The following is a 46,300-nucleotide window of genomic DNA, read 5'->3' on the forward strand; positions in this document are numbered from 1 at the left end:
ATAAAATATTATTTTTTTTTTTTTTTTTATTCTTTTTTGACTGTTTTTTTTGTTTTTTTTTTTCGGCCGGGGGCGCCCCCCCCCCCCCCCCCGAATCCAAAAAAACTCAGACATACCGCTCAATGAGCTATGAAATTGTGGAGAACATTTATTCAACAGGAAATTTCAGCTTTAGTTCTGGAACCACCCCGTCAAAAATTTCTCCGAAATTTTCGCCATCCCTCCAAAGGAGGGGAATTTTTACATCCCAAATAAAAATCAGAAAACATCTGTTCAGCGCAATCATCAATCATCAATCATCAATCATCAATCATCAATCATCAATCCCCCTTATTAACACAGATCAATGTACAGGATTTTTGTTTAAAATACCTTTGCTTCATAATACAACCATATTATGGCAACTAAAAAAATAGAAAAAATAGTATCTCCGAAACCTGCGCATTTTGTGGGCGACGGTTTTAGGGTTCATAATTTTATTCCGGGCGTTCAGGGAATGGATATGAAAAGGATGGATCCGTTCATCATGCTCGATTACAATTCAAAATTTCACTTTAACGGAACAGATCAGCCTCGCGGAGTGGGCGTTCATCCGCACCGAGGTTTTGAGACCGTGACCATAGCGTATAAAGGAAAAGTGCAGCATCATGACAGCGCAGGAGGTGGCGGAATTATCGGTGAAGGCGATGTACAGTGGATGACTGCCGCAAAAGGTGTTCTTCACAAAGAATATCACGAAAAAGAATGGGCAAAAGAAGGCGGAATTTTTCAGATGGTTCAGCTTTGGGTAAACCTTCCGTCGGTTTATAAAATGAGCTGTCCGAAATATCAGTCAATTAAAAATTCGGATATGACGAAAGTGGATCTTGGAGAAAACGGACATATTGAAGTGATTGCCGGAGAATATCAAAATCAGAAAGGTCCTGCTTTTACCTTCAGTCCGGTTCACATGATGAATGCAAAACTGAAAAATGGTGGAAAAGCAGCATTCAGCTTTCCCGAAAATTTCAATACTGCAGCATTGGTGATAGAAGGAAGTATTATCGTTAATGATGAAGAAAAAGTACCACTCAATCATCTCGTTCTGTTTCAAAATGAAGGGGAAGATTTTACGGTAGAAGCAACAGAAGACTCAGTCGTTTTAGTCATCAGCGGAATGCCTTTAAATGAGCCTATCTTTCCTCACGGACCTTTTGTAATGAATTCCAGAGAAGAAATTATGCAGGCTTTTGAAGATTTCAATTTAGGGAGATTTGGTTATCTTGCAGATTAATTTTAATTAAAAATCATCATCAAGCTGTTCTTTTTCTTAATTTTATATTTTAATGATTTCTCTGTCATTCAGAATGTAGCGGAAGCGAAGTGAAGAATCTATGAAGCTAAATAGATTTCTCCTGCGTCGAAATGACGGATTCAATTGAAATTTTTAAATCATTATCTGAAAGTTTTCTCAAAATTCAAAACAAAAATTTAATACAAATAAATCACACACATCATGTCAAACATCGGACTTATTATAGAAGAAAAATCTGCGGACATCGGAAACTTTCTTGTGGGAAGATTATTGCCTTTCCGTGAAAAAAGAGCAGTCGGACCTTTCGTTTTTATCGATCATATGGGACCATCCGACTTAAAAGATTATCAGAATCTTGATGTTCCGCCGCATCCGCACATCGGGCTTTCAACATTAACGTATCTTCTGGAAGGATCTATTTTTCACAGAGACAGCATCGGAAGTGCTCTGGAAATAAAACCGGGAGCTGTAAACTGGATGACTGCCGGAAAAGGTGTGGTACACTCTGAAAGAACTCCGGAATACCTGCGGCATTCTGACAAAAGACTTCACGGATTCCAGATCTGGGTAGGGCTTCCGAAACATCTGGAACAGTCTGAACCCACATTCCACCACATTGAAGCAGATGAAATTCCGGTTTGGGAAGAAGACGGAATTCAGTATAAATTAATTGCAGGAGAAGCTTTTGGAAAAAAATCGCCGGTTCCGGTTCACAGTAAGCTGTTTTTTATTGAAATTAAAACCAAAGAAGCAAAAAAGATCAGCATCGGAAAAGATCTTTACGGAGAAGCTGCCATGTATGTTCTGGACGGAACTGTTTCTACTGACGGAAATTCTTACGGATCTAAACAACTGATGATTGCCAAAAACACCCAACTCTGCGAATTTGACATGAGCGAAAACGGAACGGTTTATCTTTTCGGCGGCGAACCATTTGAAGAAGAGCGGTTTATATTCTGGAATTTTGTAAATTCCGAAAAAGAACTGATCGATCAGGCAAAAGTGAACTGGCACGACCAGAACCACGATGCTTTTCCTTTGGTTCCGGGAGATGAAAACGAATATGTACCGCTTCCGAAAGCTATTTTAAACAGAAAACCATAACAATTTAAAATCATACGTGATGAAAATATTAGCATTTGCAGGAAGCACTTCTTCCACTTCCATCAACAGGGAACTTGTAAAATTTGTTCTAAAAGATTTTAAGGACGAAGAAATCAACCTGATTGATCTGAATGATTTTGATATGCCTGTTTTTTCTGTAGATCGTGAAAAGAAAGGCTTTCCGGAAGAAGCACACCATTTTTTGAAAGCAATAGAAGAATGTGATGTGATTATCTGTTCACTTGCAGAGCACAACAGATCATACAGCGCAGCCTTTAAAAACGTTTTCGACTGGGCTTCAAGAATCAACGTAAAAGTTTTTCAGGACAAACCGATGTTTCTGATGTCCACTTCTCCGGGAGGTTACGGCGGCGGAAATGTGATGAACACGGCAAAAATATTTTTCCCGAATTTCGGAGCGGATATCAAAGAAACTTTCTCGCTTCCTAAATTTTATGAAAATTTTGATTTGGAAAGCGGTGTCATTAATCCTGAAATGCTGAAAGAGCTTAATAATAAAGTGGAAAATTTCAAAAATACGATCCGCAAATAATGACCAAAGGAAGATTAGAAGCCTTCAGTGACGGGGTTCTTGCGATCATCATCACGATTATGGTACTGGAACTGAAAGTTCCGGAAGGAAACGACTGGCAAAGCCTGAAACCGCTTATCCCGAAATTTCTGGCGTATATTTTCAGCTTTCTGTATGTAGGAATTTACTGGAACAATCATCACCATCTTTTTCAGGCAGTGAAAAAAGTAAACGGAAAAATTCTTTGGGCAAATCTTCATCTCCTGTTCTGGCTTTCTTTAATGCCTTTTGCAACAGAGTGGATCGGGGAAACTCATTTTGCCAAAAATCCGGTGGCTACTTACGGATTCGGATTAGTGCTTTGTGCGATTGCCTATACGATTCTGGAAAATGCCATCATAAAAGCTGAAGGTGAAAATTCCAGACTGAAACAGGCCATTGCTTCCCGTTTTAAGGAAAATGCATCCATTGTTTTGTATGTCTCAGGGATTATTGTATCATTTATTTACCCTTATATTGCTGTAGGGTTGTATTATACCGTGGCTTTCCTGTGGCTGATTCCGGACAGGCGAATAGAAAAAACTTTAAATGAAAACTAATATGGAAACACACGAATATGTAAACGGAGAAATTACCGTCATCTGGCAGCCTAAAAAATGTATCCACGCTGCAATCTGTGTAAAAACACTTCCAAAAGTGTATAACCCGAAAGAAAGACCATGGCTGAAACCTGAAAATGCAACCGCAGAAGAACTTAAAAATCAAATCGACCAGTGTCCTTCCGGCGCACTGAGTTATCAATTCAATACAAAAAAATAATGGCAATCACAGTAAAAGCAAGTTTAGGAACAGAAAAATACTACACCGAAGTTATTGCGGGAGAAAATACCCTTATTACAGATGAGCCGGTAGACAAAGGCGGCGGAAACAAAGGGTTCAATCCTTTCGAAATTCTTGCCACTTCGCTCGCAAGTTGCACAGCGGCAACGTTGAGAATGTACATCGACCGAAAAGAATGGAGCGTAGAAAAAATAAACGTTGAAGTGGAACTGGAAAATTTTCCTTTAACGAAAAGAGCTATTTTCAAAAGAGACATCAGCTTTGAAGGCACAAATCTTGATGATGAACAACTGAAAAGACTTCACGCCATTGCAGATGCGTGCCCGATTCATAAGATTCTTACAAACGATATAGAAATACTAACCAAATTTTCATAATATGATTGAAGTAAAACAAACCAACGACCCGAAACACGGAAATTTTGAAGCATTCATAGACGGAAACCACGCAGGATTAATGACATACACCTGGGCTGGAGAAGAAAGATTCATCATCGATCACACGGAAGTTGAAGAAGCATACAACGGAAAAGGCGTTGGGAAAGAAATGCTTCTTGCAGCAGTAGATTTTGCAAGAAAGAACGGAAAAACAATTATTCCGCTTTGTCCTTTTGCCAAAGCTACGTTCCAGAAGCATGAAGAACTTCAGGATGTTCTGGTAAATAAAACACAGGCTTAGTTTTAAGCTAAGGTTGAGATTAAGTTTGAGCTTCTGAGTTATCGGTCTTAACTTCAACCTTACATATAAAACCTTCCGGAAATATATCCTGAAGGTTTTTTCTTTTTGGACAGAACAGAAAAAAACTATATTTGCTAAAATTTAAATTAAAGCATGAATTCCGGAACTGTTCTTTTGCTGTTTGTTTTTGTCTATTTCATCGGACTTTTGGTTATTTCTTATTTTACAAGCCGAAATTCTGATAACCAGTCGTTTTTTATCGGGAATAAAAAAAGTAAATGGTGGCTCGTTGCCTTCGGAATGATCGGAACCAGCTTAAGCGGGGTAACATTTATTTCCGTTCCCGGAACAGTCGGGAAAATGACGGGAACTGAATACATCTACGGCGGATTCGAATATTATATGATGGTGATCGGCTTTTTCATCGGATATTTTATTGTTGCCGCAATTCTTCTTCCGCTGTATTATAAAATGAACCTCACCTCGATTTATACGTATTTAGGCAAAAGATTTAATGTCGAAGCGCATAAGATCGGGTCAATATTTTTTATTATTTCAAGGGCAATTGGTGCAACGGCAAGGTTATATTTAGTGGTCAACGTTCTTCAGATTTTCCTTCTGGAAGGTTTGGGCGTTCCTTTCTGGGTTACGGCTTTAGTTCTGCTGTTAATGGTGCTTTTATACACGTTTGAAGGCGGTGTAAAAACAATTGTGATTACCGATACTTTGCAGACGTCTTTCATGATTATCAGTCTCGTTGCCTGTATCGTTTATATTTTATCCCATTTAAATTTATCATTAGGCGAAGCATATACTATTTTAGAACAGAAAAATTATACCCACTTCATCAATTTTGATCCGAATTCTAAAACATTTTTCCTGAAAACGATTTTAGGGGGAATTTTCATTACGATTGCAATGACAGGATTAGATCAGGAAATGATGCAGAAAAATATCTCTGTGGATAATCTTAAAAATTCAAAGAAAAATATGCTCACTTTCGCAGGAACGCTGCTTTTTGTGAATCTGGCATTCCTTTTTTTAGGAGGTCTTCTTTATCTTTTTGCTTTGCAGAACGGCGCAGAATATGGAAAAATAGACGGAGAAACGGTTACTAATATTTTCGGTTTCAAAGATTCTGCGGGTAATATTAAAAATATTATGGGAGACGATCTGTTTCCGGCTTTATCGCTTCAGGGACATTTCCCGATGATCATTTCCGTTATCTTCATTATCGGATTGATTTCAGCGTTATTTCCATCTGCGGATGGCGCTTTAACTGCTGTTACAAGTTCATATTGCGTAGATCTTTTGAATCTTAATGAAGACAAAAACAAGACGGAGAAAGAGAAAAAACAGCTTCGTATGAAGGTTCATTTAACGTTTACGATCATTTTCTTTATTTTGATTATGGTTTTTAAAGCGTTGAATGACAAATCGATTGTTTACCTCATCATGGAGATTGCAGGCTATACTTACGGACCGCTTTTAGGACTTTTTGCCTTCGGAATTTTCACAAAGTTTCAGATTTCAAGGAAATATTCAATTTTGGCGGTAACGATTTTAGCTCCGGTAGCAACGTACATTATCAATTATCTGGTAACAACGTATACGGATTACAAAATCGGGGTAGAGTTAATTGTTCTGAATGGATTATTAACTTTCATTGGGCTTTGGTTGGTAAAACATAAATCTTATCTGAAGGTTGTTTAAAAAAATCAATGTCTTAAACCTGTTGAAACAAATTAAAAAATAATTTTCAGACAAATACAGTTCTTTTTGTGTTAATAAAAAGTACAGTATATATAATTATTAAACGCAAAGAAACCCTATTATTTTTTTGAGAAGTTGAGCAAAGATATTTCCGTCAGAGACGGATGATGAAGCGTTCGCTTAATGACAGATGAAATCTGCTTCACTTTGCTTATCTTAAAATGTTAACTCTGAAAATAAAGACTTTGCGTTTGAAACTTAAATTTAGAAATCTATTAAAAACTTTAAACAGACTTCCTTTTAAATAATAAAATCTGCATTTTTCAGCGCAGATTTTTCCATTTCCGTAACCCATCAAAAAATTGTAAATTCGCACACAAATAAATCTTATATAATGAGTAAAAGTATCGAAGAGTTAAAATCTCTTACTACACAAATCAGAAGAGACATTTTAAGAATGGTTCATGCTGTAAATTCCGGTCACCCGGGAGGAAGTTTAGGTTGTACTGAATATTTCACAGCCCTTTACGGAAAGGTAATGAACTATCATCTTCCTTTCACGATGGAAGGTAAAAATGAAGATCATTTCTATCTTTCTAACGGACATATTTCTCCGGTATTCTATTCTACTTTGGCAAGATTCGGATTTTTTCCGGTTCAGGAGCTTAGTACATTCAGAAAATTAGATTCAAGATTACAGGGACACCCGACGACTCACGAAGGTCTTCCGGGCGTAAGAGTAGCTTCAGGTTCTTTAGGACAGGGGCTTTCTGTAGCTTTGGGCGTAGCTCAGGGTAAAAAACTGGACGGAGACAGCTCTTTGGTTTACTCTCTTCACGGCGATGGCGAATTGCAGGAAGGTCAGGTTTGGGAAGCATTTATGTACGCAGCAGCCAAAAAAGTAGACAATATTATTTCTACCATCGATTATAACGGACAACAGATCGACGGAAGTACAGATAACGTACTTTCTTTAGGAAATCTTCATGCAAAACTGGAAGCTTTCGGATGGACAGTTCTGGAAGAGAAAAACGGTAACGATCTTGAAGCTGTAATTGCCATTCTCGAAAAAGCAAAAACTGAAACCGGAAAAGAAAAACCTGTTGCTATTATTCTTCATACAGAGATGGGTTACGGTGTAGATTATATGATGGGAACTCACGCTTGGCACGGAAAAGCGCCGAATGATGAGCAACTGGAAACAGCTTTCAAACAGTTATACTTAGAGGCTCCGGCTGATTATTAATTATTAGTAATGAGTAATTGGTAATAAGTAATCTTAATTAATAATTAGAAAAAAATGAAATTTACATATACAGAAAAAAAAGATACACGTTCAGGATTCGGAGCCGGATTGGCTGAACTTGCAGATAAAAATCCTAATGTTGTGGCGCTTTGTGCAGACCTTATCGGTTCTTTGAAGATGGAAAAATTCATTGAAAAGGCTCCTGAAAGATTTTTTCAGGTAGGTATTGCGGAAGCGAATATGATGGGTCTTGCAGCCGGTTTGAGCATTACAGGAAAAATTCCTTTTACGGGAACTTTCGCTAACTTTTCCACTTCAAGAGTTTACGATCAGATTCGTCAGTCTATTGCATATTCCAATAAAAATGTAAAAATCTGTGCTTCTCACGCAGGTCTTACTTTGGGTGAAGACGGTGCAACACACCAAGTTTTGGAAGATATCGGAATGATGAAAATGCTTCCTGGAATGACGGTGATCAATCCTTGTGATTACAACCAGACAAAAGCAGCTACTCTGGCGATTGCTGATTTTGAAGGTCCTGTTTATTTAAGATTCGGAAGACCGGTAGTTCCGGTTTTCATTCCGGAAGATATGCCTTTCGAGATCGGAAAAGGAATTATGCTTCAGGAAGGAACGGATGTAACCATTGTTGCGACGGGACATTTGGTTTGGGAATCGTTACTTGCCACAGATGAGCTTGAAAAAGAAGGTATTTCATGTGAAGTAATCAATATCCACACGATTAAACCTTTGGACGAAGAAATCATCTTAAAATCTGTTGAAAAGACAGGAAAAATCGTAACAGCGGAAGAACACAATTACATCGGTGGTCTGGGAGAATCTGTTGCAGGAATGTTGGCAAGAAAAAGACCGACAAGACAGGAATTTGTCGCGGTAAACGATACATTCGGAGAATCTGCAACCCCTGCTGAACTGATGAAGAAATATAAAATTGATTCTGCTGCCGTGAAAGAAGCAGTGAAGAGAATTTTAGATAAATAATTCTTTTAAAAATAAATAAAAAAGCATCCTTTTTGGATGCTTTTTCGTTTGTTGATATCTTCGCAAAGGAGCAAAGCTTTATCAGAATCTAGACATTTTAAGGCACAAGGATTTTCATCTTCGATAAAACTGATTGAGTAAAATCTCATTTTCTTACCTTAAAAGCAGAGTTAAAATTTAAAGAACTTTACTTCTTGCGAAATTCCAAGAAAATTATTTTAGCTTTCTGTCTTCTTCTTTTATCGCTAAATCATTAATACTTGCAAATCTTTTTCTCATCAAACCATTTTCATCAAATTCCCAGTTTTCGTTTCCGTAAGCACGGAACCAGTTTCCTTCTTTATTCTGATATTCATACTCGAAACGTACAGCAATTCGGTTATCTGCATGCGCCCAATATTCTTTTTTCAGTTTATAATTAAATTCTTTCTGCCATTTGCTGCTGAGGAATTTTACAATTTCTTCTCTGCCATTTACAAACTGGTCTCTGTTTCTCCATTCACTGTCTACAGTGTAGGCTTTGGAAACTCTTTCAGGATCCTGACTGTTCCATGCATCTTCTGCAAGCTGAATTTTTTCAAGGGCTGACTCTAAAGTGAACGGTGGAAGTGGGTGTTTCTGTTCCATTTTTAATGTATTAGATTGTTAACTATTTTTTTCGATTTTTCTATTAATTCATTTGATCTGAAAACCTGACTTTCTACAATTGAGCTTTCAAAAAGCAGATAGACATGATCAGAAAGATCCGGATCTTCCAGTAATGATGAAAAATGATCTCTCAAATCCTGTTTATGACTTTGTATAACAGACAGTATTTTTAGGTTATCCGTCGGAATTTCAGATAAAATATTAAGAAAACTGCATCCTCTGAAATTTTCTTTCCGATTCATTTCTATTAAAAAATCAAAAGAAGCGATCAGTTTTGATTTTACATCTTTTTCTCCGGATACAAATTTGTTAAGCTCCCCAAACCAATAATCATGTCTTACGTTCAGAAATTCTATACACAAATCTTCTTTCGATTTAAAATACTGATAAAAACTTGCCTTTGCTACTTTTGCTTCGGCAATGATCTGATTTATTCCCGTGGAATTATATCCTTGCTTAGCAAATAGTTCAAACGTAGTTTGTATGATTCTTTCTTTAGGTGATACCATTCTTTTGTTTTTGATAAGTCAAAGGTAATACAAAATTTTAAAAACAGACAGACTATTCTGTCTATAATTGTGATAAAAATTTATCTATCACAAAAAAGAAGTCTTTTACATCCATAAAAAAAGCGGACAAACCCCGCTCTCAATTTATTGTATTATTAAATTACCTAAAAAACTTCCATTTCGGAATTATTGCCAGCATTCCGAAACCTGTAAAAAGGAAAAGATTGGTAACGTCGGTGTAAAGGAAAGTAGATAAGTAATAGTTGTGCATGAAGAAATGCAGAACCAATAACGCGGGAAAAGCAAAGATGCCTATTTTTCTGTAAAAAAACATAAGCACAAGACTTACCACCATTAAAGCATCAATTGCGAAAACAGTGTAGGCGTACCAAGCCGGAATATTCAGGATTTCGTGCTGCAAATATTCATCAAGATCGATCCCGAATCCCATAACCGTAAACAAGAGCAATGCCGCAAAAGCAAGGATGAAACCCCACCCTTTCTTCGGATCTTCATCAAAATAGCTGTATTCTTCCATAACTACAAAAATAAAGAACTTATGAGAGATTTCATAAGTTCTTTTATATAATTCGTTTAAAATTTGATTATACAGAGATCGCGTTAATCAGTCTGTTTTTATCACTTAAGTATTCTTCCATAGAAATCATACTTTCTGTTCTCATTACATCCTGAATATCATCGATTTGGTAGATGATTCTCTTTGCATCGTCTGTATTCTTAGCTCTTACTTTACAGAAAATATTATACTTTCCTGAAATTACGCTAGCTTCAATTACGTTTGGAATAGTAGATAATTCTTTCAGAACTTCCTGAGTTCTGTTAGATTTGGTTAATAAGATTCCGATAAAAGCGGTGAAGTGATAGTCTAACTTTCCGTAATCTATATTAAGAGATGATCCCAAAATAATACCTGCATCCTCCATCTTTTTCACTCTTACGTGAATTGTACCCGCAGAAACATCCATCTGCTTAGCAATTTCTGTAAAAGGCATTCTTGTGTTCTCTACTAAGAAATCAAGAATTTTCTTGTCTATTTCGTCCAGTTGATAGTTCATATTAGTTAAATTACAATTTCTTTAAAAAATCTACATATTTTTTGCAAATTTAAAAAAAATAATTTAACAAAAAAAATTATATCAAACATTAACAATAATTAACACATATGACAAAAATCATTAAAATATTCTGATTATTTACTCCCTGATTTTACAGAATCTGTTTTTATTTCAGTTTGCTCAGCCGTTTGTTTTTTATCTTTTTTCTTCTTTTTAAATATAGAATTAAAACTCTTAGACCAGACAATACCTGCTCCGTATGCCTGATTCGCAGTTCCGTTTGATCCGGCTCCGTTTACCATTCCGATGTTCGAAGGTTTGGAATATCCCCTTAACAGAAGACTTCCGTCATTTTTCTTGGAAATATCGTACTCTATCGTCCCTTCTCCGGAAAGATAATTAACGTCTGTATTTTCAGTTTTCGTGAGTGGAATTCCCAATCCTGTTTTTACTTTTACTCTTGGTGAAAGCGCAAAACTAACTCCTGCATTTGCACGGTCTCCTACATTGGAATACTGATCTCCTTTTACATAATTCAGGTCGATCTGGAATTCGTTGCTCATGGTATTTAAAACAGATCCCAATTGTTTTAATAACAAATTGTATCCCTGTGTTTCTGCAAGATCTGCCGCATTTACATTCACTCCGCCGGTGTCGGAAACATTAAAAGAGCTTAAAAGTAAAACAGATCCAAACTGTAAAACTTTTTCACCTTCCTGGCTCATTTTTGAAGCCAACGTTTCTTTAATCTGGCTGGAAACATCCAACGCAGTCACGTCAAGATCAATTTTAGGATCAACCAGCGATTGGGTAATATTCGCCTGAAGCAGAATACTGATAGGCTGTAGACTCCCCATATTCAGATATTTACCCGCGTTGGAAACCATTCTTACATAGTTTGCAGTAATATCTAAAGCTGGCTTCATCGCATCTCCATCCCAACGGATGCTGCTTCCTTTCTCAATCTGGAACGTTTTGTTAAGAATCGCTTTGGAAACAAAAGTTCCGTTATCTACTTTATATGTTCCGTTCATGGCGATATTTCCCTGTCGGTTCATCTGGAAGCGAAGCTTTTCGGCAGCTCCTTTTACCATAATATTTCCGACATCGTCTCCAATAAGAACATTTACGGTTGTCCCTTTATCTACATCCAGAGCAAGATCAATATTCATGTTCGCTCCGGATTTTTTCTTTTCATCCAAAGTAACCAGACCGTCTTTTCCTTCCTTCAGAAATCTCAGCATCTTAAATTCTTCCACATTAGAAGTAGAGCCTGAGTTGAATGTAAATGTACTTCCGCTTAAAGCTTTCATGTTAGGTGTGGAAATACTTAAACCGGAAACAGGTCCGTCTACGTATAAATCTCCCTGCCCGTAAACTCTTCCCCAGAATAAATCCAGATCTTTCTGGGTAGTATTCAGCATTAATAAATTATCGGCTCTCATCACGAGGTTGACTCCCATTGATGAAAGGGTCTCAAACTGAATTGCACCGGAAATATTTCCTTTTGAATTGGTTCTTCCGTCATGAACCTCAACGCTGTTAAGAATCGCTAAACCTTTGGTTAAAGGAATTACAGTATCATCAAAAGAATAATCAACACCTGTAAACAAGAGTTTCAGACCGAATCCTTTAAGTGCAATATCTCCGCTGTAATCCAGATTGCTGAATTTTCCTGAAATTTTAAGGTCTCCGGTTGCTTTTCCTCTCAGATTTCCAAAAACTGAAGTCACGAACTGCTGGGCAAAGGCTACATCAAAATCGCGCATTTCAGCGGTAAGATCAATGATTGGCGACTCAGTATTATTATTTACCGTTCCGGTTACATGAAGACTGTTGTTTCCGATAATTCCTGCGGAATTTACTTTGATATCTACATCGTATACATTCAGGGAATAACTGTTGGTTGCAGAAATTGTGATATCTCCCATATCGTTTCCGTTCATCATGATATCATCAATCGTCATATCCACCAAAGGCTGCAGCGTGTTTTTGTCCATTTTAATTTTCACACTTCCGTTTGCAAGACCTTTAATGTTCATAGAATTTCCTCCTGCCTGCATTTCCAGCAGCTTTTCGATGGCAAAATTATCCACTTCCGCATCTACATAAAAATCCTTGGCAGATTTAAACTGGGCATCTTTTATAAACAATGCACTGTTGTCTGAAAAAATCCGGAGATTCTGAATATCAAAATCGCCTTCTTTTTTACGGTAAGTGATGGAATGATTAAGTTCCGGACTGGTATCAATAGCCCATGTTACATCATTAAACTTCACCTCAGTTGGTTCAAATCTGAAAACAAAATCACCTCCTGCATTGGTAGACTGATTGACGTTGATCGCGTATTCTTTCAGATTGTCATCAAGCTCATCTTCAGGACTTCCGTGTTTAAATTTTGTTGCGAGATGAAGAATGGTATTATCTTCATTTCTTCCGCTTAACGTAATATCTTTAAGGACATTTTTATTGTATAAAACCCTGTTGATTTTAGCATAAATCTGCTCATTAAGATTCGCGGTATTGATTCTTACCATAACGCTGTCTACCATTGCGCTGTCCCTGGTAATTTTATCTCTTTCGTTAATTTTATACTCGGGATTCGCAGCAGCCAAAGCTTTGTCTGCTTCTGTAATCTCCTGAGTTTTCGTCATGATATATTTCAGTGAAGCCGCATCAAGATTCAGGATCAGGTTATTGGAGTTTCCGTCGTACTGCCCTTCCACTTTTGCACCCTGCGGAATTTTAAGATCCGGTAAGAAATAGCTTACCAAACCTTGCTGAACATCAAAATTCATGGCAAAGCTCTGTCCTCGGTATATTTTTCTTGGTGCAGGTCCCACAAGAATTTTATTGAGTCCGTTTTCTACCATTCCCGCAAGATCGCCAAGATTGTATCGTCCTGAAATTTTTCCGTTCACTGCTCCCGGAGCATCCACAGCAATAACTCTGCCTCCGTTTTCCACAAAGGTTTTCACTTTTGCATTCGGGATGGAGTATTTCTGGGTTGCCGTTGCAAAATTAATTCCTCTGGCTTCTACATCCAGCGCTAAATCGTTAATGGAAGACATAGCCATTTTACCAGTCACCTTTCCGCTTACAATCTGGTTTCCGGGTTTATTGGTAAAATAATTCATGTTCAGGTAATTTACATCAGCATTCACATCCATTGAAATTCGTGGAGTGCTGAAATCAATTAATCCTTTTATGGTTGCTTTTGCCTGTTCATCATTCACGGTGATGAGTCCGTTGTATTTTTTATGATCCAATAATCCGTCGAGATACAGATTATTGATTTCCTTGTTCATGATCTCTATGCTGGAAATCTGTGATTTAGTTGTAAGTTTCATCGTATTCACATCAAAACTCTGCCCATTGATGTTGAACTTCCCAGAAATTAATCCTACGGATTTGTTTTTTGTAATCACGGAAGTATTAAGATCTTTTACTTCGGCTATTCCGGCATATTTCGGCATCGGAGAGCTGTATTCCGTTAAAGAAAAATTTGTGATTTTTGCCTGCCCGATTCCCGTCATCAGATTTCCGTTTGCAACGTAAACGCGATTCGGATTTACACTTGCGGTTCCGTTATATTTTAATTTTCCGAAATCATCCGCGAAGTTTTTCATTTTTTTAGCGATGAATGAAGGCATCATCGCTTTCAGATCCTTATAGGTAAAGTCTGCGGAAAGATCATTGGTTTCAATTAAAAAGTTTCCTTTCAGTAGTTTATTCACCTTCATTTTTTTGGTGGCAATATTTACATCAGGATTTCGGATGAGAAAATTATCCAGCTTAAAATCATTCAGCGGACCCGTCATTTTCCCTGAAATATTGAAAGGTTTAAAATTATCCCAGTTGGTCACAAAATAACTGATATCATATCCGCTTAACTGGCTTCCCTGTTTTAAGTTCATGTCCCATTTTACTTTATCTGCAAAATCTGCCCATGAACCGTCATTGTGAAGGTTAAATTTAATATCTCCCTGTAAAAGCGAGTGATCTGTATTTAAAGTAAGGTCTTTCAGGAAAAGATATTCCGGCGTCATGGAAAGTTCGGTAGAAAAAGTATCCACAAAATGAGATTTTCCCCATCTTGTTGTGGTGAAAGACATATTATTAATTATTCCAGAAATATTTCTTCCGTTTACTTTTACATTGGGAGCAATCAGGTTAAAGTTAGTTGCCGTTAACCACTTCCCTTTTTCGCCCGGAGAATTCAGGTTAACGATGGAAACTTTAGAATCCAGAATCTGCAGTCTCGAGTCCAGCTGAAACGGAGGTTTATTGGGGTTTCTCTTTTTGCCGCTGTCAAACAGCTTGGTAAAACGGATGAAGTTTGAAATACTGTCGCCTTTGTATGTAATCACTTTTACATCTGCATTTTTTAACGTAAGAGAATTGAAACTCAGCGAATTATTTTTAGTGATATTCGAGGCTAAAGAAAGCCAGTTGGAATTAGCAATAAATTCTTTGGACTGAATAAAATCGTATCCTTTATAATCTTTGATCTTTAATCCTTTGATTTTTACATTTCCGAAAAAATTAACCTCAACACTTTCGGTTGACATTTGTGCTTTAAAGTCGCGGTTAACAATTTGTAACGCCTGATCTGCTGCCCACTGTTTTGTGGAAGGAAGATTAATAATTATAAAAATGGCTGCCACCAAAGCTAAACCCAGCCAGAAGAGAATCAATAGAAGTTTTGCCCACCATGAATAACTTGTAACGTCTTTTACCGCCTGTTTTCCAAACTCTTCAGCCGTTTCAATGGGATGATTAATTGCATCTGAAGCGAGTTCGGATGCTTCTTTAACTGTTTCTTTTACAACACCTTCCGCATTTTCAACAGCTTTCTGTACCTGATTACCTAAGTTACCAGCTACTGATTTTTTGTTCTCATTCTCGTTATTATTCTCTAACTTTGCCATTATTATGAGCGACTCTATAATTTTAGGTATTGAATCGTCCTGCGACGATACATCAGCAGCTATCATCAAGGGAAATTCTATTCTTTCGAATATTGCAGCGAATCAGGCGATCCATAAAGAATATGGCGGTGTGGTTCCTGAGCTGGCTTCGCGTGCGCATCAGCAAAATATTATCCCCGTTGTTGAAAAATCCTTAACCAAAGCAAATATACAACAAAATGCAATTTCTGCGATAGGATTTACACGCGGACCGGGACTTTTAGGTTCTCTTCTTGTGGGAACGTCATTTGCTAAGTCTTTGGCAATGAGTTTGGATGTTCCGCTTATTGAGGTAAACCATCTCCAGGCGCACATTTTAGCCCATTTCATCGAGGATGCAAATCCTGTGCCGCCAAAGTTCCCTTTTTTATGTCTTACCGTGAGCGGCGGACATACGATGATTGTTCTGGTGAAAGATTATTTCGATATGGAAATTATCGGGAAAACTACTGATGATGCAGCAGGAGAAGCATTTGATAAAATCGGGAAGATATTCGACCTTGATTATCCGGCAGGTCCTATTATAGACAGACTGGCTAAAGAAGGAAATCCGGATGCTTTTACATTCAATAAACCTAAATTAGAAAATTACGATTATTCGTTCAGCGGAATTAAGACTTCTGTGCTGTATTTTATTCAGAAAGAGGTAAAAAAAGATCCCGATTTTATTAAAAATAACATGAATGATCTTTGCGCTTCGGTACAGAAAACGATTATTGAAATTCTGATGAAAAAACTGGAAAAGGCAGCCAAAGATTTAAATATTAATGAAGTGGCGATTGCAGGAGGAGTTTCGGCAAATTCGGCTTTGAGAACGGCGATGCAGGACAATCATGAAAAACTGGGCTGGAATATTTACATTCCGAAATTTGAATATACTACGGATAATGCTGCGATGATTGCGATGGTTGCTCAGTTAAAATTTGAGCGGGGAGAATTTACTGATCTGAGAACTTCAGCAACCGCAAAATACGATTTATGAAAATACTGTTAGAGGAAAAAATACTTGGCAAACATTCTAAGAAAAACTCCAAATATTACTGGATCTTAGAAACGGTGACGGGAAAAAATGAAGCATCGGAGTATTTCGCCGATTATTTTCCGGCAAGCTCAGAAACGGGATATGTTCAGAATATCAAGGAAGAAATTATTGAACAGATCAATGCAGAAAATGTTTTCAGTTTTGAATATAAACCGAAAGAAGGAGATTATTTATCCATCAAAAATAATTTAAGAAAAAACGAATATCTGAATTTGATTTTCATGAATAATAAATGGATTGAGGAAATTTACACCTGTTCCTACAGAGATTGTGAAGGCGATATTTATACAACGATAAAAACAGGAGTGGCATTTTTAAGCGAAAATGAAACTTATTTTTAATAGTCAGTTAGAAAATTCAGGCAGATTCTAAATATTTAAATATGAAACTTTTTTACGGCGAAATTGAAGGAAATGTGGTAACGATTAACGATGAAGAACAACAACACATTGTAAAAGTTCTTCGGATGAAAAACGGTGAAGCCATTCATGTAACAGACGGAAAAGGAAATCTTGCCTCCGGAAAACTGACGATTGAAGGTAAAAAAGCCCATATTGAAGTAGATGAGATTAAAAATAATCTTCCTAATTTCAGTCCGAAACTTCATATTGCAATTGCTCCGACGAAAAATATTGACCGCATTGAATTCTTCGTTGAAAAAGCAGTGGAGATGGGAATTTCCGAAATTACTTTTCTCCAAACGGAAAAAACAGAGCGTAAAAATATCAATCTCGATAAAATTAAAAAGCAGGCAATTGCTGCATCCAAACAGAGTTTAAGATTTCATTTTCCCATTATTAACGATGTAAAAAAAATTCAGGATTTTCTTAAAAATATTGATCCTGAACATACGTTTGTTGCGCACTGCCACGAGAATTTAGAAAGAACGGAACTCAATAAGATTCCCGGATTGCAAAATATCACTTTTCTGATTGGCCCTGAAGGCGATTTTTCGGAAAAAGAGATTTCTTTTTTAGCTGAAAATAATATCAAAGCAGTTTCTTTGGGAAATCAGAGACTGAGAACAGAGACCGCCGGAATTTTTGTTGCCGCGTGGAATTATAATCAGATGATTTAGAAACCATTATCTTCATCTTCCTGATAATGGATCATGGTTAGCTTTTTATGCTTCCACTCATATACTTTATAGTAATAGTTTACCGGACCGACATGATAAGTTGATGTAATTGCTTTATTTTTTTTATCAACTACAGGATTAATGATCGTATCCATTGGCTTGTAATAATCGTACTTTTTAGTTTTTTTATTGTACAGCCAGAAACTTGATGAAGACCAGTAATTTCCCACCTGATTTATAACTTCCAAATCCTTAAATCCATCAAAATTTACATCCTGACTTACATTAAAATAAGCTTCAGACTCATTTAAAACAGAAACCGTATCAAAAATAATTCTCTGATGAAGTTTCTTCTGATGAAAAATATCAATTGATTTAAAATTGATTCCATCATTAATATTCTGTCTTCCTTTTAATGTATAAGAATATCCGTTTCCGGTTAAGGTTTTTGAAAAGGAAACCGTTGTAGTATCTTCAGGTTCTTCTTCAATGAGATTTTGTGAAAAAGTATCAACATCAATTTTAGCTTGAGGTATATTATCAGTCTTTTTATTGCAGCCTATCACTATCAGAACTGCGAAAAGCACCGTTAATCTCATAATTCAAGATCATTATCCTTCAAATATTTATCAAAAATCTGCTGTCCGCTTCTGATGGAGTTTACTGCCCAACGGATTTTCATCCTTAAGAGTTTTTCTTCATTCAGTTTATAATCAATATCAGATTTTAATAATTTCTGCTTCAGTTCATACATACAAATAGAAGCGGCTACGGAAACATTGAAACTTCGGGTAAAACCATACATCGGAATTGCCAGCGTTTCGTCGGCAAAATCCAGAATTTCCTGAGAAACACCTTCCATTTCGGTTCCGAAAACCAAAGCAATGGGTTCTGTAATTTCGTATTCGGGCAGCATTTTAGCATTATTCTCCAGCGAAACCGCAACAATTTTATAGCCTCTGTCTTTTATGTTTTGGAAAGACTCCATGCTTCTCGGCATTTTTTCCACTTCTACCCACGTATCTGCGCCTTTTGTAACGCGAAGATTGGGTTCAAAACTGTATTCTTCCTGCAAGGCCACCACTTTATGAAAACCGCACGCTTCCACAGAACGTACAATTGCGGCTGCATTCCTGAACTGATAGACATCTTCTACGACCGGAAGAATAAAATCTGAACTTTCCGGCGCAAAATGCTCAATTTTACTTAATCTTTCCTCCGTTAAAAACTGCTTTAAATACTCAAAAGTTTGCTGTAAATCTTTCATTCATTTTCAAATCTTTGCAAATTAACGTAAATTTGAGGAATCCTGCGAATGGAGGATAAAAATCTAAGAAAAGTCCTGTATGAAAAGAAAAGTCCTGTTGATATACACCGGTGGAACGATCGGAATGGAGAAAGATTATGAAAGCGGAAGCCTCCGTGCGTTTGATTTCGGAAATATTTTCGAAAAAATGCCAGAAATGAAGCTGATGGAATGTGAAGTTTTTGTTCATCCTTTTGAAAAACCGCTGGATTCTTCCGACATGGGACCTGAAGAATGGAAAATTATCGCTCATTATATTCAGAAAAATTATCACCAGTTTGACGGATTTTTAATTCTGCATGGTACAGACACGATGTCTTACACCGCTTCCGCATTAAGTTTTATGCTGAAAGGATTGAAAAAACCGGTTATTTTAACGGGCTCCCAACTTCCGATCGGAGATTTACGAACCGATGCGAAAGAAAATCTTCTCACGAGTCTTTATTATGCAAGTTTGTATGAAAATGACGAAGCGGTTATTCAGGAAGTAGCCATTTATTTTGAATATAAACTGTTGAGAGGAAACCGCACTTTGAAATATTCTGCGGAGTATTTTGATGCCTATGCAAGTCCGAACTACCCTATTCTCGGGCAATCCGGAGTACATTTAAATATTATCAAAGATAATCTTTACCGCTGTGATCCGGATATTGAATTTCATGTAGACGATCATATTTCGGAAGATGTTATTTTCTGGAGAATTTTTCCGGGGATGAATCTGAATCATTTTAAAGAAATTCCAAAAATGAAGGTTCTTATTCTTCAGGTTTTTGGCTCGGGAACTATTTTCAGCAGTGAAAAAACGGTGGAAACATTGCAGCAGATCCGGGATAACGGAACTGAAATCGTGGTGGTAAGTCAGTGTATTTCAGGCGGAATATCATTTGGAAAGTATGAAAACAGCAATATTTTTTCAAGAATCGGAGCCATCAGCGGAACGGATATTACTGCCGAAAGTGCGATTACTAAAGCAATGCATTTAATAGACAACCCAAATTACACAGGAAACTTCGCTGAAAACTTCTCCAAAAGCCTTTGTGGAGAAATTTCCGGATAAAATTGCATTTTGAGTTTGCAGATTCCGGAAAATAGTCTATTTTTGCAGTCTCGAATAAAGAAAGGTGTCCGAGTGGTTGAAGGAGCTACCCTGGAAAGGTAGTATACGGGTAACTGTATCGAGGGTTCGAATCCCTTCCTTTCTGCAGATAAAAAGTCTTAGGTTTCACCTGAGACTTTTTTGTTTTAACACTCTTCGTATTATCAAAAGCCTGATCCTTTTTTTATTGTATTTACCAAAGATTAACCGTATTGCTTTCTTTTGCGACTTTAATGGTTACCTTTGAAATTGGCTTAAACATTAAGAAATAAACGTAATAATATGTATATTGCATTTTACGCAGTGCGTAAATTTGGATATTAAAAGAAATTTAAAACGCAGAATCAGGAAATAATGAGTGAATTTTCAGGGTATGAAAAAATGCCTAATAGTTTAAAAAAGCTGGGACTGAATGAACATGATTTTTCCCAAATGGAAAAATTAAAATGGGTTGTAACGGAAAAAGTACATGGTGCAAACTTTAGCTTTGTGTATGATAATGGTAGTCTAAAATTTGCAAAAAGAAAAGAATATCTCAATTGGACAGATGATTTTTTCGGCTTCCAGTTGGTTGTAAACAAATTAGAAGATAATATTTTGCGTCTTTTTGAACATTTAAGCCACGAAATAGAGGGTGAGAAATACATTATTTACGGAGAGCTTTTTGGCGGCAAATATCCTCATCCTGAAGTAAGTGCCATAAATGACTTACAGGCAATTCAGACCGGAGTATACTATACACCGGACATTGAGTTTTGCGCTTTTGATATTGCTATTGAGAACAATGGTTCAAATTCTAAATATTATCTGGATTATGAAAGTTCACTCGCTTATTTTAATCAATTTAAAATATTTCATGCAAGACCTTTATTGATTGGAAAATTCAATGAAGCAATGAATTTCAATATCAGAATCAACTCGACTATTCCAAAAGAATTTAACCTTCCGGATCTGCAAGATAATTTAATCGAAGGGGTGGTTATAAAACCTTATAATCAAACAGATAACACTTTATTATCAAGACCAATCGTTAAATTAAAAAATCCTGAATTTGATGAAGAGGATAAATTTCATGAAGCTCAAAAATGGTCATTCATTCCGGATGTTTCTTCTAAAACAGAAGATTTGTCTTTTATTCTAGAAGAATTGAGAAATTATATTACACAGAACAGGTTAAATAGTGCCATCTCTAAAATAGGAACATTAGATATGAATAATCCACTTCGGGTTTCTGAGATCAAAACGGAATTTCTGGAAGATGTAATAACAGATTTTAACGAAAATAATAATATCTGGAATGATTTATCTTCTAGCGAACAAGAGTGGATTATAGAAAGAGTCAGCTCTGAAATAAATAAAATGATAGCTTCTACCAACAACAGTTTTTAGAAATTAGGTTTTAACGCTTATTTAAAGTTTGCCTGAATTTTTGATTTTCAGTGGTTAAAATTTAAGACCTGAAATTATTAGTTCTGCACACGAAAAATATAAGAAAATTTTGATAATTGGTTGAGGCAATATCGTGAAGCTGAATAAAAAAACAACCATCAAACAATAAAAAATCCCAGTTTTTCAACCGGGATTTTCTGTTTGAAAAAGTACCAACTAATTTCAAACTACAATTTAGCTATATGAATGTTTTGGTGTTTTGGTTAATTGCACATCGTTAAAAACTGATGGCTCATCTGTACTTTAAATTTCGCTTCTGATTTCAGTTTTGAATAGATCATGCTTTCAAAAGCCTGCACTTCTTTTAATTTCTGATCAATACATTCTGCGATCTGAACAACGGAAAACAGAAAATCTCTGTATACCGCAATATTTACCGTTTGTCCGTGAACCGGAAGATAAGCTTTCAGAAAAGGAATTGTCGCCTGATGTTGGTTGTAATTCACACAATATCCCGCTCCTTCACGCGAAGTGATGATTTCAAAATCGTTGATAAAATCCAGTACATTTTTACCTTCCTTGATGTTATTTTTAGACAAGTATCTGTTGATTTTATCCAAAATATGCTGTGCATATTCCATCATCGTAACGGTTTTCCATTCGAACTGATGATTGATTTTTTTTGAATTTCTGGCAGGCTTTCCATTTTCACAGGTAGTGCAGAAAGAAATCCCGATTTTATCGTGATAAGGAAAAAAGCAGTCTTTAATCTGTAGGGAAGCATCCGCCTGAATTCTGTCGTTGGCAAAGTTGTAATACAAAAAAGGACTGTAGAGATCCGAAAGTGCTTTCAGATAGTCGGTTTCACTTGTATTCTGATATTCCTCAAACCATTTTTCAAGGTTGTCGTAATAGGTATTTTCAAATTCGTTAAAACTTAGATATAATGGCAGTTCCATAACTTCGTAATTTTGATAAGACAAAGCTATTGCAGTAATGCGACAAAACTCGACGTGTTATTTTTTAGTTTTGAAATTTTTTTGAATTGATGATTTTGGATTGATGTAATAAAGTGGATAGGATCTAAAATACCTCAACTGATTCGCGTTCAGGATAAGACTAATTTTTATTTCTGATTTTATCCCATTCTTTAATGGCAGGATCCAAATATTGTATATCAGGATTATTATAAAGAGAATCTTCCTTATATTTTTGAATAAAGTAATCCCAATCAGGGTTCCCTTTTAATGGCGGAAACATCATGTATCTAATACCTCCTTTATAATATTTTTCTTTTTCAAAATTCCTTCCTAAGGATGTTTTTTGAATTACTTTGTAAGAAGCAAAATAAATTAAAGGTAAAAATAATGGTAAAATTATATAGATCTTAGGAAAATGATCCAATCCTCTTCCAATAATTATCAATAAAAAAATATAAGGAACCAATTGAAAAACATATGAATCGGATACATTGTGTTTTATACAAAAAATTAAAAAGGGAATAATGCCTACAAGTATATAATCACCATAGGTTTTATTTTTTAAGCCCCAGAATAAAAATACAGAAAAAAACAGAAAATTGTATATAAAAAAGACGATATTTCTTATAATACTTTTAAAAATAATTGATGGATCAAAATTAAAAAGAGAACTTTCATAGGAATTATCTGTAAAAATAGCTATAAAAGTCTGATGCCCCATAAATACCGGAATTAATAAAACTGAAAATAAAAGAATCGGTATTAACCCTCCATAAATAATATGTTTTTTTAAGATAGAGAAATTTCTAAAAATGAAATAAAAATAAAGAAATAAAAAAAGAATCGTCTGAATATGTATCAAAAAAAGGATACCTAATAAAACAGACAAATAATAAAAATATTTAATTTCTTTTCTCTGATTAAATTTAAATAAATTGATGAGAAATAAAATTACAAACAGTAAATAAAATGTATAAACTTCTGTTATGATTGCCTGCCTCCAAAATGTAAATGAAAGTCCTAAAATCATTATACATATGAAAGAAGATTTGGAAGAAACTTCTAATATTATTAATAATTTTCTCAGATATAATAAAGACAATATCGCTGATAGGATACTTACTGAAACAAACAGAAAATGTATTTTTATAAAAGGAAATATTTTATGAAGCAGTGATAATAGATTGGAAAACAGCAGGTGATTAGTTGCATTCGAAGAAAAATCGAACCCCTTATATCCTTGTAATGTAAAAGCCAGACTATCACCAAGTGCAGGATCTTTAGCTATTGAAAATATGTATATAATTCCTATAAATAGTAAGAAAATAATATCGTAAAGATTGTGTTTTATTTTTATTGAGTTCATAATTATTCAAAATTTATTAATACGAGTTTATCTTAATGCATGACAAGATTCTTAGTATTGTTAATTAATAATCAAAAGTACAAAACCTAGTACAGTATTTATAATAGATATATAAGTAAATGAATCCTAAATTATCCTATTTCTAATCTTTACATCCAAACAAATAAATTTTATAATCTATTGATTATCAATGTTTTTATTATTTTCCTGTCAATTCCTCTCTTCTTTTCTTAATAAAATCCGTCGGACGAATTCCGTTGATTTCGTAGAAAAGATCAGAAAAGTTCTGTCTGGAAGCTATTCCGCATTCTTTTGCGAGGGTTTCGATGCTGTACTTCAGATATTTTTTATCTTCAAAAAGCAGATTGGTAATGTAATTGATTCTGAGTTCGCTTAAATATTTATTGAAATTTGCCTTTTTATATTCGTTAATCACTTGTGAGAGGTAGTTTGAATTAGTACCTAGTTGGGCGGCTAATTTGCCAATGGTTAAGCCTTTTTGTGTAAAACCTTTTTTATCTTCAAATGTTTTAAGTTTTTTCAGAAGCTCTTCAACTTTATTCTCTGTAATCGTCAGCTTTTTTTCTTCAATCTGTGGAACAACTTCTTTTATTTCATCCGCCTCTTCTTTCTTATGGCTTGCCATAAATTTCTTTTCCACCATAATATATTTTTTCTGAATTTCATTAGATTTTTTATGCCTTCTGGTAAGCAGAATAACCAGACCGATTCCCCAGATAATCAAAACGATAATAATAACAGTTCCGAGATAATTTATTTTCTGAAGTTTATTTTTTTCTTCCAGTAAGGTATTGGTGTCATAATCTTTATGAATTTTCGGAGACAGATAAATGAAATCTTTGGACATGATGCTGTCTGCACGAAGTAACTGACTTGTATAATATAACTGAAGTTCCTGATTTTTCTCTTTTTTGGAATAATCGATCAGGAGTTCGTAATTTTCTCTCAGCTCCGGAAGAATAAACTGATGTTTCTGAAAAATAGAATCAATTTTTTTAAAATAAACAATAGATTGTCTGGTCTTTTTAAGCCCTGAAAAACTTTTCCCGATATAGAAATAGCTTACCGAAAGTCTTGCAAAATCGCGGCTTTCTTTAATAACGGGCAGCGATTGATTAAAATCTTTTAAAGCTTCCTGAAATTGATTTTTTTTATATTCTGAAATTCCTTTGGCTAAAATAAAATAACCTTTCTCTAAAGCATATTCCGGATTATCCCCTACTTCAGAAAGACCAGTCTGTATTGCTTCATCTGCTTCTCCGTCTTTCCCGAGATTCCGATAACAGATAATAAGCTGATGAAGGCTGTTGAAATATCCTTTACTATTATTGTAAATTTCGTTGGGATGAAGTTTTGTTATTTCTTTCGCTTTCTCTCTGTAATAAACCAGACATTTTGTAAAAAGCTGTGAAGCGTCTTCATAGTAGCCGAGATAACTTTTTACAACCCCGATATGATAAAGATTCTGATACTTCAGATATTCATTTTTAGTATTTTTTGAATATTTGTATGCTTCCAGATATTCGTTAAGAGCGAGTTGAAATTTTTTATAATGATAATAATAAATAACGCCTTTATCAATATGGGAGACAATTTTAAGATCATCATCATTCGTTTTATTGGCGGCCCAGATCATGCTGTCCGCATATTTCAGTTTATTCTCGTTTAAGGAAGAAAAATAAACGGCATCTTTATAGCCCTGAACCAGCTTTTGGTAATTCTTCTCCTTTTTTGCCATATCAATATACGGCTTAATAAACGGAAATGCTTTCGTATCATTTTCGGGAAAGTCTTCATATTTCAGCCTAAGCTTATAATAATCGCTGTAACTTTCCTGAGATAATACTAAACTAAAAAACCCGAAAAAAAGAATAAAAAATAATTTTTTTTTCACCCTGTTAAATAATCCTGTGTGTTAAGTCCTCAAAAGTACACAAAATAGATCATTTTTTATCAAAGATTAATGAATTAAAACAGGGTATAGTATTATTTCTACTTTACAAATTTACAAATTGAAAATCAGGTAATTAATAAATAAAAAGACAGCAATGGCATTGTCTTAATTTATGAATAATGACCACATTTGTTTTTTTATTTCACCATAAGGTTATAATTTCGAACCAGAAAATCAAAGAAAAATAAAATTAGTTAAGCCGTTTATAAATTTATTGAATAGAAAGGAAGCACTAAAAAAGCACAAAGATAAATTTTGAAAAGCTAATAAACATGATTCTATTCATAAATCTTACCACCTTCCTTAACAGGAGAAATTACTTTTTTGGAAGGCTGGTTTTTTTAAAATTTAATTTTTTTTTTAAAACTAATAACCATTTTTTTTAAAAAAGATAATAACCGTGAAGAAATAAATTAGTCCTGTGTCTTACAGGTAAATTGGGAAGGAGGTTCTGAAATATGAACCTTTTTATTAGAGTTTTCAGTTTTAATCGAAAAGAGACTGTTCCTTACGGGCAGCCTCTTTTCTTTTTAAAACATTAAGGATTTACAAATCACTTCCAGCCTCCGCCTAAGCTCTTGTAAATATCAACAACTGTACTCAGCTGTTTTTGTTTAGCTTCCACCAGTTCCATTTTGGCATCCAGAGCGTCTCTTTGGTTCAGAAGAACTTCCAGATAATCTGCTCTTGAATTTTTAAATAGCTGATTGGCTATATCTATTGATTTTTCCAAAGCCTGTGTTTCTTCAGACTTCAGTTTGTAATACTGATCGATGTTTTTCACTTTAGACATTAAATTGGCAACATCCAGATAAGCATTCAGGATGGTTTTATCATACTCATACAAAGCCTGAATCTGTCTTGCATCTGCCGTCTGAAAGTTGGCTTTAATAGCACTTTTATTAATAAGAGGTCCTGCCAGTTCACCCACTAAGCTTGCAGCCATAGATTCCGGCAATTTAACAAGATAAGAAGGTTTAAAAGCTTCCAGTCCTAATGTTGCAGAGATTTCCAGAGACGGATAAAACTCTTTTCTTGCCGCTTCAACATCCAGTTTTGAAGATTTTAATTCCAGTTCAGCCTGTTTGATATCGGGACGATTCGCCAGTAACTGGGACGGAATCCCCGTATAAACCGTCTGAGGAATCATCGACATGAAGTCTCCTTTTGATCTTACAATTGGCTGCGGAAAACGTCCGCAAAGCGCATTGATTTCGTTTTCTTTCTCTGTGATTTCCTGACGGATGGTGAATTCCGAAGCTTTAGACTTTGCCAGTTCCGCTTCGAACTTTTTTACGGCAAGTTCAGTTGCTGCTGCTGCTTCTTTCTGGATTTTTGATATCTCCAGAGCTCTCTGCTGCAATTTTGTATACTGCTGAATAATATCCAGCTGGTTATCCAGAGCTAATAATTCATAATAATTATTGGCAACTTCCTCTATTAAGTTGGAAAGAACGAAGTTTCTACCTTCTACAGTAGAAAGATAATGGGCAACAGCAGATTCTTTCTCCGTTCTCAGTTTTTTCCAGATATCCACTTCCCAGTTTGCCATTAAACCGCCCTCAAAATTTCCAAGCGGATCCGGCATATCTTTTCCGGGTTCTATCTGTGTGGTTGCATCACCAGCACCTTCACTGGTGTAGCGTCCTGCTTTTTTCACACCTGCTCCTACTCCTGCAGAAACCGTAGGGGTTAATCGTCCTTTTTTAGCTAAAACACCACTTTTTGCAATCTCAATCTCCTGCAAAGTAATCATCAGCTCCTGATTATTTTTTAAGGCAGTTTCTATTAAAACTACTAAGTTGGGATCTGTAAAAAACTGTCTCCAAGGTGTTGTTCCGCTGTTATTATTGGCATCACCCTGATCCTGCTGATTAAAATTCTGAGGAATATTTTCTTTTACCTCATCTTTTACCACGGTCGCCATTGGCGCCTTACAGCCTGCTAAAACAAGCGATAAGGCGATGGCTGCTATATATCTTTTATTATAAATCTTCATGTTTGTCGTCGTGTTGGTACGGTTCTGTTTGTTCTGTCAAAGGATTTTCCTCTTCATATCTTGCCAGTCTGGATTTATCGGCAATTGTTCCAAAAATGTAGTACAATCCCGGTATAATCATCAATCCGAAAATAGTTCCGATCAGCATTCCACCCGCTGCCGCAGTACCAATGGTTCGGTTACCGATTGCTCCGGGTCCTGTTGCCACCACTAATGGAATCAGACCTGCGATGAATGCAAATGAGGTCATCAAAATCGGACGGAAACGAATTGCAGCTCCTTCAATCGCAGCCTGCGCTACAGGAATTCCTTCTTCTGCTTTTTTCTGAACGGCAAATTCCACAATCAGTACGGCATTTTTACCCAAAAGACCAATCAGCATGACCATGGCAACCTGAGCGTAAATATTGTTTTCCAGTCCTAATAATTTCAGACATAAGAAAGCTCCGAAAATACCTGTCGGTAAAGATAAAATTACCGGCAACGGAAGAATAAAACTTTCATACTGTGCGGAAAGAATAAGATATACGAATCCTAAACACACAAGGAAGATGAAAATTGCTTCGTTTCCACGGCTTACCTCATCTTTAGAGATCCCCGCCCAATCGATTCCAAAACCTCTCGGAAGTGTTTTATCCGCAACTTCCTGAATGGCTGCAATTGCCTGTCCGGAACTGTAGCCCGGAGCAGGAGTACCACTCACCTCGGCAGAATTGTACATATTGTGTCTGGTAATCTCAGAAAGACCATATACTTTTTCCAGATGCATAAAATCTGAATACGGAACCATCTGATCTTTATCATTCTTCACATACAGTTTCAAAAGATCGCTTGGTAAGGCTCGATATTGAGGTCCTGCCTGAACAATTACTTTATAAGGTCTGTCGAAACGGATGAAACTGGTTTCATAGTTGGAACCGATTAATGTGGATAAATTATCCATTGCATTTTCAATCGTCACTCCTTTTTGCTCGGCAAGATCATTATCCACTCTCAACATATACTGAGGGAAACTCGCGGAATAGAACGTAAACGCAGAACCCAGTTCAGGACGCTTTTTCAGTTCCCTTACGAAATCGTTGCTTACCTTCTCCATTTTTTGATAATCTCCGCTTCCTGCTTTATCGAGCAGACGAAGTTCGAAACCACCTGCTGCACCGTATCCCGGAATGGAAGGCGGCTGGAAGAATTCTATATTCGCACCCGGAATATTTTTCGCTTTTTCTTCAAGCTTTTCTATAATTTCGGCAGCAGATTCTTTACGGTCTTCCCAGCTTTTAAGGTTAATAAGACAAGTACCGGAGTTGGAACCTGTACCTTCGGTAAGGATTTCGTAACCTGCCAATGAAGAAACGGACTGTACTCCGTCGATATCTTCAGATTCTTTCAATAATTCTCTGGCAATCTGGTTGGTTCTTTCCAGCGTAGAGCCGGGAGGAGTCTGAATAATCGCATAAATCATCCCCTGATCTTCCGCAGGAATAAATCCTGAAGGCAATGAATTGCTTAAAAAGAATGTACATGCACAGAAGGCTAATAGTAAAGGTAAAGTAATTGTTTTTTTCTTCACTGTTTTGTTTAGCATTCCTTCATATTTGTTCGCTCCTTTTGTAAATAATCCGTTGAATTTGTCAAGGAAAATAGTAATCGGAGTTCTTCTTTTAGCTTTTCCGTGGTTATTTTTTAAAATTAAAGCACATAAAGCCGGAGTTAATGTTAAAGCTACAACCCCTGAAAGGATGATTGCAGAAGCCATAGTGATGGAAAACTGACGGTAGAAAACCCCAACCGGGCCAGACATGAATGCAATCGGAATAAATACGGATGCCATTACCAGAGTAATTGCGATAATCGCTCCGCTGATCTCATGCATGGCTTCTTCAGTTGCTTTTAGCGGAGATAAATGCTTCTCCTCCATCTTCGCGTGAACCGCTTCAATTACTACAATCGCATCATCCACTACAACCCCGATCGCCATTACAAGCGCAAATAGCGAGATCATATTTAAGGTAATTCCGAAGGCGGACATTACGGCAAAAGTACCCACCAAAGATACGGGAACCGCCAAAGCAGGAATTAAGGTGGAACGCCAGTCTCCCAAGAATAAGAATACAACGATTGCCACCAAAATAAAGGCTTCAAAAAGCGTATGAACTACTTTTTCAATAGAAGCATCAAGGAATTTTGATACGTCATAACTGATGTCGTAATGCATTCCTTTCGGGAAAGTGGTTTTCTGCAGTTCTTCCATCAAAGATTTTACGTTCTTGATAACGTCACTTGCATTGGAACCATATGATTGTTTTACTGTAATCGCTGCTGAAGGTTTACCATTCAATGTAGAATAAATATCATACATGGAAGAACCGAATTCGATATCTGCAACATCTTTCAGTCTGATAAACTCTCCATCCGGTTTTGCTTTAAGGATGATGTTTCCATAATCCTTTTCATTATTAAAACGTCCGGGATATTTTAAGATATATTCAAATGACTGGGATCTTTTCCCTGAACTTTCCCCTGTTTTTCCCGGCGAAGCTTCTAAACTCTGCTTATTCAGAGATTCCATCACTTCATCTGCAGAAATACTGTATGCTGTTAATCTGTCAGGTTTAAGCCAGATACGCATTGCATATTCTCTGGTTCCGAGGATATCTGCAAAACCAACTCCGCTTACCCTTTTCAATTCAGACATTACATTGATATCTGCATAGTTGAAAAGGAATTTCTGGTCTGCTTTAGGATCGTCACTGTACAGGTTAATGTACATCAACATGTTTGGTTCTTCACGGGTAATTTTCACCCCTTCACGCACTACCAACGGCGGAAGTTTGTTTACTACCGAAGAAACACGGTTCTGCACGTTTACTGCCGCTACGTTCGGATCGGTTCCCAGATCGAAAACCACCTGAATAGAAGCTTCTCCGTCGTTTCCGGCATCGGAAGTCATATATTTCATCCCCGGAACCCCGTTCAGACCTCTTTCCAGAGGAATAACAACAGATTTGATGAGCAATTCGTTATTCGCTCCCGGATAATCCGCTGTAATATTTACTTTGGGCGGAGAAATGGACGGGAACTGGGTAACCGGTAATTTCAAAAGGGATAAAACTCCCATAAATACGATAATCAAAGAGATTACGATAGACAGAACAGGTCTGCGAATAAATTTCTTAAACATAATTACTTACTTCATTAGAGCGTATTACTCTGCTTTTAATTTTAATGACTGAAGAACTTTTTTCGGATCCTGAACTTTTGTCTGAACTTTTTGATCGTCTTTTACTTTCTGAACTCCTTCCAATAAGATTTTATCTCCTGTTGAAAGTCCTGAAGCTACTACATACACATCAGGCAGTTCATAAGCGATTTTAATATTTTTGGACTTTGCCACTCCGTTCTTATCCACTACGAACACATATTTCTGATCCTGAATTTCGTAAGTGGCTTTCTGAGGAATGATTAAAGCATTTTTCAATGGTAAAGTCATTCTTACCTTTCCGGTTTCTCCGTTTCTCAGAAGTTTATCCGGATTCGGGAATTTTGCTCTGAAGGCGATGTTTCCTGTTTCACTGTCAAATTCTCCTTCAATGGTCTGAACCTGTCCTTTCTGTGGAAAAACATCTCCGTTTGCCATTACCAGATCCACCATATTACTCCCTCTTGAAGCTACATTTCTCTGATAGTTAAGATATTCCGGCTCCGAAACGTTGAAATAGGTATAAATATCATTGTTATCGGAAAGAGAGGTTAATAAATCTCCTTCATCTACCAGACTTCCCAGTTTCAACGGAATTCTGTCGATAATTCCCGAAAAAGGAGCTTTAATGTCTGTGAATGACAAGTGTATCTGTGCTAATTTAGCTTCTGCATTGGCTGCATCCAGCTTTGCTTTAGCCATCGCTTTTTCGTTTTTGGAAACGATATTGTTACTGGCTAATGTACTTGCATTTTTCAGCTCAATCGTAGCCTGAGCAACTTCTGCCTGAGCTTTCAGTAATTCTGCCTGATATAATTTCGGCATAATTCTGAATAAGGTCTGTCCCTGATGAACAAACTGTCCTTCATCCACAAAGATTTTTTCAAGGAAACCTTTTTCCTGTGCACGAACTTCAATGTTCTTTACGGATCTGATCTGCGCCACGTATTCTTTGTCGATCACGGTATCCATCACAATGGGTGAGGTTACCGGATAAACTGCGGCTTCTTCTTTTTCTTCTTTTTTCTTGTTACAACCTGTGAACAATAAAATACTGCTTAGCGCAATGCTTGCGACAACTCTTTTAATCATAATTCTAGAGTTTATGTAAATCGTTAATGTTTTAAATATGAAAATGGCAATTGGAGAAATTAACGGTATAATTTATTGCCGGAAATTATAACGTCGGATTTCCCGACGGATAGCAAACCGACAGGAAATAAGTGTGAAAAAGGGATTTTAAATTCTGATAGAACGAATCAGAATGAATTTTTTAACAGAAGAGTATTCTGATAGACAGCCATGAACAGCTGATTTTAATTTTTTAAAACTTTTTAAACCAAAAATATAGACCAGTGTGAAGATGCTGGCGAAAACAACCATTGTCTGAAAGGTATCGGACAGTTGAAAATCATCTTCTGTAAGCTCCAGTGAATACGCATTGCCTATATCATCCGGATTCTGCTGAATAGAAAGCTTTTCGTAGGTCTGATTTAAACGGTTTGCTTTTTTGGGTAAATTCTGAGAGGTATGACTTGTATAATCGTTTCGCAGAGTTTTGACATTGATCTTGCTTTCTACTACAAACAGCAGAAAAAGAGTTGTCAAAAAATAAACGATATAGTTTCTCATAATTTCAAGGCACAAATGTAGACTTTAGTTCTGTTATGTTTCAAGACATTGGAGTGAGAAATTGTTTATATTAACAATATTTAACACTCCTTTAAATTCACTGAAACAGCTTAAATTAAAAGAAATGAGCCTGTTTTTAGGTTGATAAATTAAATGATTTTCAAATACTTAAAACAGAGAATATATTTTTTCCCCGAACATAAAAGACAAAGAGCAGCCATGTAAAAGCAGTGAAAAGGTAAATACAAAGTTAATTTTTCACAAAATCCCCATTCTTTTAATTGAAAATAAAAATTTTAACAAATTTTATTAAATTATATGCAATAATAAAATATTATTTATTATTTTTACTATAAACAAAACATGAAACTTTTTACCATTATTATTAACAACTCAGATTAATATAATAAACATGAAAACAAAATTCCCACTATAAATTTCTCTGTTTTATTTTTGATTTTTCCTGACCAAGTTGGAATTGAATCAACAAAGATTTTACTTGGAAGTATAAAAAATGCTATAAATAGATTATATAAAAACTCCATAAGATTCTAAAAACACATCACTGAGAAGAGACGTTCCCGGAATGTCTCTTTTTTGTTTCTGCCACTATTCTTCTTGCAGTTTTTCACAGAATTTTACCATATTTTATTTAACATAAAATATTTTTATAATGATAAAAAGACACTTAATTTAAGTGAATTTATAAAAATTTAACATATTATTAGCATAAAAAATTGTAATTTTAGACGTTACTATCATCCAATTTTTGGTAACTCACTTAAAAATCACTTATATTATGAAAAAATTATTGCGGACTATTACTTTTACAGCCATACCGCTCTTTCTTGTAACAGCATGTAAAAATCAGATCAAAGAAGAAGTTGCAGAGCAGCCTGAAAATGCTACAGCCATGAAGCAGGAGCCAGACAAGATAACCAAAGAGGTTTATACTAATGAATCCGGAGAGCAGCTTGAGGTAACCTTTAATGAAACTCAGCATACTGTAACGGTTCATTTAAACGGAAAATCTTATAATCTTAAAAAAAGTGATGAACTGCCAGAATTTACAGCAGGTGATGCAGATTATCAGTATTCAAACGTTCGTGGTGAAGTAACTTTTCTGAACAAAGATTATAACATGGTACTTTTCCATTGCAAGAAAAATAAATCATCTTCTTCCAATACTAAAATGGCTTCTTACTAATCACAAAATCTTAAAATTATGAAAAAAATAATCGCTTGCATTTGTTCGGTAATCATGTTTGCTATTCTTGCTTCCTGTATGAATAAACCATCTTCAGCTGTTTCACCCGAAAAAAGCTCAGATATTACCGGAAAGACATGGCAGTTAACAGAGATCTACGGTAAACCTATTCAGCTTAAAAATTCCAAAGCAGTACCTCATTTTATGCTGAATACTTCCAATATGAGGTATGAAGGACATGGAGGATGCAACGGAGTGGGCGGAACTTTTGAAATAAAGCCTGAAATCATGCGTATCAAATTCAATCAGGGAATGTCTACCATGATTGCATGTGATGATCTGGAAACTGAACGTGCTTTTGTACAAGCTCTTCTGGCAGCAGATAATTATTCTGTAAACGGAAATACTTTAACGCTCAACAAAGCCAGAATGGCTCCATTAGCAAAATTTATTCTAAAATAAATTGTAAATAATCCCAATATGAGAACACTTCTGTATGACAGGAGTGTTTTTCTTTGAGATTACTTTTTTTTATAAATAAGACAACAGATAAGCAATGTAATATTTACAGCCACAGAAAAGGCATTGGTGAGAATGATGGGAAGTTCATCCTTCAAAACTCCATACCACGTCCAAAGCGAAACTCCTACAATAAGCACTCCAAGCATTCCCCATGAGAGATCATCTGCATTTTTTTCTTTTATTACCTTAATTAACTGAGGAATCATCGAACCTGAAGTAAGAAGACCGGCAATTATTCCTAAAAGATTTTCATTCATAGATGACATTTATTTAGATAAAGCAAAAATTATGGCAACTTTACAGCCTTCTTTATTTTTTTCCATATATAGAATTCTGTTGAATGAATTCAATAAGAATAGTCGTTACTTCTATTGAATAATAATCAGAATAATTTAGAAGTTGAATTTATATGTATTTCTTGTAATATTAGTTTTCAAATCTTTCCAGAGAAATCTCTTTATCCAGAGGAATATCTTTTTCAATAAAATCAAATAGACTTTTGGAAAAGTAACAGCCATTTAAAATACCTCTTGCTCCTAAACCATTGAAGACGTACAAATTATGATAATCCGGGTGTCTTCCGATAATTGGTCTTCTGTCTTTTACAGTCGGCCTGAATCCGAAATTTACCTCTTTAATTTCAAAAGGATGAGGATAAAATTCTGTCAGACCTTTTTTAAGCTGCTCAACTGCAGAATCATCAATTTCATGGTGCAGCTGTTCTCTGTCGTACGTTCCACCATAAAAATACAGCTGCTCATTTAAAGGAAAAAGAAAATGTTTTTTCTTGATAGTAATATTTTCGGGAATTTTTTCTGAAAGCTCTACTTTAATATGGTGGCCTTTATTGGGATTTACCGGAATTTCAGAAAAAAAGGGATTATGCTTTACTCCCATTCCCTCGCAAAATAAAATATTCTTAAAAGTAAAATCTCTATAAGTCGATTTTTCTACATCTAAATCAAAATAAATAAATTTTTCAGCAATTAATTTTTCATTTTTTTCTAAAAAACTAAATAAACCTTTAAAAAAACCGTTAACATTGAGTCTCGCAGACTGATTCACCTTTCCTGAAAGAAAATCGTTTTTTACCACCTTTAAATGATCGAAATTTTTATCTAAAAAATATAAAAGGTCATCATTTCCCGACTTCTTTAGCCAAAGTGACTGTTCATTTTCGTCATGAAAGATCCTGTGAATCGGAGCATCGATCAGATAATTTTCTCCGGTGTAATTTTCAATTTCTTTTAAAGTACTTTTAAGAAAATCGATTTGTTCCTGTGCTTTCCAAAAAGTCGTAAATTTTTTAAGCACAACAGGATTTATAATTCCTGCAGAAACTTGTGAGGCACTCTTCTGTCCTTCCGAAAACAAGACGAAAGTCTTATTGTTTCTGATTAGCTGATGTGCAAAAAAAAGCCCTGCATATCCGTCTCCTACGATAATATAATCTACATTCTTCATAATAAAAAAACCTGAGTAAAAATACTCAGGTTTTCTATAATTATCAAGTGAAATCTTAGTAATTCCACATATCATTTTCCATTTGAAGGATCTGCGCCTTAATTCTGTCGCTTTCTTCAATCTGATCTTCAGCATCTCTAGGAATATAGTCTTTAATAACTCCATCACCTAATCCCGCTGATGATTTATAAATAACAGAAGAGAATCTTCTTGCGTTGATTAAATCATCAAAAGATAAATCTGCTGATGAATTTTTTCTGTTATAAACATAATTGTTAGCTAAAATATCTCTCGCGCTAGGATAATAAATCCAGAAAAGATCAATAAGCTCATCTGCTCCAGCTAAAGGCTGTCCATCTGGTCCTGTTCTACCTTGTACAGCAGGGTCTGGTCCCATAGCAGCAAGACCAAGTGGTCTATATTTCAACTGCCCATCTCTTTTATCGATAAACCACATACCCATTACTTTTAAAACTTTAACTTTATCAGTTGTCGTTTTAAAAACGTCGGTATATTCTTTTTTCTCTTGCTCTGTTAACTGTCTCCCTGAGTTTAAGATATCAATCGCTGCATCAGCAATTCTTACACTTTCTAATCTTTTTTGGATACCCTCAGGACTCAATTTTGTTACGAAGTTCTCATCATCATAGACTTCAGCAATTTTTCCACTCGTAGCAGCATCTAACAATAATTGATATAAAGATCTCGTTTGGCTAGATGTAAGACCATCTGGATTATCATAATAGAATGGCTGATTAATTTTATCATTCATATCAATGATTTCCCAAACAAACATACTTTTAAGAATGTCTTTATCATCAACAAATCCATATTCCAAAGGCTTTACTTTTTTGTCAACAATACTATCACCAATTTTTTGTTTGTTTTCAGCTCTCATTTGTCTAAACTCCTCTGGAGAAGAAGCGTTCAGGATGGTTTGGGAGAATGCAAACCCAGAAACCAATACTAAAAGACTGCTAATATATTTTTTCATAATATTTTTTTATCTTATTAAAATTACTGAACGTTGATTACAACTGGTGAGATATTTTTCAACGTTTGATTTCCTAAACCTGTAGCAGTAGCTTTAATGTCGAAGACATATACTACATCTCCAGCTCTTAGATTCTTAACTAATCCTGCAGCTTCATCAAGACTGCTTCCTTTGATTAATAATGCAGCTCTACCCGGAACTTTTACCATAAATTGATTAACAGTGAATGAAACTGGGAAATCAAAATCAGGAATAGCTGCCTGTACAGTCTGATTTGGTATAGAAGTAGCAGGAACATTCAATACTGTCTGACCTCTCATTTGTCCTTGAGGAGCAGGAACATTCTTAATTCTATATTCAAATACCTGAGAAACAGTTTTACCCGATGGATCTGTACCAGACAAAGTAAGTTTAAGAGTATTTCCAGTAGAAGGAATTACATTCCATTTACCAGGACCTGCACTTTTAACAACTGCACCTGGAGCAGATAGGGACAATTTAGAATTATCAGCTCCCAAAATTGATCCAGAAAGTGGATTCTCTAAACCTCTATACACTACATTCATCTTATCTGGTGATAATAATAAACCTTTTTGAAGCTTAACTTCCTGTGGTCCAGCAATTACATTATAAGTATGAGTGAAAGGGAAGTTTTGCGCTTTTCCTGTCGCATCCGTTAATGTAATGCTTCCGCTAAATGTTCTTGGTCCGATTCCACTTGTATTAAGTGATGCTGTACCTTTTCCATTTTCTACTTTTATACCAGGGCTCATAGTAATTTTATTACTATTAGAATAGTTTCCTAACATTACAACAGCCTCAGCCGGTTTTCCTGCAATTACATCTACAGGTGCAGAAACAATAGCTTCGTAACTTGTAAATTTAATACTTGCATCTACTTTTTCCTGCAGCATTAACGCCAATGCATCAGACTGAACGTTTCTTGCATCATTCTGAATAATTTCCAAGTTAGAAATTGCAGCAATTAACGGCTGGTGATAAAACTTGTTTTGGAACCAAGTTTTGTCATTCGGAGATTTTCCTTTTGGATATTCAGCAATTAAAGATTTATTAGCTCTTTCAACTAAGTCTTTCAATTGCGGGTTGTTTCCAAAAGTAGCGTTAATGTAATTTCTTACATCATCTATTTTCGCTTTTAATTCCAACGCACCCTTTGACGGTGTATTTTCATCTCCTTCCTTAAAGAAATATTCAGTTGTAGCTTCATTGTTGTTAAGTGCTGCAAAGTTTTCACTTACGTCAACATCTTTTCCTAATGCATCTTTATCATGAAACTCTGATTTCTTTTTAAGAACATCTTTAATTTCCTGAGCAGATTTTACCAAAACATTGATCTTATCTCTAAGAACCTGATACTGAGCCCATGGTTGCGCATAAGTATCCGGAACTTGCTGAGCCTTCGCCTCAAGAGTTTTTTCAAAAATCTTTTCGTTTTTTCTTTCAGTTAAAGTTCTTGTTTCATTAAGAGCTTTAGTAGAGTCATAATATGACCTGATGATTTCCGCATCAATGTTTAGGGCCATCATAGCGATGAACACCAAATACATCAGGTTGATCATCTTCTGACGAGGTGTCTGTTTTCCTGCTGCCATTCTCTTTTCTTTGTTTTTTGATTAAGTAGTTAAATTAAAAATGGTTTGGGAAATTAAGATTTCATAGCAGTTAGCATACCACCATAAACTCTGTTTAAATTGTTTAAGTTTGAAGTTAAACCTTGTAGTTCTTGATTGAATTTTTCTGATTGTTCAGCAGATTTCTGCATATCTGCAACATATTTATTAGCAAATTCAGATTGCTTTTTAGTGCTTTCCATCTGCATTGCATATAAAGCGTTCATGCTTTCCATATGCTGAGCTGCTTTATTTAACTGCTCGTTATATTTATGTGTAGAAGCAGAAACATCAACAGTTTGATTGATCTGATCTACTGAGCTTGAAAATTTATCGATTCCTGTTCTCAGTCTTTCAAATAACTGAACATCAAGTTTAGCGTCTTCAAGCATTTTGTCTAATTTGGTTGAAAGAGAATTTTCTAATTCAGCAAATTGAGCAGAATTGCTTTTAGATACATTTGAGTGTAATGGATTTGGGTTTGCATGCTTATCTAATAATTCAGGATAAACATTTTCCCACGCATAAGACTCCTCAGATTTTGGCGGGTCGAAAGCGAAAATGATGAAGATGATAGCTTCCGTAATAAGTCCCACTGTAAGCGCCATGTTTCCGTTAATTGGTCCCAAAGTAATGTGAGTAATTTTAAGCCAAGCTCCAAGAATTACAATTGCAGCACCGAATGAATAGAAGAAATTCATCCAAGCATCTTTAGTCTTAAACATATAAGTTAGTTTTTTTTAATGTTAAATAAAATTTATTGAAAATAGTGGTAATTGAATTATCTGTTAACTTTTCTAGGTTTAACAGCAGCCTCAGGAATATCCTGTACAGTTCTGAATCCAATATAGCTTCTTGCAGAGTCTTTTCTTTCCCAGTCTCTTGCGCCATTCATAAGCATATATCCTACATCTTTCCAAGATCCACCTCTGATAGATTTCTTAGTATCTGCCAAATCTTTAGTAGAAGGATTTAAAGTAGATGAGAATCCGTATGAAGAGTTGTTATAATCAGATGATGTCCATTCAGAAACGTTTCCAGCCATATCAAATAACCCAAACCCATTTTTCTTAAATTTCTTAACTGGAGCTGTATACGTATAAGTACCTTTTTTGTCGTCTTCCATATAGTTACCTCTCTTAGGTTTGAAGTTTGCCAGATAGCAACCTCTGTCGTCCATTAAGTAAGGACCTCCCCAAGGATAAGTAGCATTTTGCATTCCCCCTCTTGCAGCATATTCCCACTCGATTTCTGTAGGCAGTCTGAACTGCAATGGTCTTTGTTTTCTTCTTTTTAAACTTTCGTTGTAATCTGACTTCAATTTAGATCTGAAGTTACAGTATGCTCTTGCCTGATCCCATGTTACTCCAACTACAGGGTAATCTTTGTAAGCTTTGTGCCAGAAATACTGTTCAAACAATGGCTCGTTATATGCAAAGTGGAAATCTTTTACCCAAACTGTAGTATCCGGATAGATTGCAATACTTTCACTTCTAAGGTAGTTTACTCCTCTTTCTTTTTCAGCCATTGCAACATCCATATCTCCCCATCTGTAAGTATATTTCAGTTTACTAACGTCAAGGATTCTTTCATTACCGATTCTTGAAGAAGCTGGTAAATACATAGATTCTAAAACTTCCGCATATTCTACATCCGGATATTTAGATGTACTCCAGTGCAAAGGAACTTTCCAGTCGATTTTTTTCGTTGGATCGTAGTTTCCTTCGTTTCCACCGCCTTGTCCTTCTAAATATTCCTGATATGGTGTTAAATTCTCTTCTTTCTGAGCAAGGTATGCATAATCTCCGATGCTTGTTCCTTTACCTTTGCCTTCACCACCTTCTCCGGCAGCTTCAGCAAGTAAAGTTCTTGCGATAGAATCTCTTACATAATTGATAAATACCCTGTATTCCGCATTAGTAGTTTCTGCTTCATCCATGAAGAAAGAAGAAACAGTAACAGTTTTTGCCGGAGCCTTTTCAGGACTGTTTGTGAAATCCTGATCAGTTAATCCTGCAACAAACGATCCTGCAGGAATAGCTACCATTCCGTAAGGTCTTTCTGCAACAAATGATTTTGTTTTTTCTCTAGGTATCAATTCTCCTTTTGTTCCCGGTTTACCCACTGAAGAGGCTCCCCCACCTGAACAAGATACCGATGCTACCGACGCAGACAATAATAAAAGAAATATCCTTTTCATGTTAATTTTTATAATTAAGCCGTAAATATATAATTTTTTTAAGAAACTTTTAAGATTTTTTTTGAAATAACGGAAGAAATCTAAATTTATTTTATTTACAAGTAATTTTTATTCTACCGTTACAGATTTCGCAAGGTTTCTAGGCTGGTCTACATTAGCTCCACGATACACTGCAATATAGTACGCCAACAGCTGTAAAGGCACTGATGCAACGATTGGAGAGAAACATTCGGACGTTTCCGGAATCTCTATAACGTAGTCTGCCATAGCACTCACCTGTGTATCTCCTTTATTTACAACAGCAATAACTTTTCCTTTTCTTGCTTTAATTTCCTGAACGTTGCTTACAATTTTATCATAATGTCCTTTTTTAGGAGCAATGATAACAATCGGCATATTTTCATCAATTAAAGCGATAGGACCATGCTTCATTTCTGCAGCAGGGTATCCTTCAGCATGAATATAAGAGATTTCTTTTAATTTTAATGCACCTTCAAGTGCTGCAGGATAATTGTATCCTCTTCCTAAATATAAGAAATTGGTTGCACTTACAAAATCCTTAGCGATATTTTGTACCAACTCGTGAGTTGTTGCTAAAACATCTTCTATTTTTCTAGGAATTGCATCCAGTTCTGCAATTAAGCTCATAAACTCAGCATTCCCTAAATTACCATTATGCTTTCCTAATTTGAATGCTATTAAGGTAAGAATTGTTAACTGTGCAGTAAACGCTTTTGTGGAAGCCACTCCAATTTCAGGTCCCGCGTGTGTGTAAGAGCCTGCATCTGTGATCCTTGCAATGGATGAATCCACCACATTACAGATTCCATAAATGAAAGCACCTTTTTCTTTAGCTAATTTTAAAGCAGCCATGGTATCTGCAGTTTCTCCGGACTGAGAAATTGCAATGACTACATCTTTATCTGTAATGATAGGATTTCTATATCTGAATTCCGAAGCATATTCTACTTCAACAGGAATTCTTGCATATTCTTCAATTAAATATTCACCGATTAACCCTGCGTGCCAAGAAGTTCCGCAAGCAATAATGATGATTCTGTTTGCATTTTTAAACTTTTCGATATAGTCCCAAATTCCCGCCATTTTGATAACACCTTCATCTACTAAAAGCCTTCCTCTCATCGTATCATGAACGGATTTGGGCTGTTCGAAAATTTCTTTTAGCATAAAATGTTCGTACCCTCCTTTTTCGATCTGCTCTAAGCTTAGTTTAAGCTCCTGAATTTCCGGCTCAATTTTAGAATTCTCACTGATGGTTCTGATATCTACTCCATTTTCTAGAGAAATTGTCGCCATATGTCCTTCTTCCAGATAAATTGCCTCTTTTGTAAATTCTACAAACGGAGATGCGTCTGAAGCGATAAAATACTCTTTCTCTCCAATTCCTATTGCCAAAGGAGATCCTAATCTTCCTACAACCAATACTCCCGGAAAATCTTCATGCATCACTGTAATAGCGTATGCCCCATAAACTTCGTTGAGAGCATATCTTACAGCAGTAGGAAAATCCATTTCTACATTCAGATCCATGAAATACTGCACAAGATTTACTAAAACCTCAGTATCTGTTTCAGATTTGAACGTAAATCCTTTTTCAGTAAGCATTGTTTTAATCGTATCATAATTTTCGATGATACCGTTGTGAACAAGTGCTATTTTTCCACTATTGGATAAATGTGGGTGAGAATTTCTATCACTAGGCACACCGTGGGTAGCCCAACGTGTATGTCCCATACCGATTTTAGCAACTCCTTTTAACTGACTGGAAATATTTACCAAATCATCAACTTTACCTTTAGTTTTTTCAACCTCAAGTTTGTTTTCTGCGTTTTCCAGAACAATTCCGGCACTGTCGTACCCTCTGTATTCTAATCTTCTAAGACCATTAATCACAATATCGTAAGCGTCTTGAAAACCTGTATATCCAACGATTCCGCACATATTTTATCAAATGTATTTTAAATTATTTTGTACCGTAAATTACTTTTAACTGAATTTTATTGGGACTGCTAGAATCGTTTCCAACAAACACTGCTCTATCTCTTGCATACGATCTTGCAGTGTAATTATATCCAACTAAAGCGCCTGTCTGACTATTGGATAAGAAACTTCCCATATCAATTTTAAAGTATTTATTAACATTGCTAACTTCTACTCCACTCTTTCCTTCTACAAGCTCTTTTACTGATTGGGTCACTGTAAAATCGTAGTAAGCTGGATTTTTATCTAAATCATATGTTCTGTAGATTGCAAAGTTATTAGAACCGACTATAGTCGTTAAATCTGTTGTAAATGCTGTTGTCTCTTTCCCATCAGAGTCTTTATCTTTCTGAACAATAGAAAGAGCAGTAGGTTTTATATATTTATTATTCCAGTTTACAGGATCTGTGTAAATTCTTATTTTTGCACTGATGATAGCAGCTTTATCATTTTTATAAATTTGTTTTAAAGCATCAAGTGTTTCATTCTTAATTTTTATTCCTATAGACGGACCTCCCATTCCTTGTAAAAATAGTTTTGGAGCACCGTTGTTTTGGTCACCAATTACAGATGTAGACAAAACAGAACTACTTCTATCGTATTGGTATTGACCAATGTGTGTATTTCCAGATCCTAATGAAAACGTGTATGAAGCTTGAGGATGGGTAGTAACACCATTATCAGTCTTCTCGTACTTGTAATACATAATTAGTTCCATATCATTTGGACTAAACTGTAACAAATATCCGTCATTCTGTGTTGTAGAAATTCTCAACCCTCTAAAATGTCTTATAAAATTTGAAGCATCCTGTAATTCAGGCTTATCCTGATAGGCTATGATTTTATCTTTGAAAAATGTTTCATCAAGTTTAATTCTTAATCCCGGTGCAGATGCTGTAAACAAAGCACTTCCGTCAGAATCTTTTGTTACAGCTACAGAACTTACAAATCCATTCACTTCTTTAGATCCCAGTAATTTAGCTGAATTATACTGATAAACTGTATTTGAATAAGCCGCATCTGAATTACCTTTCAAAAAGTCTAAAACTTCATGAACCTGAATTGTAAAAGGGGATGTATTTCCACCAATCTTTGCTTTTCCATATTTATTAATTGGATAAGTGTTCACAACTTTTTTTGCATTTACAGCTCCATCGGCGGCTGTTGTAAATGTGTAGCCGTCATCAACTGTATTTGTTTTTACAGAATCAGAAGCATATGTAGGTTTTATAACTAAAACTACCGAATCGATAACAGGAGTCTTACCAAAATCCGGATCATAGGTTGACAATCTAAGCTGTGTTAAATAAGAAGCTTTCTGCATACCAAACTGTCCTTCCGTAAAAGCTCCTAAAGTAGCGAGTCCTAATTTTGACGCATCACTTCGGATACTATCATTATTATTTATATTAAATGCAGTAACATCAAAAGATTTTTCATTTCCCTGTGCAGCACCATTCAAGAATAGCTGTTCCCCAAGAGTATCTGCATCCGGCTCACAGTTATAGAGTAATGCACTTCCAAAAACCACCAGAGAAAAAACGGTGATTGCTTTTTTAATAGTATGAATCATTAAAAATGTGTTTTTTAATAAAGTTGATTTATAGAATCTACGTCAAGATATTCCGATTTTGGAGTAGAAGTTTCGTTAAAAGCCTTATCTAAGTCTTCATCCAAAAATTCATCTCCTTTTACGACTAAATCAACATAGCTCATGCTTTCGATAACAAAAGATTTTACACTAGGATTATCTAACGCTTTTAATCCTGAAATATTATCAAACTTCAGTTTTTCGTCGATATTGGAAGCTAAAGCTGCATCTTTTTCATTGTATAATGAAAGAACAATTTTGGCATCCTTAAAATAAGTATCTGTTTCGTAGTATGTTTTAAGATAAATCGGAACAAAAGAAGCCATCCATCCGTTTAAATGAATAACATCCGGAACCCAGTTCAGTTTCTTAATGGTTTCAATTACCCCTCTGGCAAAAAATATTGCTCTTTCATCATTATCCTCGAAAGGCTGTCCTTCATCATCAAAATAATATTGTTTTCTTTTGAAATACTCTTCATTGTCGATAAAGTAAACCTGAAGTCTTTCCCCCGGAAGTGACGCAACTTTAATAATAAGAGGCTGATCCAGATCATTAATAATAATATTCATTCCCGAAAGGCGTATCACCTCATGAAGCTGGAATTTTCTTTCACTTATTTGTCCAAATCTTGGCATAAAAACTCTTACATCATTGCCTTCTTGGTGCATCTTAAGTGCCATTTTGTTTACCACTGCAGCCATATTTGTATCTTCCTGATATGGATACATCTCTGTAGTAATGTACAGTATTTTTTGATTCGGCATAAACTTCTATCTAATTTTTGTAAAAATGCTTTAATGTGCAAAATTACGAAAAAACATTCATTATTATTTTAATTAACATTTTTTTACGATAATTCCCTTCTGAAATTATTAAAACCTTGTCTTCATTTATCATAATTATATGATATTTTTAGTATTTTTGAATTACTATTAAAATAAACTATGGAAGTTCTAAAAAGTAAAAAAGTTCTTCAGGATTTCATTGAAAGACAGAAAGAAATGGGCAAAAAGATAGGTTTTGCACCTACCATGGGAGCCCTTCATAACGGACATTTATCACTATATAAAACAGCAAGAGAAGAAAATGATCTTGTGGTATCATCAATTTTTGTTAATCCTACTCAATTTAATAATCCTGAGGATCTTGAAAAGTATCCGAGAGACATCAACAGAGATATTTCCATTCTGGAAAAGTCCGGATTGGTAGATGCTGTTTACATTCCTGAAGTTACAGATATTTATCCTGAAAAAACGGAAAGCAGACATTATGATTTTGACGGGCTGGAAAATGAAATGGAAGGAAAATCGCGACCTGGACATTTTGACGGTGTTGGTACTGTTGTAGAAGAACTTTTCAGACAGGTAAAACCTGATAATGCTTATTTTGGGGAAAAAGACTTCCAACAGCTGGCAATTATCAAAAAAATGGTTGAAAAGAAAAAACTTTTAATCAACATTAAAGGAGTTCCGATTTACCGAGCTGAAAACGGACTTGCCTTAAGTTCCCGAAACCAAAGACTTCATGAAGACCGAAGAGAAGCCTCTGCTGTTATTTACGAGACCCTAAAAAAAGTAAATGACTGGTTCAGAGTAATAACAGTTCCCGAAATTAAAAACAGAGTACAGGATATTTTCGATCAGCAAAGAGGAATGCAGTTAGAATATTTTCTGATTGCTGATGAAAAAACACTTAAGGAAACTGATTTCTTTTACAAAGACAGAAAATTCCGTGCGTTTATTGTAGTTGTTGTGGATGGAGTACGATTAATCGACAATATGCATCTGGACTAAATTTGATAAAATTAAATTAAAAATAACAAGCGCTATCCTTTTAATAACGCTTGTTATTTTTTTATCCGCAACATACGAAATCACATAAAGATAAAGTATATAAAAAATCGGTAATGTGGTCAAAAATAGTTGGTGTTTTTGTCATAAATAATTCGTAATATTTTGCAGTTGATTGGAAGAGGAAGTGAGCAATGCTGAGGAGCAACTTACCAGCAATACA

The 46,300-nt window shown here is 35.5% G+C and carries 41 protein-coding genes and 1 tRNA gene; 19 read left to right on the plus strand and 23 right to left on the minus strand.

From position 1 onward, the window contains the following. Window positions 1-397: 397 nt before the first annotated feature. The 10 genes from WFH39_RS19970 to WFH39_RS20015 all read left to right on the plus strand — a co-directional run bounded on the left by WFH39_RS19970 (window position 398) and on the right by WFH39_RS20015 (window position 8,409). On the plus strand, window positions 398-1,273 hold the full coding sequence (locus tag WFH39_RS19970; RefSeq protein WP_336691192.1) for a pirin family protein: 876 nt from the start codon (window positions 398-400) through the stop codon (window positions 1,271-1,273). 222 nt (window positions 1,274-1,495) lie between these two features. Then, window positions 1,496-2,398, plus strand: coding sequence for a pirin family protein (locus WFH39_RS19975; RefSeq protein ID WP_076395687.1), 903 nt, complete (start codon window positions 1,496-1,498; stop codon window positions 2,396-2,398). Between the two features lie 19 nt (window positions 2,399-2,417). Further along, on the plus strand, window positions 2,418-2,951 hold the full coding sequence (locus WFH39_RS19980) for an NADPH-dependent FMN reductase (protein WP_235133090.1): 534 nt from the start codon (window positions 2,418-2,420) through the stop codon (window positions 2,949-2,951). Continuing rightward, on the plus strand, window positions 2,951-3,529 hold the full coding sequence (locus tag WFH39_RS19985) for a TMEM175 family protein (protein ID WP_336691193.1): 579 nt from the start codon (window positions 2,951-2,953) through the stop codon (window positions 3,527-3,529). Before WFH39_RS19980 ends, WFH39_RS19985 begins: the two co-directional genes overlap by 1 nt. A gap of 1 nt (window position 3,530) precedes the next feature. Continuing rightward, window positions 3,531-3,749 carry a (4Fe-4S)-binding protein gene (locus WFH39_RS19990; RefSeq protein ID WP_336691220.1) on the plus strand — a complete coding sequence of 73 codons (219 nt, stop codon included), beginning with the start codon at window positions 3,531-3,533 and terminating at the stop codon, window positions 3,747-3,749. Further along, window positions 3,749-4,147 carry an OsmC family protein gene (locus tag WFH39_RS19995; RefSeq protein WP_235132609.1) on the plus strand — a complete coding sequence of 133 codons (399 nt, stop codon included), beginning with the start codon at window positions 3,749-3,751 and terminating at the stop codon, window positions 4,145-4,147. The genes WFH39_RS19990 and WFH39_RS19995 overlap by 1 nt, the downstream gene beginning before the upstream one ends. Window position 4,148: 1 nt before the next feature. Beyond that, window positions 4,149-4,448, plus strand: a complete 300-nt coding sequence (locus WFH39_RS20000) for a GNAT family N-acetyltransferase (protein ID WP_175608849.1) — start codon at window positions 4,149-4,151, stop codon at window positions 4,446-4,448. Window positions 4,449-4,601: 153 nt separating this feature from the next. Further along, complete coding sequence (locus WFH39_RS20005; RefSeq protein ID WP_336691194.1) at window positions 4,602-6,161, plus strand: sodium:solute symporter; 1,560 nt, start codon at window positions 4,602-4,604, stop codon at window positions 6,159-6,161. 394 nt (window positions 6,162-6,555) lie between these two features. Beyond that, the gene (locus tag WFH39_RS20010) at window positions 6,556-7,407 is read left to right on the plus strand and encodes a transketolase (RefSeq protein WP_076392612.1); all 852 of its coding nucleotides are present in this window, start codon (window positions 6,556-6,558) and stop codon (window positions 7,405-7,407) included. A gap of 54 nt (window positions 7,408-7,461) precedes the next feature. Continuing rightward, window positions 7,462-8,409: a transketolase family protein gene (locus tag WFH39_RS20015; protein ID WP_336691195.1), complete on the plus strand. Its 948-nt coding sequence runs from the start codon at window positions 7,462-7,464 to the stop codon at window positions 8,407-8,409. A 213-nt stretch (window positions 8,410-8,622) separates the two neighbouring features. On the opposite strand, the gene WFH39_RS20020 is transcribed toward WFH39_RS20015, so the two are convergent. From WFH39_RS20020 to WFH39_RS20040, 5 genes are all read right to left on the minus strand, one after another. Beyond that, window positions 8,623-9,036 carry a nuclear transport factor 2 family protein gene (locus tag WFH39_RS20020; protein ID WP_336691196.1) on the minus strand — a complete coding sequence of 138 codons (414 nt, stop codon included), beginning with the start codon at window positions 9,034-9,036 and terminating at the stop codon, window positions 8,623-8,625. 2 nt (window positions 9,037-9,038) lie between these two features. Continuing rightward, window positions 9,039-9,566, minus strand: coding sequence for a TetR/AcrR family transcriptional regulator (locus WFH39_RS20025; RefSeq protein ID WP_336691197.1), 528 nt, complete (start codon window positions 9,564-9,566; stop codon window positions 9,039-9,041). Between the two features lie 160 nt (window positions 9,567-9,726). Further along, window positions 9,727-10,104, minus strand: a complete 378-nt coding sequence (locus WFH39_RS20030) for a hypothetical protein (RefSeq protein ID WP_336691198.1) — start codon at window positions 10,102-10,104, stop codon at window positions 9,727-9,729. Window positions 10,105-10,171: 67 nt separating this feature from the next. Then, window positions 10,172-10,642 carry an Lrp/AsnC family transcriptional regulator gene (locus tag WFH39_RS20035; RefSeq protein ID WP_029298841.1) on the minus strand — a complete coding sequence of 157 codons (471 nt, stop codon included), beginning with the start codon at window positions 10,640-10,642 and terminating at the stop codon, window positions 10,172-10,174. A 134-nt stretch (window positions 10,643-10,776) separates the two neighbouring features. Beyond that, complete coding sequence (locus WFH39_RS20040; protein WP_336691199.1) at window positions 10,777-15,573, minus strand: translocation/assembly module TamB; 4,797 nt, start codon at window positions 15,571-15,573, stop codon at window positions 10,777-10,779. A 4-nt stretch (window positions 15,574-15,577) separates the two neighbouring features. Between WFH39_RS20040 and tsaD the strand changes: the two genes are divergently transcribed. The 3 genes from tsaD to WFH39_RS20055 are packed head-to-tail and all read left to right on the plus strand — an operon-like array spanning window position 15,578 to window position 17,732. Next, window positions 15,578-16,594: a tRNA (adenosine(37)-N6)-threonylcarbamoyltransferase complex transferase subunit TsaD gene (gene tsaD / locus WFH39_RS20045; protein ID WP_336691200.1), complete on the plus strand. Its 1,017-nt coding sequence runs from the start codon at window positions 15,578-15,580 to the stop codon at window positions 16,592-16,594. Next, window positions 16,591-16,995 (plus strand): hypothetical protein, encoded by a 405-nt coding sequence (locus tag WFH39_RS20050; RefSeq protein ID WP_336691201.1) that lies wholly within the window; start codon window positions 16,591-16,593, stop codon window positions 16,993-16,995. The genes tsaD and WFH39_RS20050 overlap by 4 nt, the downstream gene beginning before the upstream one ends. A 41-nt stretch (window positions 16,996-17,036) precedes the next feature. After that, on the plus strand, window positions 17,037-17,732 hold the full coding sequence (locus tag WFH39_RS20055; protein WP_336691202.1) for an RsmE family RNA methyltransferase: 696 nt from the start codon (window positions 17,037-17,039) through the stop codon (window positions 17,730-17,732). On the opposite strand, the gene WFH39_RS20060 is transcribed toward WFH39_RS20055, so the two are convergent. Then, window positions 17,729-18,331, minus strand: coding sequence for an XAC2610-related protein (locus tag WFH39_RS20060; RefSeq protein WP_336691203.1), 603 nt, complete (start codon window positions 18,329-18,331; stop codon window positions 17,729-17,731). The two genes, WFH39_RS20055 and WFH39_RS20060, sit on opposite strands and share 4 nt — an antisense overlap. After that, entirely contained in the window at window positions 18,328-18,999 is a 672-nt protein-coding gene (locus WFH39_RS20065) for a TrmH family RNA methyltransferase (protein ID WP_336691204.1), read from the minus strand. Before WFH39_RS20065 ends, WFH39_RS20060 begins: the two co-directional genes overlap by 4 nt. Before the next feature lie 79 nt (window positions 19,000-19,078). Between WFH39_RS20065 and WFH39_RS20070 the strand changes: the two genes are divergently transcribed. From WFH39_RS20070 to WFH39_RS20080, 3 genes are all read left to right on the plus strand, one after another. Next, on the plus strand, window positions 19,079-20,095 hold the full coding sequence (locus WFH39_RS20070; RefSeq protein WP_336691205.1) for an asparaginase: 1,017 nt from the start codon (window positions 19,079-19,081) through the stop codon (window positions 20,093-20,095). 58 nt (window positions 20,096-20,153) lie between these two features. After that, window positions 20,154-20,240: transfer RNA gene (locus tag WFH39_RS20075), tRNA-Ser, on the plus strand. Between the two features lie 248 nt (window positions 20,241-20,488). Further along, a complete protein-coding gene (locus tag WFH39_RS20080) occupies window positions 20,489-21,523 on the plus strand; it encodes an RNA ligase family protein (protein WP_336691206.1) in 1,035 nt (344 codons plus the stop codon). 263 nt (window positions 21,524-21,786) lie between these two features. Here WFH39_RS20080 and WFH39_RS20085 read toward each other — a convergent pair whose 3' ends face one another. The 7 genes from WFH39_RS20085 to WFH39_RS20115 all read right to left on the minus strand — a co-directional run bounded on the left by WFH39_RS20085 (window position 21,787) and on the right by WFH39_RS20115 (window position 32,674). Beyond that, window positions 21,787-22,482 (minus strand): hypothetical protein, encoded by a 696-nt coding sequence (locus tag WFH39_RS20085; RefSeq protein ID WP_336691207.1) that lies wholly within the window; start codon window positions 22,480-22,482, stop codon window positions 21,787-21,789. A 160-nt stretch (window positions 22,483-22,642) separates the two neighbouring features. Beyond that, the gene (locus tag WFH39_RS20090; RefSeq protein WP_336691208.1) at window positions 22,643-23,869 is read right to left on the minus strand and encodes a hypothetical protein; all 1,227 of its coding nucleotides are present in this window, start codon (window positions 23,867-23,869) and stop codon (window positions 22,643-22,645) included. Window positions 23,870-24,068: 199 nt separating this feature from the next. Continuing rightward, window positions 24,069-25,784 carry an AraC family transcriptional regulator gene (locus WFH39_RS20095; RefSeq protein ID WP_336691209.1) on the minus strand — a complete coding sequence of 572 codons (1,716 nt, stop codon included), beginning with the start codon at window positions 25,782-25,784 and terminating at the stop codon, window positions 24,069-24,071. A 613-nt stretch (window positions 25,785-26,397) separates the two neighbouring features. Continuing rightward, window positions 26,398-27,843, minus strand: coding sequence for a TolC family protein (locus tag WFH39_RS20100; protein ID WP_336691210.1), 1,446 nt, complete (start codon window positions 27,841-27,843; stop codon window positions 26,398-26,400). Then, window positions 27,830-31,024 (minus strand): efflux RND transporter permease subunit, encoded by a 3,195-nt coding sequence (locus WFH39_RS20105; protein ID WP_336691211.1) that lies wholly within the window; start codon window positions 31,022-31,024, stop codon window positions 27,830-27,832. Before WFH39_RS20105 ends, WFH39_RS20100 begins: the two co-directional genes overlap by 14 nt. Before the next feature lie 24 nt (window positions 31,025-31,048). Next, entirely contained in the window at window positions 31,049-32,134 is a 1,086-nt protein-coding gene (locus tag WFH39_RS20110; RefSeq protein ID WP_336691212.1) for an efflux RND transporter periplasmic adaptor subunit, read from the minus strand. A 147-nt stretch (window positions 32,135-32,281) separates the two neighbouring features. Next, window positions 32,282-32,674 (minus strand): hypothetical protein, encoded by a 393-nt coding sequence (locus WFH39_RS20115; protein ID WP_336691213.1) that lies wholly within the window; start codon window positions 32,672-32,674, stop codon window positions 32,282-32,284. A 799-nt stretch (window positions 32,675-33,473) separates the two neighbouring features. Here WFH39_RS20115 and WFH39_RS20120 point away from each other — a divergent pair. Then, window positions 33,474-33,881 (plus strand): hypothetical protein, encoded by a 408-nt coding sequence (locus WFH39_RS20120; protein WP_336691214.1) that lies wholly within the window; start codon window positions 33,474-33,476, stop codon window positions 33,879-33,881. A gap of 18 nt (window positions 33,882-33,899) precedes the next feature. Next, the gene (locus tag WFH39_RS20125; protein WP_336691215.1) at window positions 33,900-34,343 is read left to right on the plus strand and encodes an META domain-containing protein; all 444 of its coding nucleotides are present in this window, start codon (window positions 33,900-33,902) and stop codon (window positions 34,341-34,343) included. Window positions 34,344-34,402: 59 nt separating this feature from the next. On the opposite strand, the gene WFH39_RS20130 is transcribed toward WFH39_RS20125, so the two are convergent. The 9 genes from WFH39_RS20130 to WFH39_RS20170 form a co-directional block, all read right to left on the minus strand. Continuing rightward, window positions 34,403-34,660, minus strand: a complete 258-nt coding sequence (locus WFH39_RS20130) for a SemiSWEET transporter (RefSeq protein WP_214588699.1) — start codon at window positions 34,658-34,660, stop codon at window positions 34,403-34,405. A gap of 169 nt (window positions 34,661-34,829) precedes the next feature. After that, window positions 34,830-35,867 (minus strand): NAD(P)/FAD-dependent oxidoreductase, encoded by a 1,038-nt coding sequence (locus tag WFH39_RS20135; RefSeq protein WP_336691216.1) that lies wholly within the window; start codon window positions 35,865-35,867, stop codon window positions 34,830-34,832. Window positions 35,868-35,922: 55 nt separating this feature from the next. Beyond that, window positions 35,923-36,861, minus strand: coding sequence for a type IX secretion system ring protein PorN/GldN (gene porN / locus WFH39_RS20140; RefSeq protein ID WP_214588697.1), 939 nt, complete (start codon window positions 36,859-36,861; stop codon window positions 35,923-35,925). 23 nt (window positions 36,862-36,884) lie between these two features. Beyond that, window positions 36,885-38,474 carry a type IX secretion system motor protein PorM/GldM gene (gene porM / locus WFH39_RS20145; RefSeq protein WP_442891789.1) on the minus strand — a complete coding sequence of 530 codons (1,590 nt, stop codon included), beginning with the start codon at window positions 38,472-38,474 and terminating at the stop codon, window positions 36,885-36,887. Between the two features lie 53 nt (window positions 38,475-38,527). Further along, window positions 38,528-39,217, minus strand: a complete 690-nt coding sequence (gene porL, locus WFH39_RS20150) for a type IX secretion system motor protein PorL/GldL (protein ID WP_214588695.1) — start codon at window positions 39,215-39,217, stop codon at window positions 38,528-38,530. A gap of 56 nt (window positions 39,218-39,273) precedes the next feature. Beyond that, window positions 39,274-40,692: a type IX secretion system lipoprotein PorK/GldK gene (gene porK / locus WFH39_RS20155; RefSeq protein WP_076392676.1), complete on the minus strand. Its 1,419-nt coding sequence runs from the start codon at window positions 40,690-40,692 to the stop codon at window positions 39,274-39,276. A gap of 108 nt (window positions 40,693-40,800) precedes the next feature. Continuing rightward, a complete protein-coding gene (gene glmS, locus WFH39_RS20160) occupies window positions 40,801-42,654 on the minus strand; it encodes a glutamine--fructose-6-phosphate transaminase (isomerizing) (RefSeq protein WP_235132633.1) in 1,854 nt (617 codons plus the stop codon). Between the two features lie 22 nt (window positions 42,655-42,676). Further along, window positions 42,677-44,266, minus strand: a complete 1,590-nt coding sequence (locus tag WFH39_RS20165) for a DUF4270 domain-containing protein (RefSeq protein WP_235132634.1) — start codon at window positions 44,264-44,266, stop codon at window positions 42,677-42,679. Between the two features lie 14 nt (window positions 44,267-44,280). After that, complete coding sequence (locus WFH39_RS20170) at window positions 44,281-45,051, minus strand: glycogen/starch synthase (protein WP_336691218.1); 771 nt, start codon at window positions 45,049-45,051, stop codon at window positions 44,281-44,283. 180 nt (window positions 45,052-45,231) lie between these two features. Between WFH39_RS20170 and panC the strand changes: the two genes are divergently transcribed. Next, on the plus strand, window positions 45,232-46,080 hold the full coding sequence (gene panC / locus WFH39_RS20175) for a pantoate--beta-alanine ligase (RefSeq protein WP_336691219.1): 849 nt from the start codon (window positions 45,232-45,234) through the stop codon (window positions 46,078-46,080). Window positions 46,081-46,300: the final 220 nt, after the last annotated feature.

This window comes from Chryseobacterium sp. MMO-72 (assembly GCF_037146035.1).
Classification (GTDB): Bacteria; Bacteroidota; Bacteroidia; order Flavobacteriales; family Weeksellaceae; genus Chryseobacterium; species Chryseobacterium indicum.

What these genes read in the sequence shown, in the direction of transcription:
- WFH39_RS19970 (WP_336691192.1), top strand. Translation starts at nt 398, where the DNA reads ATGGCAACTAAAAAAATAGAAAAAATAGTATCTCCGAAACCTGCGCAT.
- WFH39_RS19975 (WP_076395687.1), top strand. Translation starts at nt 1,496, where the DNA reads ATGTCAAACATCGGACTTATTATAGAAGAAAAATCTGCGGACATCGGA.
- WFH39_RS19980 (WP_235133090.1), top strand. Translation starts at nt 2,418, where the DNA reads ATGAAAATATTAGCATTTGCAGGAAGCACTTCTTCCACTTCCATCAAC.
- WFH39_RS19985 (WP_336691193.1), top strand. Translation starts at nt 2,951, where the DNA reads ATGACCAAAGGAAGATTAGAAGCCTTCAGTGACGGGGTTCTTGCGATC.
- WFH39_RS19990 (WP_336691220.1), top strand. Translation starts at nt 3,531, where the DNA reads ATGGAAACACACGAATATGTAAACGGAGAAATTACCGTCATCTGGCAG.
- WFH39_RS19995 (WP_235132609.1), top strand. Translation starts at nt 3,749, where the DNA reads ATGGCAATCACAGTAAAAGCAAGTTTAGGAACAGAAAAATACTACACC.
- WFH39_RS20000 (WP_175608849.1), top strand. Translation starts at nt 4,149, where the DNA reads ATGATTGAAGTAAAACAAACCAACGACCCGAAACACGGAAATTTTGAA.
- WFH39_RS20005 (WP_336691194.1), top strand. Translation starts at nt 4,602, where the DNA reads ATGAATTCCGGAACTGTTCTTTTGCTGTTTGTTTTTGTCTATTTCATC.
- WFH39_RS20010 (WP_076392612.1), top strand. Translation starts at nt 6,556, where the DNA reads ATGAGTAAAAGTATCGAAGAGTTAAAATCTCTTACTACACAAATCAGA.
- WFH39_RS20015 (WP_336691195.1), top strand. Translation starts at nt 7,462, where the DNA reads ATGAAATTTACATATACAGAAAAAAAAGATACACGTTCAGGATTCGGA.
- WFH39_RS20020 (WP_336691196.1), bottom strand. Translation starts at nt 9,036, where the DNA reads ATGGAACAGAAACACCCACTTCCACCGTTCACTTTAGAGTCAGCCCTT.
- WFH39_RS20025 (WP_336691197.1), bottom strand. Translation starts at nt 9,566, where the DNA reads ATGGTATCACCTAAAGAAAGAATCATACAAACTACGTTTGAACTATTT.
- WFH39_RS20030 (WP_336691198.1), bottom strand. Translation starts at nt 10,104, where the DNA reads ATGGAAGAATACAGCTATTTTGATGAAGATCCGAAGAAAGGGTGGGGT.
- WFH39_RS20035 (WP_029298841.1), bottom strand. Translation starts at nt 10,642, where the DNA reads ATGAACTATCAACTGGACGAAATAGACAAGAAAATTCTTGATTTCTTA.
- WFH39_RS20040 (WP_336691199.1), bottom strand. Translation starts at nt 15,573, where the DNA reads ATGGCAAAGTTAGAGAATAATAACGAGAATGAGAACAAAAAATCAGTA.
- tsaD (WP_336691200.1), top strand. Translation starts at nt 15,578, where the DNA reads ATGAGCGACTCTATAATTTTAGGTATTGAATCGTCCTGCGACGATACA.
- WFH39_RS20050 (WP_336691201.1), top strand. Translation starts at nt 16,591, where the DNA reads ATGAAAATACTGTTAGAGGAAAAAATACTTGGCAAACATTCTAAGAAA.
- WFH39_RS20055 (WP_336691202.1), top strand. Translation starts at nt 17,037, where the DNA reads ATGAAACTTTTTTACGGCGAAATTGAAGGAAATGTGGTAACGATTAAC.
- WFH39_RS20060 (WP_336691203.1), bottom strand. Translation starts at nt 18,331, where the DNA reads ATGAGATTAACGGTGCTTTTCGCAGTTCTGATAGTGATAGGCTGCAAT.
- WFH39_RS20065 (WP_336691204.1), bottom strand. Translation starts at nt 18,999, where the DNA reads ATGAAAGATTTACAGCAAACTTTTGAGTATTTAAAGCAGTTTTTAACG.
- WFH39_RS20070 (WP_336691205.1), top strand. Translation starts at nt 19,079, where the DNA reads ATGAAAAGAAAAGTCCTGTTGATATACACCGGTGGAACGATCGGAATG.
- WFH39_RS20080 (WP_336691206.1), top strand. Translation starts at nt 20,489, where the DNA reads ATGAGTGAATTTTCAGGGTATGAAAAAATGCCTAATAGTTTAAAAAAG.
- WFH39_RS20085 (WP_336691207.1), bottom strand. Translation starts at nt 22,482, where the DNA reads ATGGAACTGCCATTATATCTAAGTTTTAACGAATTTGAAAATACCTAT.
- WFH39_RS20090 (WP_336691208.1), bottom strand. Translation starts at nt 23,869, where the DNA reads ATGAACTCAATAAAAATAAAACACAATCTTTACGATATTATTTTCTTA.
- WFH39_RS20100 (WP_336691210.1), bottom strand. Translation starts at nt 27,843, where the DNA reads ATGAAGATTTATAATAAAAGATATATAGCAGCCATCGCCTTATCGCTT.
- WFH39_RS20105 (WP_336691211.1), bottom strand. Translation starts at nt 31,024, where the DNA reads ATGTTTAAGAAATTTATTCGCAGACCTGTTCTGTCTATCGTAATCTCT.
- WFH39_RS20110 (WP_336691212.1), bottom strand. Translation starts at nt 32,134, where the DNA reads ATGATTAAAAGAGTTGTCGCAAGCATTGCGCTAAGCAGTATTTTATTG.
- WFH39_RS20115 (WP_336691213.1), bottom strand. Translation starts at nt 32,674, where the DNA reads ATGAGAAACTATATCGTTTATTTTTTGACAACTCTTTTTCTGCTGTTT.
- WFH39_RS20120 (WP_336691214.1), top strand. Translation starts at nt 33,474, where the DNA reads ATGAAAAAATTATTGCGGACTATTACTTTTACAGCCATACCGCTCTTT.
- WFH39_RS20125 (WP_336691215.1), top strand. Translation starts at nt 33,900, where the DNA reads ATGAAAAAAATAATCGCTTGCATTTGTTCGGTAATCATGTTTGCTATT.
- WFH39_RS20130 (WP_214588699.1), bottom strand. Translation starts at nt 34,660, where the DNA reads ATGAATGAAAATCTTTTAGGAATAATTGCCGGTCTTCTTACTTCAGGT.
- WFH39_RS20135 (WP_336691216.1), bottom strand. Translation starts at nt 35,867, where the DNA reads ATGAAGAATGTAGATTATATTATCGTAGGAGACGGATATGCAGGGCTT.
- porN (WP_214588697.1), bottom strand. Translation starts at nt 36,861, where the DNA reads ATGAAAAAATATATTAGCAGTCTTTTAGTATTGGTTTCTGGGTTTGCA.
- porM (WP_442891789.1), bottom strand. Translation starts at nt 38,474, where the DNA reads ATGGCAGCAGGAAAACAGACACCTCGTCAGAAGATGATCAACCTGATG.
- porL (WP_214588695.1), bottom strand. Translation starts at nt 39,217, where the DNA reads ATGTTTAAGACTAAAGATGCTTGGATGAATTTCTTCTATTCATTCGGT.
- porK (WP_076392676.1), bottom strand. Translation starts at nt 40,692, where the DNA reads ATGAAAAGGATATTTCTTTTATTATTGTCTGCGTCGGTAGCATCGGTA.
- glmS (WP_235132633.1), bottom strand. Translation starts at nt 42,654, where the DNA reads ATGTGCGGAATCGTTGGATATACAGGTTTTCAAGACGCTTACGATATT.
- WFH39_RS20165 (WP_235132634.1), bottom strand. Translation starts at nt 44,266, where the DNA reads ATGATTCATACTATTAAAAAAGCAATCACCGTTTTTTCTCTGGTGGTT.
- WFH39_RS20170 (WP_336691218.1), bottom strand. Translation starts at nt 45,051, where the DNA reads ATGCCGAATCAAAAAATACTGTACATTACTACAGAGATGTATCCATAT.
- panC (WP_336691219.1), top strand. Translation starts at nt 45,232, where the DNA reads ATGGAAGTTCTAAAAAGTAAAAAAGTTCTTCAGGATTTCATTGAAAGA.